The sequence below is a fragment of the Paenibacillus sp. J22FR83 genome (assembly GCF_059691955.1).
This window is the reverse complement of sequence record NZ_JCAUAM010000026.1, coordinates 1-57,671: the sequence shown is the minus strand read 5'-3', so window position 1 is coordinate 57,671 and position 57,671 is coordinate 1. Positions and strand designations below refer to the sequence as shown.

The 57,671-nt window shown below is 45.8% G+C and carries 56 protein-coding genes, 1 riboswitch and 1 other annotated feature (1 of these 58 running past the window's edge); of the genes, 6 read left to right on the top strand and 50 right to left on the bottom strand.

Going from position 1 to position 57,671, the window contains the following annotated elements; all coding sequences use genetic code 11:
• The 32 genes from AC58PV_RS31880 to AC58PV_RS31725 form a co-directional block, all read right to left on the bottom strand.
• On the bottom strand, nt 1-349 hold the beginning of the coding sequence (locus AC58PV_RS31880; protein ID WP_497436985.1) for an ABC transporter substrate-binding protein. Its footprint begins 998 nt before the window's first position; only the first 349 of its 1,347 coding nucleotides appear in the window; the start codon lies at nt 347-349; the stop codon falls past the left edge of the window.
• Between the two features lie 595 nt (nt 350-944).
• Complete coding sequence (locus AC58PV_RS31875; RefSeq protein ID WP_497436983.1) at nt 945-1,820, bottom strand: 5'-3' exonuclease; 876 nt, start codon at nt 1,818-1,820, stop codon at nt 945-947.
• A 242-nt stretch (nt 1,821-2,062) separates the two neighbouring features.
• Nucleotides 2,063-2,605 carry an NADPH-dependent FMN reductase gene (gene ssuE / locus AC58PV_RS31870; RefSeq protein WP_497436981.1) on the bottom strand — a complete coding sequence of 181 codons (543 nt, stop codon included), beginning with the start codon at nt 2,603-2,605 and terminating at the stop codon, nt 2,063-2,065.
• A 166-nt stretch (nt 2,606-2,771) separates the two neighbouring features.
• Nucleotides 2,772-6,011, bottom strand: coding sequence for a glycosyltransferase family 39 protein (locus AC58PV_RS31865; protein WP_497436979.1), 3,240 nt, complete (start codon nt 6,009-6,011; stop codon nt 2,772-2,774).
• 81 nt (nt 6,012-6,092) lie between these two features.
• Nucleotides 6,093-6,323, bottom strand: coding sequence for a DUF7667 family protein (locus AC58PV_RS31860; RefSeq protein WP_497436978.1), 231 nt, complete (start codon nt 6,321-6,323; stop codon nt 6,093-6,095).
• Between the two features lie 173 nt (nt 6,324-6,496).
• Complete coding sequence (locus AC58PV_RS31855; RefSeq protein WP_068666109.1) at nt 6,497-6,688, bottom strand: hypothetical protein; 192 nt, start codon at nt 6,686-6,688, stop codon at nt 6,497-6,499.
• A 174-nt stretch (nt 6,689-6,862) separates the two neighbouring features.
• The gene (locus AC58PV_RS31850) at nt 6,863-8,038 is read right to left on the bottom strand and encodes a DNA sulfur modification protein DndB (protein WP_497436977.1); all 1,176 of its coding nucleotides are present in this window, start codon (nt 8,036-8,038) and stop codon (nt 6,863-6,865) included.
• Nucleotides 8,038-9,204 carry a DNA sulfur modification protein DndB gene (locus AC58PV_RS31845; protein ID WP_497436975.1) on the bottom strand — a complete coding sequence of 389 codons (1,167 nt, stop codon included), beginning with the start codon at nt 9,202-9,204 and terminating at the stop codon, nt 8,038-8,040. The genes AC58PV_RS31850 and AC58PV_RS31845 overlap by 1 nt, the downstream gene beginning before the upstream one ends.
• An 88-nt stretch (nt 9,205-9,292) precedes the next feature.
• On the bottom strand, nt 9,293-10,468 hold the full coding sequence (locus AC58PV_RS31840) for an aminotransferase class I/II-fold pyridoxal phosphate-dependent enzyme (protein WP_497436974.1): 1,176 nt from the start codon (nt 10,466-10,468) through the stop codon (nt 9,293-9,295).
• Nucleotides 10,469-10,499: 31 nt separating this feature from the next.
• On the bottom strand, nt 10,500-11,600 hold the full coding sequence (locus tag AC58PV_RS31835) for a site-2 protease family protein (RefSeq protein WP_497436973.1): 1,101 nt from the start codon (nt 11,598-11,600) through the stop codon (nt 10,500-10,502).
• Nucleotides 11,601-11,607: 7 nt separating this feature from the next.
• Nucleotides 11,608-11,973 carry an arsenate reductase family protein gene (locus tag AC58PV_RS31830; RefSeq protein WP_497436972.1) on the bottom strand — a complete coding sequence of 122 codons (366 nt, stop codon included), beginning with the start codon at nt 11,971-11,973 and terminating at the stop codon, nt 11,608-11,610.
• A 127-nt stretch (nt 11,974-12,100) separates the two neighbouring features.
• Nucleotides 12,101-13,042, bottom strand: coding sequence for an RluA family pseudouridine synthase (locus tag AC58PV_RS31825; RefSeq protein WP_497436970.1), 942 nt, complete (start codon nt 13,040-13,042; stop codon nt 12,101-12,103).
• Nucleotides 13,039-13,608 carry a cob(I)yrinic acid a,c-diamide adenosyltransferase gene (locus AC58PV_RS31820; RefSeq protein ID WP_497436968.1) on the bottom strand — a complete coding sequence of 190 codons (570 nt, stop codon included), beginning with the start codon at nt 13,606-13,608 and terminating at the stop codon, nt 13,039-13,041. Before AC58PV_RS31820 ends, AC58PV_RS31825 begins: the two co-directional genes overlap by 4 nt.
• On the bottom strand, nt 13,605-15,203 hold the full coding sequence (locus AC58PV_RS31815; RefSeq protein ID WP_497436967.1) for a cobyric acid synthase: 1,599 nt from the start codon (nt 15,201-15,203) through the stop codon (nt 13,605-13,607). The genes AC58PV_RS31820 and AC58PV_RS31815 overlap by 4 nt, the downstream gene beginning before the upstream one ends.
• Entirely contained in the window at nt 15,196-16,302 is a 1,107-nt protein-coding gene (gene cobD / locus AC58PV_RS31810; protein ID WP_497436966.1) for a threonine-phosphate decarboxylase CobD, read from the bottom strand. The genes AC58PV_RS31815 and cobD overlap by 8 nt, the downstream gene beginning before the upstream one ends.
• A 38-nt stretch (nt 16,303-16,340) precedes the next feature.
• On the bottom strand, nt 16,341-17,162 hold the full coding sequence (cobS, locus tag AC58PV_RS31805) for an adenosylcobinamide-GDP ribazoletransferase (protein ID WP_497436965.1): 822 nt from the start codon (nt 17,160-17,162) through the stop codon (nt 16,341-16,343).
• Nucleotides 17,138-18,139, bottom strand: a complete 1,002-nt coding sequence (gene cbiB, locus AC58PV_RS31800) for an adenosylcobinamide-phosphate synthase CbiB (RefSeq protein ID WP_497436963.1) — start codon at nt 18,137-18,139, stop codon at nt 17,138-17,140. Before cbiB ends, cobS begins: the two co-directional genes overlap by 25 nt.
• Nucleotides 18,140-18,372: 233 nt before the next feature.
• Nucleotides 18,373-18,927 (bottom strand): bifunctional adenosylcobinamide kinase/adenosylcobinamide-phosphate guanylyltransferase, encoded by a 555-nt coding sequence (gene cobU / locus AC58PV_RS31795; RefSeq protein WP_497436962.1) that lies wholly within the window; start codon nt 18,925-18,927, stop codon nt 18,373-18,375.
• Nucleotides 18,928-18,953: 26 nt separating this feature from the next.
• Nucleotides 18,954-20,060 carry a nicotinate-nucleotide--dimethylbenzimidazole phosphoribosyltransferase gene (gene cobT / locus AC58PV_RS31790; RefSeq protein WP_497436961.1) on the bottom strand — a complete coding sequence of 369 codons (1,107 nt, stop codon included), beginning with the start codon at nt 20,058-20,060 and terminating at the stop codon, nt 18,954-18,956.
• 23 nt (nt 20,061-20,083) lie between these two features.
• Nucleotides 20,084-20,860: an ABC transporter ATP-binding protein gene (locus tag AC58PV_RS31785; protein ID WP_497436960.1), complete on the bottom strand. Its 777-nt coding sequence runs from the start codon at nt 20,858-20,860 to the stop codon at nt 20,084-20,086.
• Nucleotides 20,861-20,865: 5 nt separating this feature from the next.
• Nucleotides 20,866-21,903, bottom strand: a complete 1,038-nt coding sequence (locus AC58PV_RS31780; protein ID WP_497436959.1) for a FecCD family ABC transporter permease — start codon at nt 21,901-21,903, stop codon at nt 20,866-20,868.
• Nucleotides 21,903-22,913: an ABC transporter substrate-binding protein gene (locus AC58PV_RS31775; RefSeq protein WP_497436957.1), complete on the bottom strand. Its 1,011-nt coding sequence runs from the start codon at nt 22,911-22,913 to the stop codon at nt 21,903-21,905. The genes AC58PV_RS31780 and AC58PV_RS31775 overlap by 1 nt, the downstream gene beginning before the upstream one ends.
• 303 nt (nt 22,914-23,216) lie before the next feature.
• Nucleotides 23,217-23,369, bottom strand: a riboswitch (cobalamin riboswitch).
• A gap of 32 nt (nt 23,370-23,401) precedes the next feature.
• Entirely contained in the window at nt 23,402-23,929 is a 528-nt protein-coding gene (locus AC58PV_RS31770; protein WP_497436956.1) for a hypothetical protein, read from the bottom strand.
• A 62-nt stretch (nt 23,930-23,991) separates the two neighbouring features.
• Nucleotides 23,992-24,249 carry an aspartyl-phosphate phosphatase Spo0E family protein gene (locus tag AC58PV_RS31765; protein ID WP_497437030.1) on the bottom strand — a complete coding sequence of 86 codons (258 nt, stop codon included), beginning with the start codon at nt 24,247-24,249 and terminating at the stop codon, nt 23,992-23,994.
• 77 nt (nt 24,250-24,326) lie between these two features.
• On the bottom strand, nt 24,327-25,529 hold the full coding sequence (locus AC58PV_RS31760) for an aminotransferase class I/II-fold pyridoxal phosphate-dependent enzyme (protein ID WP_497436955.1): 1,203 nt from the start codon (nt 25,527-25,529) through the stop codon (nt 24,327-24,329).
• Nucleotides 25,530-25,543: 14 nt separating this feature from the next.
• A complete protein-coding gene (locus AC58PV_RS31755; protein WP_068666149.1) occupies nt 25,544-26,035 on the bottom strand; it encodes an Lrp/AsnC family transcriptional regulator in 492 nt (163 codons plus the stop codon).
• 198 nt (nt 26,036-26,233) lie between these two features.
• Nucleotides 26,234-27,154: a cysteine synthase A gene (gene cysK / locus AC58PV_RS31750; protein ID WP_497436953.1), complete on the bottom strand. Its 921-nt coding sequence runs from the start codon at nt 27,152-27,154 to the stop codon at nt 26,234-26,236.
• Between the two features lie 61 nt (nt 27,155-27,215).
• Nucleotides 27,216-28,460 (bottom strand): MFS transporter, encoded by a 1,245-nt coding sequence (locus tag AC58PV_RS31745; RefSeq protein ID WP_497436952.1) that lies wholly within the window; start codon nt 28,458-28,460, stop codon nt 27,216-27,218.
• A gap of 124 nt (nt 28,461-28,584) precedes the next feature.
• A complete protein-coding gene (locus AC58PV_RS31740; RefSeq protein WP_056609397.1) occupies nt 28,585-29,085 on the bottom strand; it encodes a hypothetical protein in 501 nt (166 codons plus the stop codon).
• Nucleotides 29,086-29,312: 227 nt separating this feature from the next.
• Entirely contained in the window at nt 29,313-29,732 is a 420-nt protein-coding gene (locus AC58PV_RS31735; protein WP_068666158.1) for a DUF350 domain-containing protein, read from the bottom strand.
• Between the two features lie 119 nt (nt 29,733-29,851).
• The gene (locus AC58PV_RS31730) at nt 29,852-30,532 is read right to left on the bottom strand and encodes a PspA/IM30 family protein (RefSeq protein ID WP_068666160.1); all 681 of its coding nucleotides are present in this window, start codon (nt 30,530-30,532) and stop codon (nt 29,852-29,854) included.
• A gap of 92 nt (nt 30,533-30,624) precedes the next feature.
• Nucleotides 30,625-32,985, bottom strand: coding sequence for an endonuclease MutS2 (locus tag AC58PV_RS31725; protein WP_497436949.1), 2,361 nt, complete (start codon nt 32,983-32,985; stop codon nt 30,625-30,627).
• 240 nt (nt 32,986-33,225) lie between these two features.
• Between AC58PV_RS31725 and AC58PV_RS31720 the strand changes: the two genes are divergently transcribed.
• Nucleotides 33,226-33,594 carry a phage holin family protein gene (locus AC58PV_RS31720; RefSeq protein WP_497436948.1) on the top strand — a complete coding sequence of 123 codons (369 nt, stop codon included), beginning with the start codon at nt 33,226-33,228 and terminating at the stop codon, nt 33,592-33,594.
• A gap of 174 nt (nt 33,595-33,768) precedes the next feature.
• Nucleotides 33,769-34,206 (top strand): cupredoxin domain-containing protein, encoded by a 438-nt coding sequence (locus tag AC58PV_RS31715; RefSeq protein WP_497436946.1) that lies wholly within the window; start codon nt 33,769-33,771, stop codon nt 34,204-34,206.
• Nucleotides 34,207-34,278: 72 nt separating this feature from the next.
• Here AC58PV_RS31715 and AC58PV_RS31710 read toward each other — a convergent pair whose 3' ends face one another.
• The 5 genes from AC58PV_RS31710 to pheS form a co-directional block, all read right to left on the bottom strand.
• Nucleotides 34,279-34,896 (bottom strand): transposase family protein, encoded by a 618-nt coding sequence (locus AC58PV_RS31710; protein ID WP_497436945.1) that lies wholly within the window; start codon nt 34,894-34,896, stop codon nt 34,279-34,281.
• Between the two features lie 373 nt (nt 34,897-35,269).
• Nucleotides 35,270-35,824, bottom strand: coding sequence for a CvpA family protein (locus tag AC58PV_RS31705; protein WP_497436944.1), 555 nt, complete (start codon nt 35,822-35,824; stop codon nt 35,270-35,272).
• A gap of 6 nt (nt 35,825-35,830) precedes the next feature.
• Entirely contained in the window at nt 35,831-38,032 is a 2,202-nt protein-coding gene (locus AC58PV_RS31700; protein WP_497436942.1) for a hypothetical protein, read from the bottom strand.
• A 94-nt stretch (nt 38,033-38,126) separates the two neighbouring features.
• A complete protein-coding gene (gene pheT, locus AC58PV_RS31695) occupies nt 38,127-40,619 on the bottom strand; it encodes a phenylalanine--tRNA ligase subunit beta (protein ID WP_497436941.1) in 2,493 nt (830 codons plus the stop codon).
• Nucleotides 40,620-40,645: 26 nt separating this feature from the next.
• A complete protein-coding gene (gene pheS / locus AC58PV_RS31690; protein WP_497436940.1) occupies nt 40,646-41,680 on the bottom strand; it encodes a phenylalanine--tRNA ligase subunit alpha in 1,035 nt (344 codons plus the stop codon).
• Between the two features lie 70 nt (nt 41,681-41,750).
• Nucleotides 41,751-42,006, bottom strand: a binding site (T-box leader).
• Nucleotides 42,007-42,212: 206 nt separating this feature from the next.
• On the opposite strand from pheS, the gene AC58PV_RS31685 reads away from it, so the two are divergent.
• Together AC58PV_RS31685 and AC58PV_RS31680 are read left to right on the top strand one after the other, a co-directional pair.
• Nucleotides 42,213-42,641: a MarR family winged helix-turn-helix transcriptional regulator gene (locus AC58PV_RS31685; protein ID WP_497436938.1), complete on the top strand. Its 429-nt coding sequence runs from the start codon at nt 42,213-42,215 to the stop codon at nt 42,639-42,641.
• 27 nt (nt 42,642-42,668) lie between these two features.
• Nucleotides 42,669-44,327 (top strand): MDR family MFS transporter, encoded by a 1,659-nt coding sequence (locus tag AC58PV_RS31680; protein ID WP_497436936.1) that lies wholly within the window; start codon nt 42,669-42,671, stop codon nt 44,325-44,327.
• A gap of 54 nt (nt 44,328-44,381) precedes the next feature.
• Here the strand turns inward: AC58PV_RS31680 and lepB are convergent, their stop codons facing one another.
• Nucleotides 44,382-44,912, bottom strand: coding sequence for a signal peptidase I (gene lepB, locus AC58PV_RS31675; protein ID WP_497436934.1), 531 nt, complete (start codon nt 44,910-44,912; stop codon nt 44,382-44,384).
• Between the two features lie 204 nt (nt 44,913-45,116).
• Here lepB and AC58PV_RS31670 point away from each other — a divergent pair, with 204 nt between their 5' ends.
• A complete protein-coding gene (locus tag AC58PV_RS31670) occupies nt 45,117-46,037 on the top strand; it encodes an aldo/keto reductase (RefSeq protein ID WP_497436933.1) in 921 nt (306 codons plus the stop codon).
• A gap of 25 nt (nt 46,038-46,062) precedes the next feature.
• Complete coding sequence (gene glsA, locus AC58PV_RS31665) at nt 46,063-47,016, top strand: glutaminase A (protein WP_497437028.1); 954 nt, start codon at nt 46,063-46,065, stop codon at nt 47,014-47,016.
• 86 nt (nt 47,017-47,102) lie between these two features.
• Here glsA and AC58PV_RS31660 read toward each other — a convergent pair whose 3' ends face one another.
• The 12 genes from AC58PV_RS31660 to AC58PV_RS31605 form a co-directional block, all read right to left on the bottom strand.
• The gene (locus tag AC58PV_RS31660; RefSeq protein WP_497436931.1) at nt 47,103-47,288 is read right to left on the bottom strand and encodes a hypothetical protein; all 186 of its coding nucleotides are present in this window, start codon (nt 47,286-47,288) and stop codon (nt 47,103-47,105) included.
• Between the two features lie 45 nt (nt 47,289-47,333).
• Entirely contained in the window at nt 47,334-48,989 is a 1,656-nt protein-coding gene (locus AC58PV_RS31655; RefSeq protein ID WP_497436929.1) for a copper resistance CopC/CopD family protein, read from the bottom strand.
• Nucleotides 48,990-48,999: 10 nt separating this feature from the next.
• Nucleotides 49,000-49,404 carry a DUF2203 domain-containing protein gene (locus tag AC58PV_RS31650; RefSeq protein ID WP_497436927.1) on the bottom strand — a complete coding sequence of 135 codons (405 nt, stop codon included), beginning with the start codon at nt 49,402-49,404 and terminating at the stop codon, nt 49,000-49,002.
• A 55-nt stretch (nt 49,405-49,459) separates the two neighbouring features.
• The gene (nikR, locus tag AC58PV_RS31645) at nt 49,460-49,948 is read right to left on the bottom strand and encodes a nickel-responsive transcriptional regulator NikR (protein WP_497436926.1); all 489 of its coding nucleotides are present in this window, start codon (nt 49,946-49,948) and stop codon (nt 49,460-49,462) included.
• A 193-nt stretch (nt 49,949-50,141) separates the two neighbouring features.
• The gene (locus AC58PV_RS31640) at nt 50,142-51,905 is read right to left on the bottom strand and encodes a GGDEF domain-containing response regulator (RefSeq protein ID WP_497436925.1); all 1,764 of its coding nucleotides are present in this window, start codon (nt 51,903-51,905) and stop codon (nt 50,142-50,144) included.
• A gap of 59 nt (nt 51,906-51,964) precedes the next feature.
• Nucleotides 51,965-52,339: a response regulator gene (locus tag AC58PV_RS31635; RefSeq protein ID WP_310502012.1), complete on the bottom strand. Its 375-nt coding sequence runs from the start codon at nt 52,337-52,339 to the stop codon at nt 51,965-51,967.
• Between the two features lie 90 nt (nt 52,340-52,429).
• Nucleotides 52,430-52,813 (bottom strand): gamma-glutamylcyclotransferase family protein, encoded by a 384-nt coding sequence (locus AC58PV_RS31630; RefSeq protein WP_497436923.1) that lies wholly within the window; start codon nt 52,811-52,813, stop codon nt 52,430-52,432.
• A gap of 103 nt (nt 52,814-52,916) precedes the next feature.
• Nucleotides 52,917-53,204, bottom strand: a complete 288-nt coding sequence (locus AC58PV_RS31625) for a CD3324 family protein (RefSeq protein WP_065858955.1) — start codon at nt 53,202-53,204, stop codon at nt 52,917-52,919.
• 587 nt (nt 53,205-53,791) lie between these two features.
• Nucleotides 53,792-55,687 carry an FAD-dependent oxidoreductase gene (locus AC58PV_RS31620; RefSeq protein WP_497436922.1) on the bottom strand — a complete coding sequence of 632 codons (1,896 nt, stop codon included), beginning with the start codon at nt 55,685-55,687 and terminating at the stop codon, nt 53,792-53,794.
• Nucleotides 55,684-56,514 (bottom strand): FAD-dependent oxidoreductase, encoded by an 831-nt coding sequence (locus tag AC58PV_RS31615; protein ID WP_497436921.1) that lies wholly within the window; start codon nt 56,512-56,514, stop codon nt 55,684-55,686. Before AC58PV_RS31615 ends, AC58PV_RS31620 begins: the two co-directional genes overlap by 4 nt.
• A gap of 23 nt (nt 56,515-56,537) precedes the next feature.
• Complete coding sequence (locus tag AC58PV_RS31610) at nt 56,538-57,365, bottom strand: helix-turn-helix domain-containing protein (protein WP_497436919.1); 828 nt, start codon at nt 57,363-57,365, stop codon at nt 56,538-56,540.
• 72 nt (nt 57,366-57,437) lie between these two features.
• Nucleotides 57,438-57,671 (bottom strand): hypothetical protein (locus tag AC58PV_RS31605; RefSeq protein ID WP_497436918.1); only part of this gene is annotated, 234 nt, incomplete at its 5' end.

Below are 57,671 nucleotides of genomic sequence, written 5' to 3'. Positions count from 1 at the left end.
CCATCTGTATAATATCTGGCAGTTGATTCGCAGCTGCTTGAGGCGCAAGCTTTTTCCAATAATCATCGAAAGCCGCATATTCTGCTTCAATCTTCACATTCGGATGCGCTTTCTCGTACATTTCAATCACTTTCAGCGTATAATCGTGGCGCGCTTGACCGCCCCACCAAGCCATGCGAAGCTTTACAGGTTCCTTACTTGCACTTACTGTTGCACTAGGAGTCGTTGTCGTTGTCGTTGTTGGCGTTGTTGTAGCTCCTCCACTTGAGTTGCTAGAAGTACCCGAAGAACAAGCGGTTGCTGTGAAAATCATGGATAATGACATTAATGTGACTGCTGCCTTTTTCATGGTTTTTCTCCCCTTTGTACGTACTTGTCAGAAACCGTAATCGCTTACATTTCTATTATCTGCTAAAAATTAACATTGCGTAATTGAAAAAACCGTCTTCTTTGTTCAATTTTCCGATTCACCCATACACGTCTACATCTACATCTACAACTACATACACGTACAAATATACATATCTACTCATACGCTACTCCCTGCTCTCACTCACCTCTGCAACTACAACTCAACAACCCAGCTACTCAACTGACCACACTACTCCTACTCCTACTCCCCCCTGTAACTGCAACTAACCAACTCCCCACCGCCACAAACAAATTAAATGGATTTTATGTTGTTATTTGGGCTGATTCTTGCCGTTTGAGAGCAATAGATGGATTTCTTACAGTTAATTTCTGCTCTAATGCACTATTCTACCTATTCGTCTCAAATCAGCTGTACATTTTCCATCTATTTGCAAAATTTGATGATAATTAGCAAAATTAGCTGTACTTTTTACATTTTTTTGTAAATCCAGCTACTCAACTGACCACATTCTCCCCATATGCGGCATAGAAAAAGACAGCCCCCCATCACAGGCACTGTCCCTATTAGATACCTATCCAATCAATCTGATTAATCCTTTGTACGCAATCTCATCGAATTTGCTAATGACCTTCTCCCGATCCATCGCCCACATGCAATCTTCAAGCGCACAAGCTACCGGCGCATCCAAGCGAATCGTCGCCAGATCCAGCGAAAGATGCAGCATATCCAGCTCCGCCTCGATCTTCGCACGCACGCCCTTCGGGAGTGCAGCTAAGTTCTCTAGGATGCCAGCAATGTTCACGTACTCATTGAGTAACTTCGTTGCTGTTTTCTCCCCGATCCCTTTGACTCCTGGATAATTATCTGCCGTATCCCCCGTCAACCCCTTCAAATCAATGATTTGAGCCGGGGTTAGGCTTTTCTCCTCCATGAGCGTTTCTAGCGTGTACACCATGTAGTTGGATTGCCCTTTTTTCATAATAATAACTTCGGTATTCTCATCCACCAGCTGGAGCATATCATGATCCCCGGTTAAGATTTGGACTTTCGTATGGGGGCTGTAGAAACGAGCCAATGTGCCGATACAATCATCTGCTTCATAACCTGGAACACCGACATTTGGAATATTAAAGGAAGCTGTCACTTCTTTAACCAGATCAAATTGTGGTATCAACTCTTCAGGTGCAGGTCCGCGATTCGCTTTGTACGCTTCGAATTTCTCCGTACGGAAGGTCTTGCTTCCCATATCCCAACAACATACGACGTGAGTCGGTTTGAATGTCCCGATCGCATCAAGCAAATATTTCAGAAATCCATATACACCGTTGATCGGCACGCCGTGATCGGTTCTCATGATATAACCACTGGAGGATGTTGCATAATATCCGCGAAATAATAAGGCCATGCCGTCAACAAGCAGCACAGATTCAGATGAATTTTGTGACATAAATAATTGCTCCCATTCCTGTGAAGATATGAATTCATTACAACCAGTATAGCACGGTATATAGATTCCCGACACGCAAAAACCCGCCATCAGCAAAAGTTACCAATGACGGGTAATATCCTGTCTATTCAAATAAGTCCTCTTGCTGCCAATCATCAGCCAAACCACAAAAAATAGGAGTGTCCCCCGGTCAAAATGACCTCTGAGACAACTCCTATTGCATTAAACTTAGCTAATGATGATCAGCGGCTTGTATGCCATTTAATTTCCTGAATGAATTCCGATACGGACTCCTGCAAACGGGCCGTGATCTCATCGTCGAGAATCGCTTGTCCTTGTTCTCCCCAAGTCACTTGTTTATCAAGCACATATACGCCTTGTAAAATATTTTGGGCACCTAGGACAGACAACACAGGTTTAAGTGCATAATCAATCGCGAGCAAGTGTGCGTACGTTCCTCCAACTGCTAATGGGAGGACGATTTTACGCTCGAGTCCTTTTTGCGGGAGAAGATCCAAGAATGCTTTCAACACGCCTGTGTAGGAAGCTTTGTAAACAGGTGTAGCTACAAATACAGCGTCAGCCTCAGCTACGCGCTTACTGGCATCAACAATGGCTTCACTGTCGAACTTCGCATATAACAAATCCTCTGGAGGCAGGTCACGTACCTTGATCCAATCTACTTCTAATCCTGCTTGCAGCAGTTCACTCTTAGCTACTTCAATTACACCATGTAATCGGGACGTTGGAGTTGGACTTCCTGAAATAATTACTACTTTAGCCATCTGATTCACGCTCCATTAGCAATTTGTGGGTAAATAAAGAGACTCCGCCTCCATGTATTCGGGTACATAGTGGGAGTCTCCTGCTGTTCGGTCGACTTCTTTCAATTCATAGTAATTCACTTGGAATTATATTACCATGGCTTCTAAGTGGCGTCAATCCATCCTCTTAAAAGAAATTCCAGCCTGGCAACCATCGTAGGAAGAAGGAATATTTCGCTGGTATGATCATCCCCGATAGAATGGGGTAGAACAGTGCGAATAGCACGAAAACGGCGGCTAAGTAACCGTACACTCGTTTTCTTCGGTGCAGCGGCCCTTGCTCCATATAGTCCTTGATGTAGTAGGTGAGAATCAGCACTAGGAAAGGTACCATAGCAAAATAGTGATAAATAAACGTGAGTCGCGGTACTAACATCCACGGCAGGTATTGTGAACAATAAGCAATCAGCAGCACGCGGAGCAATTTATCTTTGCGTTTGAAAGCGAGATAGAAAGACATCAGCACGGCAATGAAGCCTGGCCACCATACCAATGGGTTGCCGAATGAAACGATGCTCGAAAGCATGCCCTGCGGCATTAACTTCGCTTGATAATACCAGATCGGGCGTATCATCATCGGCCATTCCCACCATGGGGAGGAGAACGGATGCGTAGCGACGAGATCCTTATGGTATTTGTACATATGTACTTGATACGTCACAACATCTTTCAACTGATGCCCAGGACCTGGAACCATCATGAAAGGAATGTAGGATAACGTGTAGATGCCTAACGGCACGATAACAAACATGAGCAGGCACCACAGAATCGTAAAGAGCGTGTTTCGTACGAAAACCTTTTGGACACGCTGGAGCTTCGTAGATTCCTCTACAGTGAGGAGATCATCATAAAGCCCATTGCTCTCTTCCTCTTCATCACGACTGTTCTCTCTCAGTACACGCTTCGCAAATTGGTACTCTCTGTACCGCTCCCATAGCGATATGAATAATAGGACGGCCAAACCAGCACCGCCGTAGATAACGATCCACTTGGATGCAGAACCAATCCCGAAGAATAGACCTGAAAGTCCTAGCGGGATTAACGTCGCCCACAGCTTGTCTCGGAAGAAGCTCAGCGTGGTATACCGATACATGAAATAGAACATAAGCATAATGAAAAACACGCCATACACATCAATTGTAGAGATTCTAGTCTGAGCAAAATGCATGAAATCAAAGCTGAGTAAAAAGGCAGCAATCAGGGCATATTCGGAACGGCCAAACATCCGCTTGGCGAACACATACATAATTGGAATCATGCCTACACCGAAGAGCGTGCCGATAATACGCCAGCCGAATGGATTTAAACCGAACACGTAAATACCGATAGAAATGAATATTTTGCCCAGCGGCGGATGCGTGCTTTCATATGGCTCAATCTTGTGGAGATGCTCATAAGCCGTTCTTGCATGATAAATTTCATCGAAATACGTGCCATTCATATAGGTAGGTGTATAAGGGACAACGCTTGCCTCATCAAATAGATGAGCCGTTTTCCCTTGGTCAGAAGCGTTAACATCGATTTCCTTCACATTAACAATCGGTAGAGGAGTCGTCCCTCCATCTCCGAAAATGCCAATTTCATGAAGATGCAGCTTCGCACTTTCTTGAGTATCCATCACAATCTTCACATATCGTGCCGTTTTATTAGCTTCTACCGTATGCCAGGTGAACACCTTGGTATGATCAGATTTAACTGGCATGGCATCCTGCCACTGTTCGCCATCATTCGAAAACCAATAGGAATACGCACCTTCTCCAACTCCGGCAAAGCTATTAATGCGAGTAATCTGATGCGGGCCACCGAGATCAGCAATAACCGTCTCGCCTGCTTGTGTTGGCTGCCAAAAGGTCGTCGGATCCTTATGTCCCCCCAAATGGAACAGCGCAATGATCGTATAAACGACCACAAGAACGCCAAGATACAGGGCATCTTTACGTGAGAAAAAACGTCCGCGCTTCCCTCTTTCTATATGATCCTCTTCCCTATGGAAAATCGCCTTCCACGGTGAGGTTTCCCTTAGATTCGTTGCTTTCTCTTGCTGGTCATCTTCTTCCGGAGGAAGTTTCTCGACCATATCGTTAACTGGAGGTGTTGCTTCCCTCACAGTTTCATTCCCATCCCATTTCACGAAAAGCCTCCATCCTAATATACAAGCATAGACAAACATCATAACATTGATTGCCGAAACCGTCAGCATCAAAGGATCAAATCGCGGAATGTGATAGTCCTGATGAAAGCTCCGCAGGAGCACATCGCCAATATTGATAAAATGCGTGATACTGAAACCGATAAACAACCATAGGATTCTGCGATCTTTCATGTAAATAAAGCTTGTTAAAGCTAACAATAGGCCATAGTGTAAGTAGCGCTCATGCATTTTGGTCATACACATAAACATAGCCGTGATAAAAAGGAACGATATGTATAAGACGGCACCGCGACGATTCTTTCCGAGCCAGTACAGTAGACCAACATATAGGATCGACAGAACCATGAAGACAAGTCCCATCCATTTATAGGATAAATGCCAGAATCCACTATTGATGTCCACGAAGTTCCCGCCAAGAAGTGCAAACAGATTAAAGGCGTTAAGCGACGCATATGGATAGGAAGCTAGCGTACCCGTATACAATTCGATCATCCAACCATAGCCTCTGCCCATTGCAAAAGGAAGTGCGAGTACGACCATCGTAGCTATGCCTGTCAGTACGCTGAGTAGCCAAACCATCACATTGCGTGCTCGAATTACATCAATTAAGAGGAAGATGCCAAACAGCAGCGCCTGAGGCTTAAGCAAGAGTGCAAGAGCGATAAAGAAAGCGGCTTGAGGCAGTTTACCCTTCATCTGCATTAACAACGTCGCTACAATAAACAACATAAAAAATGAATCGACCTGTCCCCATACCGCGGAATTCGCCCATATGGCTGGGTTGAAGGCGAATAGGGCAGCAATTGAGAGTGCAACCTGCCAGGTACGTGCCCCTTCGGTCTTGCTGAACGCTAGCCGGAATAACAGATAAACCGTCCCAAGATCGGCAAGGATAGCCGGCAGCTTCAGGATGATTAAGGAACTGCCACTTTCCCAAGGAATAGATAGCTTATGATGGACAAAGCCCACAACATACAGGACATACATGTAGCCAGGGGGATAATCTAGAAAATAATCTTTGGCATTCGTATATAAGTCCTTCAATCCTACCGTATAAGCGCGATCTGCCCACGCCATGAATGTTCGCACATCCGTATCATAGCCTACCCAAATGGGGGCCAAAATTAGTCTAAGTATAAAGGCAATCAGAAGCATGGATCCTAGAAGATAAAATGTAGAGGGAGCTACTCCCCGTTGCTTGAACCAGCTGACCATTCGTGCATCTCCTTAGCTTTGAACTATCCTCATTATACCCCTCCACACTCATACAGAAAAGGAAAAAAGCACCGACGATAGTCAGTGCTTTGGTTCAATCTTTTCGATGCGTTCACAAATGTCATGCAACCACTCATAATCCCCTGTCAGAGAGGCACAGAGTGATAAATTTTCTAGTTTTAATCGATTCCATACATAAGTCGCGTTCGCTTCCATGCATAGCATTAATTCTTCTTGTTCGCCTCGAGTTAACTCTCTGGCTCTACGTAGTGTCCATAGTTCCGCCATACGTTGATGAACGGCTAACATCATTCTTAGCCCCCTGCTCGGTGGAGTCGCTTTCATTAGCTAGTATGGACAAAGATAGGAGACTCGAAACAGTATCCTACTCTATTTGTCGTCATGGCTATTGATGTGAAAAGGAAGAAAGCAAGAGAGCTTGTCCGCTCTCTTGCTATTTGAAATCTTTCAGTTGAGTACGATGATTAAGGAATGTGAACGACAGCAATTTTATCAACTGGGAAATAGAAGACAGTACCAGCGTTATTCGCGATAACAACATTACCATTTTGGATACCTAGAAATCTACCTGTATGATTGGGTGTAGTACCTGCATGAATAGTGATAACTGTTCCAAGACCAACATGAGCCAAAGTAGCATATACGGAGCAACTCATTGTGTTTTCCTCCCTTCAATCTTTATATGATATCTTATGCATGCTCCTTATTTTTGGTATAGACAAATGAATACTAGGGTGCGTATTTTTTAAGACTAGTGATCTAGCACACAATGAAAATAACCCCTTCCATCTCAATTCTCATTGAGATAGAAAGGGTTATTGGGCTTACAATTAAGCAGAGGATACTTCTTCAGAGTCGTTTGCAGAATCCGTGCCTTCTAAGAAGAATTGCACGAGTTTTGCATGTTTTTTCAACGATTTCTCGTGGATAAGGTTAATCTTTCCATTATCCAACGAGCCGAATACATAGATTAACTCTTCATTGTCATGGGACCAATCGAAGCCTTCTAGCAATTGTAGGGACTGCGTCCACTCATCGTTATATTCGCCATTAGGGAATAAGAAACGATTTGCATACAGCGCAATACTTTCCTGAATCACACGGTTCGCGGATGTATATTGGGCCAAACCTGGCTGCTCTGGCATCATCGGTAGAATTGTATTAAAGAATTGATGCAGTATTTCCACATACGTTGATGGATCATGTCGAATTTTACGTTGCAGCTCATAAGACGGCTGCATTCTGCCTGAGAAGAGCATCGTCGCCGTTGCATACAACCAGCTGAAACAAGTAAAGTTGCGGTTAAAAGAGGTCAAATTGCTGCGTCTCTCCACACCCGCTGCCTTCAGATACACATTGTGATCCACGACTTGTTGAATAACCAGGTTAAGCGGATCAATGGAATCAAAGGAATGTCCGAGTTCTTTACTAACCAACTGCACTTTGGAGTTGATGTCGCCAAATAACTGCTGCTCTTCTTCCTCCGTTAGGCCAATATAAATTTGCACAGCAAGCTGTGTTTCCATCAGGTCCAAACGTCTACCTTCAAGTTGATTAATCGTACCTTCTGTTTCTTCAACCTCTTGCTTAATCTCCGCATCATCACTAAACTTCCGTTGCTTAATCTTCAGCAGAGCCAGCTTCTTCTCAAAGCGTCGCACTTCTTTCTGCATTTGATCATTCACATAACCAAGTGCTAGAATCCGATGCTGCCCATCTAGAATCGACAGCTTCGAACCGTGACGCAGAAGGAATTCCTTCGCTCCTTTAGAAAGTTGATTCACCTCGCGAAGCGATAAAGTTACTGGTCCGAAGAACACATGGTCTAATTCGCGTTCTTGCAAATAAGTCGAAATCTTCCGGCGCTGCATATTACTCAGCTTCCGTTGAACCATGGGATCGATCATCGTATAGTTCAGCAGATCCTGAACGCGCAAAGCTACAGTCGCGAGACCGAACTTTTCGCAAAAAGGATGGATAGTCATTTTCAGGCGTAATCCTTCCATTAGCTCACGTCCTCCTTATTCGCAAAACTAGCTTTATAGTCTTCTGCATCACTGATTAAGAATGCGTTCTGATCTTGGTAGAAGCTCTTAATGTGATTATAAGCTTTCATGATACGTGTACGTCTTGGCAGACGATCCTTCTCTTCTCCAGCATAAATACTATTCCAGTTGACATGCGGTAATATTTTCAAGGCATGTTCAAGTGCATAACGATTAAAGCTGCCTGTTTTCGTTGCTTCTTCATGCATGAAGAGGGCTAACGCAATTTGGATATTCTCAGACCATACGATTTCACCTTTGGTCGGTGAAGGCAGGTGCGTCAATAATCCATTGAAATAGCCGCCTGCCAGCGAAATAAGCTCCTGTAAATCTTTATCCGCATATTGATAGTTGTTATTACGAGCAGCAGACTTCATGCGCCCTTCAAACAATCCTACTAGGATCTCAATCAATAAGTGGTAGGAGAACAAATACTCCGGCGATTTGCCGCGCTCTGAGAACATATCAACAGTTAGCTTTTGCATAGCAGGTGCTTTCGCTGCTAGTTCTGTAGCTGCCACATGGTAGAAGCGACGTTGATCACGAAGGACAGCCAAGTTGCCGCCAAGCTTACGAGGAAGCTTGTTAATATCAGAGAACAATTGACGTTCCTGGCGTGCGTTAATATCCAAATAGGTCATTGTTGAGATCGGGAAAGCATATAAACGGCGCAGTTTTTCTGTAATCTCATCCATTTTGTCATATTCGCGGCGATCTTTGGCACGTGCCATTTGACTTTGCAGTGTTTCCATAATCCGTTGGAAAGCTGCCAGGCGATGCTGACCATCAACGACATACAACTTCTCAATGGGTTGTAGCCGTAGAGCTTGGTGTTCCTCATCATAATGTCCTGCGCCTCTTGCTGAGAAAATGATGCCTGGGAAATAGATCGGCTGGCGATCTTCTAAATATAAATTCACATAGTCAATTAACTTCGAGAGGTTCCGTGGAATAATCGCACGTTGTACTTCTAAATCCACCTCAAAAATAGAAAATAATTTGCTAATAGGTAATGTAGCAGCGATAGTCGCTTGACCGAACGTCTGTCCTAAAATTCCGGGAATCTCTACGTACGATGACGGCTTCTGCTCAGCTAACAGTTCCGATAGTGAAGAAATGGCATCCATATACTTACCCCTTTCAACGTATAAATTTTCTTAATACTATACCTGAATATGTCTCTCATTCTCCTATTTTTACCAAAATCTCTAACTTTCATTCTAAGGTCCGAAGCCAATCTCCTATTCGCCTTGCTGCCTCAAGTAATCGAGCTTCTTCTTGCACTAAAGCAATACGAACAAATCCTTCACCTTCAGCTCCAAATGCATCGCCGGGAATGACGACAACGCCTGTCTGAAACAACATTTCCCGGGAAATTTGTCGAGATGTCCAGCCTTTCGGTATCTCCGCCCAAATAAACATCGTTGCTTTCGGTGGTGGAATGATCCACCCCGCATCATTTAATGCCGAAATAAATGAATTTCGCCTTTTCTCATACCTACTTGAGACAGAATGATCGCTTTCCATATCTTCTTCTAATGCTGCAATACCTGCTGCTTGTATAGCCCCGAATACACCATAATCAATATTTGATTTCAGTGTCTTAAGCGCCTTAACTGCATCCCCATGACCAGTTAGAAATGCGATACGACAGCCTGCCATATTGAAGCTTTTGGATAAAGAATGGAATTCAATAGCAACCTCCTTAGCACCTTCAATCTCCAAAATACTCATGGGCTTATAACCATCAAAAGCCATTTCGGAATAGGCAAGATCATGTACTACAAGCAAATCATGCTTCTTCGCATACGAGATCAAATACTCAAAGAATGCACGATCTGCAACAGCAGACAACGGATTGCTCGGATAGTTAAGCAAGATGAATTTCGCCTTAGCAGCCACGTCATCTGGAATGTCCTCTAGTTGGGGTAAAAAATGATTTGCTGCACGCAGCGGAAGTAAATAGGGTTCTACACCTGCCAAGACAAGACTTGCCGAATATATAGGATAACCTGGATCAGGGACAATGGCGATATCCCCAGGATCGCAGAGAGAAAGCGCTAAGTGAGCAAGCCCATCTTGTGAGCCCATTAACGTTAAAATTTCTGTTTCAGCGTTGAGCTGGACACCGAATCGATAGTCATACCATTTGGCTACCGCTTCCCGAAAGGCCAAACTTCCTTCCGATGTGGGGTAACCATAATGTGCAGGATTGCGAACCGCCTCCGCCATAGCTTCCAAAATTCGATTAGAGGGGGGCAGATCAGGACTTCCTATACCTAAATCTATGACGTCTACCCCTTGGTTCATAACCTCTCTCTTCCATTCCGCTACTTCCGAAAAAATAGCCGAGCCTAACTGTTGCAGCCGTTTGGATCCTTTAAATGTCATGAATAGCTTCCTCATTGTGTGAAATGTGTTGTTAGGAAATGATACCAACCTGATGAACGAGTCTTATCATATAGAGTAAAAATAAGATTAATACCAAATACGAGATCCCAAACTTCCAGCGGGTCTTAACGGGAACTTCGTAATAGCTTTCTTGCATCCCTAGCGGGGAATATTCGACTTGAACTTGAAGGCCCAGGTGCAAGCCGTCCTCTCTATTCATGCGTTCGGCCCTTACCAATTGCACTCTCTTCACAATCGCTTGAACAGGCAAGTAGGCGTGTCCTTCGAATCCAATTGCTGGCCAAGACATATGAATCGTTTGCCGGCCCGCACCTGGTCCCTGCAGTTCTGAATACGTGATGTAGTCCAAATCACGTGTATGGCTCTCTCCAGGAATCATATACCCTTGTTGCAGCAAATGGTTGGCTGGAAATTCGAATCGTGTAGCGACCGTTACCCGCTCTTCTTTATGACGATATCGTACATATTTCTTGTACAAATCCCATGCAAACATCGCCCAGATGAGTAAGAAAATAATTTTACTTGAGAAATAACTATCGAGATACACGATGAGAATGAGCCCACCAATTAAACCAACTAACCATAACCAGCGTGTTACGGCTGTTGCGATTCGTCCGCCGTCTAGAGGATTGATTGGCAATAAATTAATCAAATTAATAAAGAATGCTGCATAGGCTACGGAAACAATTACAGCAGAATCTAAATACACGCCTAAAATGAATGCGAACACTCCACCAATTGTGCCTATGATTGGCCCGCCGAAAGCAATAAAAGCTGATGTTACCGCATCTGTTGGATTTCTTTTCATCCCTGTCATAGCACCAATAAAGGGAATAAAGAGAATACCAGAAACGGGCAGCCCCTTCATCTTCGCTGCAAGCACATGACCTAACTCATGGATGAGGATCATAAGGACCAGACCAATCGCAAATGGTAATGGCGCCAAGTATGCGTAAGCCCAGATCGTAATGAACATGGAGATGACAGCGCCGCCAACTTTCCCAAACTTCAAAGCGGCAAGCAGCAGCTTGCCTTGTGATAAGAGAACAGCGATGAATCCGCCAATCGCTAGTGGTGACTTCTTGCGTGTTGGTTTCTGATTGTCTGCCACGTCCCTATCACCCTTTCGCCCAGACGTCCCCGAACACATCCTCTTTGAAACCAACAGTCACTTTATGTCCATCCGTAACAATAGGACGTTTAATTAATCGCCCATTCGAGGCAAGTAGATCCAGCATTTGTTCTTGCGACATACTAGGCAGTTTGTCTTTCAAATTCATCTCCTTGTAAACCTCACCAGATGTATTGAAAAACTTCTTAATTTCTAAGCCACTGAGCTGAAGCAAATCCGCTAGTTCCTTCGCTGAAGGCGGCGTTTCAAATAAAGCAATCTGCTCTGTAATATCAATGTTGTGTGCTTTCAACCACTTTACAGTACTCCGACATGTCCCACATTTATCGTAACCATACACTTTAACGCCCACGTTGTAATAACTCCTTTATGCCGTATGATGATCAAATAGAACTACTTAAAATTTTGGGCTAATTGCCAAGGAAAGTCAAGTAATTGCAAAGAAAAACCATCCATAAATTGGATTGGTTTTGGATTTTTTACCTTTTATCAGCTAACCAGTGCTGCAGTTCAGATAAATCAGCAGGTAAGGGTGCGTTAAATTCGGTCCATTCCTTGGTCCCTGGATGCACAAAGGCCAGTTTAAACGCGTGCAATGCTTGACGATGTAACCGACCGCTGGCTTCAAGTTCAGCCGCATGCGACTCGAACTGAGGCAGGGTGTACATCTTATCCCCCAACAGCGGATGGCCCAAATGGCGCATATGCACACGTATTTGATGCGTACGCCCGGTTTCCAGCCATATTCGAACGAGCGCTCCCTGCTCAAATTGCTTTACCACCTCGTAATGCGTCACCGCATGGTATCCATCGCTTCGTACGATACGTACATGAGGCTGCTCAGGGTCACGATCAATAGGCTCATTAATCGTCCCAGATGGCAAGGCTACCGTCCCCCAGACGAATGCGAGGTACTCTTTTTTCACGAGATGCTGAATCATTTGCTCGGAAATTTGCTGATGAACATAGGGGGTTTTGGCAATTGCTAGAACCCCCGAAGTTTCTTGATCCAGTCGATGCACCGGACGGAAGCGGCACGTAATCCCTGCTTGCTGCCAATGGTACACAACACCATTCGCAATGGTATTCATGAAATGACCATGCGTTGGATGGACGATGATCCCTGCATCCTTAGCGAGAATGAGCAAATGTTCATCCTCGTGAAGAATATGCAGTGGAAGATCTTGAGGCAGTATATCCTCTGATTGTTCTTCTTCCATCCGAATTTCGACACGGTCGCCAGCTTTTACTTTGATATTGATGTATTGCCTTTCCCCGTTCACCGTAATCCCACGCTCGGTAAGCTTGATGCGGGATAACAATTTCCGTGAGACCATCAATCTTTTTTGCAGCACCGTCTTGAGAATGAAGCCTTCTTCCTCTGACGGAACAATGTATACTAATGGTTCATAGTAGCTCATGATTTACGTTTAAACACCTCAGCACTGCGTATATATTCTACATCAGCAATTCCCTCACGGAAGTTCGCAGTGCGAGCAATTGTGAAGAAAAGGTCCGACAGCCGGTTCAAATATCGGCGAACTTCGGGATTGATTTCCTGCGTGCGTGCGAGTGTAACGACAAGACGTTCGGCTCTGCGGCACACCGTACGGCAAACATGCAATGTAGAAGATACCGTCCCGCCTCCAGGCAAAATAAAGCGCGTAATATCCGGCGTCTCTGCATCGTATTTATCAATCAAAGCTTCTAGCCCATCCACCATGTCTGCCGTTACTTTGTAGGGGCGCAAATCCTGCTTCAGAAGTGCAAGATCTCCACCGCAGTCAAACAATTCATGCTGAATCTGCAGCAAATCCGGCAATAAATCTGGGTATTTCTGCGGATCCATGAAGCTCATCGCTTGGCCTAGAAAACTATTCAACTCATCTGTCGTGCCATAGGCCTCGACGCGATCGTCATCTTTGTCCACACGACCACCAATCACTCCGGTTTGGCCAGCATCTCCAGTACGCGTATATATTTTCATCTCAGAATCCCTCCCGCCCTCGTAGAATGCTTTACTTCCATCATCTCATAAATTCGCTTCATATCCAAGTGAGCTCGTACATGCTCAGCTAATCGATCAAACGCAGCTTCTCGGCGCTCCTTATAACGAAGTCCTTGTGCAATTGGAGCTAAACCTTTAGCTAATCGAATTTTATTTAACCAAACTCTACGGAAATCATCATTATGCAAAATACCATGAATATACGTTCCCCACACACGCCCGTCTAGCGACGCTGCTCCGTCAGGATGCAGGGAAGTTCCAACAGATTCTCCTAAATCTGTGCTTAATTGAGGAGAGATTTGGAAAGGTGCTACGATTTCATGGATATAGTGCGTCCTGCCCATATGAATTTCATAACCTTCAATAACAGCGTTAGTTTCACCAAGTGTGCTGACACCTTGAACCCTTACTGTTCGTTTATCTGGTGTGAACACTGTTTCTGTCGGAAGCAGCCCTAAGCCTTCTAGCTCAGCATGTGTCGATTCGTACCCACCAGGATCTGAAAGTGTAACGCCAAGCATCTGATAACCCGCACAGATACCAACAATCCAACCTTTTTCCTCTTGAGCAAAAGAAATAAGCCTCTCAGCTAAGCCAGATTCCTTCAGGTAACATAAGTCTTCCATCGTATTCTTGCTCCCTGGAAGCAAAACAACGTCAGGCTTCCCCCAGTCAGATATCGAATCCATGTATCGGAAATGAACATCGTCTTCTTCTTGCAGCGGATCGAAATCCGTGAAGTTCGAAAGACGGGGCAAACGAATGACAGCAACGTCCAATTGATTAGCTTGTTTACCTTGGCTGTTCGGTGACCTTCTAGTTTGGGCACGTTTGGAATCGAGTGATGCCGAGTCTTCGTCCTCAATACCCAACTGCTGCAAGTAGGGAATGACGCCAAGAACAGGCTTCCCTGTCCGCTCTTCCAGCCAATCCAAACCTGGCTTCAAGAGACTGACATCGCCACGGAATTTATTAATAATGAATCCTTTTACGCGATCTCTTTCCTCTGGAGTCAAGATTTCAAGCGTACCTACAATCGAAGCAAAAACACCGCCACGATCAATATCGGCAACGAGCAGCACCGGTGAATCTGCCCAGCCAGCCAGACGCATATTGACGATGTCGCGATCCTTCAGATTGACCTCCGCTGGACTTCCCGCCCCTTCCAGAACGACAATGTCATGCTCGCTGCGCAGACGTTCTAAAGCATCTTTCACAATCGTTTCCGCTTGTGGCAAATAAGATTCCCTATACGTCCTTGCATCCAAATCTGCATACGGTTTACCATGAACAACAACTTGCGCAACCATGTCTTGCTTGGGCTTGAGCAGAATGGGATTCATATCCGTCGTCGCGACGATTCGGCAAGCATCTGCTTGCACGCCCTGTGCTCTGCCTATTTCTTTGCCATCGAAAGTAATGTAAGAATTGAGTGACATATTTTGCGATTTGAAGGGCGCTGTCTGCCAGCCGTCCCCTACGAAAATACGGCATAAAGCTGCCGTAAGAATACTTTTGCCCACATCGGAAGCTGTACCTTGAATCATGAGAACCGCTGACTGGGAATTACGCATGACCTCCACCCCCGCTCTTCCTTAAATCGTTCATCATTTGGCTTAAGGCTTGCACTAAACGCTCGTTGTCCTCGCGAAGCCGAATAGCTATACGACAATATCGTTCGTTCAGTCCTTCAAATAAGGATGCATCCCGAATCAGAATCCCTTGATGACCCATATAGTGTTGCGCCTGTTTAACCGTAATTCCGCTTGCGACGGGGAATAAAAACAGCAGGAAATTCACATCACTCGGAACTACTTCCAAGCCCAAATGTCGCAGCTGTTCCACCAACCAAGGCTTCTCAACACGCAACCATTCTCTCGTAGACTGCTCAAAACCGTGATCATCCAACACCGCAACCCCCATAAGCTGTGCGAGGTAATTCACACTCCACTGAACCTGCTGCTGGCGCAGTTGCTGGATGAGATCAGGATGAGCCACCATAAAGCCTAAACGAATGCCAGGAATGGAATAAAATTTCGTCATCGAACGGATCACGATCAGATTAGCGCTTGTTGATGCCAGCTTCAGAAGTGAATGTTCTGATTCCTGGGGAACAAAATCCATAAAAGCCTCATCCAGCACAAGCTTGCGCTGACTCTGCAGCAGATTGCTTAAGACGTTATGAGGAATTAGCTTGCCTGTCGGATTATTAGGATGCCCGAGGAAAAATAAATCGACATCTGGCAGCGCTGCTTCAACATCCGGCCATTGTAGTTCGAACAGATGCTGAGGGCTTAATGGGATGTTGGTTAGCCTTCCTCCCGTTTTGTGAACCGCTTCCTCGTACTCGCTAAAAGACGGCCTAGCAAGTCCAGTCCTACTTGGTTGTACTACACGGATGATCAAATCGATCAGCTCGGCAGCACCATTTCCTACTAAAATACTCTCAGGATCAATCTCGTATTTCTGAGCTAGCTTTCGGCGAAGCTCACGCACAGCAGGATCTGGATATTTGACGATATCTTGCCAGCTTGCTGCTAGAATTTCCTTTACTACCTCAGGTGGTCCAAGCGGATTCATATTTGAGCTGTAGTCCAGGAAGAGCTCCTTCGGCCGACCCCAAGCTTCCTCCGCTGACCAGAGATCCCCTCCGTGTCCATAACGCTCTAACATCAATCTCATTCCTTTCCTAAAAAGATGACAAACTCTCCCTAACTACCCAGGAAGATGATGACGGCTAGTAACAGCACACTCTCCAGGAGCTCATTTAAAGCACCGTATGTATCTCCTGTAAGTCCACCAAGCTTGGAGGAGATGTAAGCGGCAATTCCGCTTCCAACTAGCGTTGTGATAGTCATAAAGCCTAGAACCATGCTCCAGCTCGGTAGCGGAGTTAGGTTTGCAGTACTAATACAAAGCGTAGTTGTTAATAGGGCTACTACTAGGGATACTGTGACATGCTTGCTGTTAACGCCACGGAACAGACTTCCTAATCCCGAAGTCGGTCTTGCATAAGGCCACATTCGTATAGCTGCAACCATAAACCAACGACTCCAGATCGGCACGATCGCTATTAGAATAAGCAGACTTCCTTGTCCCCCTGCATGATTGGTATCCAGCATGGTATAGAGCAAGGAAAATTTTAACAATAAATGTAGAACACACACGATAACGCCCATCGCACCAACACGGCTATCCTTCATAATCTCAAGCATTTGCTCGCGTGGACGATGACTGAGAATGCCATCTGCGGTATCCATGAGACCATCTAGATGCAGTCCGCCTGTGAGCGTGACCCAGATCGTTAAGAGCAGGATGGCTGCCGGCATGCTTGGCAGCACGTGAGAGAGCCCTTCTCCAGCTAACAGGAGAAGCAGTCCGATCACGGAGCCAACCAATGGGTAAAATATAGAGCTGCGCTGAAACACACGCTCGGTATAATCAATCTGCACAGGAATCGGCAGACGCGTCAGGAATTGAAAGGCTGCCAGACAGGCTCGCAGCCAGTCTAATAAAGTATGAGTGCGACGCACAAGAGTCCTCCCATCACTACATAACTGGCGCCGTAGAGCATACTCACGGCGTTCACAATGTCTCGCTGCGTTCGCGGACGCAGCGGCCATCCCAGGCGGGCGCGCTCACTCGCCGCGCCGCCATAGACGTTCAGCCCGCCAAGCTCGATCCCGAGTGCTCCGGCTACCGCCGACTCCGGGATCCCGCTGTTCGGGCTGGGGTGTAGATGCGCGAAGCGGCGGATCGCCGCCGCCGCGCGCTTCGCTGAGAGGCCCGGCTTCGCCAGGGCCACGAGGATCAGCAGGATCCCGGTGATCCGCGCCGGGATCCAGTTCAGGGCGTCGTCCCAGCGGGCCGACGCGGTGCCGAAATGACGGTATCTGTCATTTCGGTACCCGACCATCGAATCCAGCGTATTCGATGCACGGTAGAGCATCGCCAGCGGCGCACCGCCGATGAGCGCATAGAACAAGGGCGCGATGACCGCGTCCACGATGTTCTCCGCGACCGTCTCCACGACGGCTCGCGTGAGCTCCTCCTCGTGGAGCGCATCCGTATCCCGGCCAACGATGTAGCCGGTATACTTGCGAGCATCCGCGAGATCGCCCTTGCGCAGCGGATTGTAAACCAAATACGCGGCGTCCTTTAGGCCTTTGATCGCAACTGTCGTGGAGATAAGCCAGGTTGAGACTGCATACCCTAGCCAAGGATGAATATCATTGGCGAAGTGTACGAGCACAAGTACCACACTAAAGCTCAGTGTGATTGTGGAAAGCGTAAGTATGACGCCTTTCATGCGCAACCGATTTCGATGCCGATCAACTAGGGCAGCCGTTGTCGCCATTTCCCTAGGATGCAGTCTATCTTCTACCCAACGGATCCAGCGTCCAATAAGTATGACGGGATGCGTGGGCCACTTCGGATCACCAATCAGCCAGTCTAGTGCTATTGCAGCAGCCGTCATCCAGACGATTTCCTGCCATGTATATATCCACATAAGAGCTTCACCATTCCGTACTTACTTGTCTTTGGGAGTAACTTCTCTCGAAGTCCTTCGAGGATGTGCGGCCACGTTTTAGATATCGTTTTTATCGCAACTCTAAAATCGGACTACTCACGCTTTTACGCACGAAATCCCCGATTTAGATCGGAAATATCGTACTACACTCACCACCAGTTTCTTGCACTCCCATCTATACGAAACCCAAACCACGCAAACATATCCATTCCTTACATATAAGCTCTGCTTTTTAATTCGATCGGGATACCGACCGTAACCAGGAAAACCTCCTGACATACTTCAGCGACACGTTGATTCATCCGTCCAGCCAAATCTCTGAATTGACGGCCAAGCGGATATTCCGGCACAATCCCGTCACCAACTTCATTCGTAACGAAGATGAGTTGTCCACAGTAGGAGGACACGACATTCACAAGCTCGTCAATTTGGTTGGATACGAGTTGAGGTGCATCGCTCTCCTGTTCATAGTAGAGCAGCCAGTTCGTCAGCCATAGGGTTAGGCAGTCGACTAACACCACTGCACCCTCGCTGCTTTCTTGAAGCTGCGTGAGACAGTCTTTCAGCGCATACGGCTCCTCTCGGGTTTCCCAAGGGAATCCCGATTGCAGCCTTTGCTGCTGGTGAAGCCCAACCCGCTCCCTCATTTCCTCATCGTAGATGTGGGAGGTCGCGATATAAATCCCCTGCTTGCCGCGATGCATCGCTAGCTTCTCTGCGAAGGAGCTCTTGCCGCTGCGCGCTCCGCCCGTTACCAGAACCGCCATCGCGTTCCCCTCCGTCTCTCTGTCTGTTACTCCCTCGAAACGCCTGCGCTTTCGAAGGTCGCCATTTCTTTCATGATCTTGCCTGCGGCATCGATCAAGTTGAACGCAAGCACAGCGCCTGTGCCTTCGCCAAGTCGCATATCCATTTGCAGCATCGCTGCGAGGCCAACCGACTCGAGCACCTTCTTGTGTCCCTGCTCCTGCGATAAGTGCGAGGCGAGCATGTAGGACGCGCTCAGCGGAGCTAATCGGCTCGCCACGAGCGCTGCGGTCGACGAGATGAAGCCGTCGACAACGACCGGGCAGCGATGCTTCGCTGCCCCCAGGATCACCCCAACAAGTCCGGCGATCTCCAATCCGCCGACCTTACTCAACACTTCAAGCGCATACTCACCGCTTGAGCCTTCTCCCGCACTTGCACTCGCACTCGCCCCCACTTTCACCCCACGCCCGTGCAACCCATTCACTCTTAGCGCTCTATTCACAACCGATTGCTTATGCAGCCAAGTCGCATCATCAATCCCCGTACCACGGCCTACAGCTAGGCCAGTATCTATGCCTGTCAACGCACACACAATCGCTGCGCTCGCCGTCGTATTGCCAATTCCCATTTCGCCCGTAGCGAAAAGCCGGTACCCTTTTGCCACCAAATCATCAACAATTTCACTGCCTGCTAGAATCGCTTGGGTCGTCTCTTCCAAGGTTAGAGCCGCTTCCTTTGCCATGTTGCGCGTGCCTTTTCTAACTTTGCGAGCAACGAGATTGGGATGCTCCAAATCAGCATTGACCCCCATATCCACACAAACCACATCGGCTCCGGCATGTCTAGCAAGGACATTAACTGCAGCACCGCCATACAAGAAATTGAGTACCATTTGCGGTGTCACAGCCGCTGGGAAGGCACTGATGCCTTCCTCACATACACCATGGTCACCAGCCATGACAATAACTGCTCTTTTTTCAAAAGCCGGTATCACTTCACCTGTAATCCCTGCGACTTGGCGAGCAATATCCTCAAGCTTTCCCAAGCTTCCTTGCGGTTTCGTCAATTGGTCCAAATGATCATTAGCTTGACGAGCAGACGCTTGATTAACGGGTTCAATCCTATCTATCAACTGTTGTAGAGTGTTCATTATCTCCATCCTCCGAACCCAATTTATTTCCCAGGTTGTAACAAAATTTGCGGTACTTCACTAACCGGATGCTTCAGCACAATCGGCTCTGTTCCGTATACGTCAGCTATTTGTGTACTCGTAATAATTTCTGCCGGTGTTCCGATTGCGACGACTCGTCCTTCATGAACGATCATCAATCTCGTGCAATACTGCGCTGCCAGATTCAGGTCATGTAAAACCGCAATCACCGTCAATTCCGACTCCTGCTGCCAAGAACGAATGTAATCCATCATCTGTATCTGATATCCAATATCAAGAAAAGTTGTCGGCTCATCGAGCATGAGCAAGCTTGGTTGCTGTGCCATCACTTTGGCTAGTGCAACGCGTTGACGTTCTCCACCACTCAGACGCTCAATCGTTCGATCAACGAGCCCGTCTAACTCAAGCTTTGTAATAATGGCATCAATAAGACCCTCTGATTCCGCCGAATCTTCTCCAAGCCAATTTTGGAACGGATAGCGCCCCATCTCCACGACTTCACGAACCGTGAAGCCAACCGGGGGCAAAGCATCTTGCTGAAGGACCGCGAGCCATTTAGCAAGCTCTTTGCGCGAATACGAAGATATCGGGTTTCCGTTTACACGCACTTTCCCATGCATCACAGGATCCATGCCTGAGAGAAGTCGAAGCAGGGTAGATTTGCCGCTGCCATTTGGACCAATGATCCCAAAAAACTCTCCCTGCCCAACCTCAAAGCTCATATTATTCAGCACTTGTTGCTCTCGAAAGCTCTGATAAAGCCCCTCGACTCCAATCATCGTAATCAACCTCTCAACGTTTTCTTATCTTTATGGAGTAGATAGGCAAAAAATGGCGCACCCAGAAACGCCGTAACCACGCCGAGAGGAATTTCCGTAGGACTCAGGATTGTTCGGGCCAATGTATCTGCCCATAACACATAAATCCCGCCTCCGATCGCCGATAAAGGAATAATTAAGCGATAATCCGGCCCCACCAACAGCCGTACTAAATGCGGCACAATTAATCCTACAAAGCCAATAACCCCCGCCACAGACACAGCCGCCGCCGTGATCAAAGTGGAAGCAATCAATACGATCAGTTTCGTACGCTCGACATGAACTCCGAGATGCGCAGCTTGGCGCTCTCCTAGTACCAGTAGATTCAACGATCTCGCATAGCTTAGCAGAATCACGATCCCTATTACGAGATAGGGTAAAATCATATACGTATATGACCATCCGCGCATCGATAGACTACCCATTAGCCAGAAAAGAATTTCATTAATCGTTTGATTCGATATCGCGACTAGAAACGATACAAACGCACCTAAAAATGCTTGCATGACAACACCGGATAGGATCAACGTTTCCATCTTCAACTTCCCATCAATCATGGCCAGCCTCAAGACTAAGAATAAGGAAATAAGGCCAGTTGCGAAAGCTACAATAGGGATCGACCATTGCCCGAACCAGGCGAATTGCAGCCCGAAATAAATAAGAAATGCTGCACCAACAGATGCTCCTGAAGATACACCGAGAGAGTAGGGGTCGGCTAGCGGATTGCGCAAAACGCCTTGAAATCCAGCGCCAGCTATGGAAAGTACGGCTCCTACAAGTATACCTAATAACAAGCGAGGGATTCTTACTTTATTGATGATCTGTTCCGAAGATTGCGGCCAGTTCACTTCAATGTGACTACCTATCCAAGGAAGATGCTTCGCCAGTATCCCCACAATATGTGTAATAGGGAGTTGAGCCGACCCAATGGATAAACTCACCACAATAGAAAGAAGAAGGAGTATAACTCCCACTCCTCCCCCAAGCATTAATTTTCTTTTCATTATTTCACCAATTCAGGATAGATTCCTTTCGCTATTTCCAGCAGCCCCTCCGTCAATCTAGGACCCGGACGGCTTACGGAATTCTGGTCAAGACCGACCACGCGTTTATTTTTCACCGCATCAATGGCATCCCAGCCTCCGCGTGAACGAATAATTTCCTCTAGCGGCTTTTTACTTTTAAAATCGACAATACCATTGGCGAATAAGATGACATTCGGATTTTGCTGAATGATCTTCTCTTCACTGATCTCATACCAGCCAGCTTTATCCGCAGCCACGTTAATCCCCCCAGATAGGGTAATCAACTCATCCATGAACACGCCGCTTCCCACGGTCCAACCTGGTGCAAACTCGATGTATACTTTTTTCTTGTTCTCCTGCTTCACGTCTTTCACGGCATCAACAACCTTCTGACGATCCGCTTTCATTTTGGCAACGACTTTTTCGGCTTGTTCTTGATGATCCGTAATTTGTCCGAATGTAAGAATATTGTTCATAGCATCATCTAACGTTTTGGGATCAACTTTGAATACGTTAATATTCACCTTACGTAGGTTCTCAACAGTTGTAGCATCCATGGAAACACCCGTGAAGACAACATTCGCATTCGTAGCTATGACAGCCTCCGTGTTTGGCTTCGTAATGCTGCCTAGCTTGGGCTTCGATTTGGCGCTATCTGGATAATCATCAAAATCCGACACTCCGACAATATTTGCTTCGAGTCCAATCGCAAACAGCGTTTCTGTCTCTGATGGTGACACGGAAGCAATTCGCTCTGGCGCTTTGTCGAATGTGAACTCTTTACCTGTCGCATCTTTGACTTTCAACGGATAGGTCGTTTTCTTCGCAGTTACTGGAGCTGCCGATGCTACTGGAGCCTTCGTCCCCGCACCACCTAATTTCGATGGATCTGTAATTTCCGTTTCCTTCTTCGCACATGCAGCTAACGAAATCGCGGTAGCAACCGCTAATGTAAGAATAAGTCCTCTTTTGAAATTGCTCTGTTTCATCACTTAAACCCTCTTTTCATTATTTTGGCTCTATAGCCAAGGGAGAATAACTGGATTTTCTACATCTAATTTTACTCAACATGTACCATTTGACGATTTTCACCTGAAATAACAGGAGATAATCCAGTTAATCATTCCCACTTGGCCAAGAGCCCTGTGGTTGGCGCCGAAGCGTGTGTTCACTTTCCAAATAAAAAATCCCCTTTGTTCACTAGGAACGAAGGAGACGATAAATCGCGGTATTGGGCAGCTCACATTCAATCGCTGCTTCCTGATTTAACGCGATCCTTTTCCTCGAAGGATGTTGTATCGGCACGATAGGCAGGTATCCTGACTCTCCAGACTTTCGCAAGACTGAATTACAGTGGCGGGACCGTGCCGGATTTGAACCGGCTTCCCCTTAACTAGTAAGGTTCCAATTGGAAATCTACTAGTACCTATAGTTGCATATTATACGTTCAAGCTATTTGTCGATTCAAGTTGCGCTCTTATTTCTGTGCAATAATTTGGAGAACTTTCATAGCCTCGTCCATTTTCGGAGCATTCTGAGGAATGAAAGCGAATAATCCTTTACCTTCAAAGCCTTGTTCTTTCATCCATTTATTCCCATTAAGTGGAATGCCATACAAGTGCTTCTCCGCGGCCTTACCTTCTTCTTTGATCTCGATAACCCCATCTGGATAATCCTTAGGATTGATGACGTTATCCAATGAGACAAATCCCGCCTGATTGCTCAAACCTTTGAACTGTTCTTCTCCCAAGATGAAGATGCCATTACCACCAGCAGCAAGCTCAACAATCATTTTTTCCAATGAAAAAATTGGAGATGTATTCAGCTTCACAGTAGGAACTTCGCCTACCTTGGATTTCAAAGATACTTCCAATTTCTCCGCTGCTTCACTCGGAAACCCGTTAGGTCCCATCATAAATACGGATACATCTGCCTTCGGTCCGCCACAAGCTGTAAGCATCAAAATCATTCCCAGCATAACAACGAATAACCATTTTGCTTTCATGTGTATGTAATTCCCTCCGTCAATACTCTCTCTTTGTCGGTAGTCGTCAGAAAAGTCGGTTTTCACCGACTTTTCTTTCCTGCTGTCATATATTCGTTTATTTTGTGGTCCAACATCGTACTTAGTTCAACAACCGCATCAGATGTCATTTCTTGACCTTCCATGACCATCTGTTCCATTTTACGCCTCAACGAATGAATCTCTTCTTCAAGTAGAGCTAGGGAATTTTGCTTCTTGGCATTTCTGGTCAGCCAGCGCTGTCCGAAATCTTGCTCTCGAATTTGAAATTGCTTCTGAAAGTTAGTAAGCTGATATTCCATAAAAGCCACGCTCATCCCTCCTTACTCTTAGAATACCAGTTTTCGTCTCCTATGAACATATGAATTTATAAAGAATATTATAATTTCCTCAAGAAATTACCGATTCTCTCTAAGGCTTCATTCAGTTGGGAAACACTATAAGCGTAAGAGCATCGTAGAAAGCCTTCGCCACCTAATCCAAACACATCGCCCGGCACAGCTGCAACCTTAGATTCGTACAATAAACGTTGCGCGAATTCATCAGATGTTAATCCTGTAGCCACGATACTTGGGAACGCATAGAAAGCACCTTGCGGTTCATGACATTCTAGTCCGACTTCACGGAAGCCTTTGACAATCAATCTTCTCCGTTGATTATAGGACTCAATCATCCGATCTTTCTCTTCCAGTCCATTCGTCAACGCTTCATGTGCAGCGACTTGCCCCATAACTGGTGCGCACATCACCGTGTATTGGTGAATTTTAGTCATAGCGGAAATCAACTCTCTGTGACCACAAGCATACCCCATCCGCCATCCAGTCATTGCGAAAGCTTTAGAGAATCCACTAACAAGGATCGTCCGATCCTGCATCCCAGGCACTGCTGCGAAGCTCACGTGTTTCTGACCGTACGTCAATTCTGCATAAATTTCATCGGAAATAACGATCAGATCATGCTCTTCTACAACTTTAGCAATCGGCAGCCAATCTTCGTAGCTCATGATACCGCCCGTTGGATTGCTTGGGTAGCACAGAATGAGAACTTTGGAACGTGGCGTAATCGCATCGCGAAGTGCCTTTTCAGTCAGCTTGAATTGGTCCTTCGCAAATGTTTCGATCCCCACTGGCACACCACCACTTATAGCCGTGATTGGTGAGTACGAAATATAACAAGGCTCAGGAATTAGAATCTCATCCCCAGGTGTAATCAGGGAACGCAGCGCTAAATCAATAGCTTCACTGCCGCCTACCGTGACGAGCACCTCGTTCGTAGGCTCATATTTCACTTTAAAAGAAGTATACAAATAGTTCGCAATCGCTTCGCGAAGCTCAGGAATACCGGAGTTTGGCGTATATTTCGTTCTGCCCCGCTCCAATGAATGTACAGCAGCTTCACGAACGTGCCATGGTGTCGAAAAGTCAGGTTCACCAACGCCCAAGGAGATAATGTCCTCTTTACTATTGCTTACGAGATCAAAAAACTTCCGAATCCCCGACGGCTTCATTTCACGCACCGCAGGAGCCAGATAGTCTTTCATTGATTTTTTGCTAGATTGCATTGTAGTCTCATCCTTAATCATAGCGCTACCTCTCCTTATGGTGAAACAAGCATACGGTGATCATCTTCCTGATCTTCGAAAATAATGCCGTCTTGTTTATATTTTTTCAAAATAAAATTCGTTTTCGTAGAAAGCACACGGTCGATGGGCGATAACTTGTTGGAAACAAATGAAGCCACCTGTTTAAGTGAGTTCCCTTCAATCTCCACGAGCAAATCATACGCGCCTGACATGAGATAAACCGATTTGACTTCCGGATATAAGTAGATCCGTTCCGCAATCGCATCAAACCCGCGTCCGCGTTCCGGTGTAATTTGAACTTCAATCAGGGCGGTAACCTTTTCGTCAGCTACTTTACTCCAGTTTACGACTGTCGCATATTTGACGATGACCTTATCCGCTTCCATCTCGCTTATCGCTCGCGCAACTTCGGCCTCCGCCGTTCCTAACATGGTGGCGATCAGATCCGCGCTCCTGCGGGCGTCTTCCTTTAGTAAATCGAGAATTTTAAGCTTCAAAGTATCCATGGTTAAACCTACCTTTCTGAGATATGTTTCATTCATCCATTCATCTTACAATGAATTGCTGTCCTAATTCAATTGTTGATCGTGAAAGAATGGCAGAATATTTAACTATATTCGAAAATTCCACTTTGACGGCATAATAAAAAGCCACTGGATAACCATCCAAGCAGCTCATACGTCTAAATTCACCTCATACAAGGTTTAAAACAAATCCATACTTAAATATCGCTCACCTGTATCTGGCGCAATACATAGTACTCGTTTCCCTGCTCCGAGCTTTCTTGCCACCTGCATGCCCGTCCATACGGAGGCCCCAGCCGAAGGACCGACAAGAATACCTTCCTTGCTTGCCAAATCCTTCATCGTTTGGATGGCATCCTCATCCGCCACTTGCACAATCTCATCGTAGACACTTGTGTTCAGAATGGCTGGTACGAAGCCAGGACTTGTCCCTACTAGCTTGTGCGGACCAGGGCTTCCACCAGAGAGGACAGGTGACCCTTTCGGCTCTACCACATAAATTTGGATATTTGGCAAATGTTCACGGAGTACCTCCCCCGTTCCCGTAATCGTACCTCCTGTACCCGAGGTTGCAACGAATGCATCTAACCGCCCCTCCATCTGTTGTAAAATTTCAGGAGCTGTCGTCACTCGGTGAATACTTGGATTCGCCGGGTTCTCAAACTGCTGCGGGATAAAGCTGCCAGGTATTTGATCCCTTAGCTCCACAGCCTTCGCAATGGCACCAGGCATCCGCAGCGCGGCTGGAGTTAGAACGACTTCGGCGCCGTAGGCTTTCAGGATATTAATGCGTTCCTTGCTCATGTTATCTGGCATAATCAAAATGGCCTTATATCCCTTGGCCGCTGCGTTCATCGCAAGTCCTATTCCCGTATTTCCGCTAGTCGGTTCAATAATCGTGGCTCCTGGCTTAAGTTGCCCTGACTTCTCCGCCTGATCGATAAGATTCCAAGCAGCTCGGTCCTTCACGCTTCCGCTCGGATTGAAATACTCCAATTTCACATACAGCTCCGCTGCTTCCGGCTCCAACAAGCGATTTACCCGCACCGCGGGGGTATCTCCAATCAGTTCTGTGATGCTATTCACCATTTTTGGCGGCATTGTGCCCCCTCCTCATCTCATACTCATGTATTCACATTTTCATGCGGAAACCTAACCTTTGTCAAGACTTGGCTGCAGGCAACTGGTTTCTGATGAATACCCATGAGAAGAAAGTTGAGCTTCCGATGACGAGTAATAACACATTGATGACTAACGGCTCTTTACTCCATGAAATGACACATATGAATAGAAGTACGCCGCACACACGCCCTACATTCAACGATAACTCACGCAGAACAATGTACTCTTCCCGTTGTTTGGCACTTTCATCATCGGATCCAATCAAATCAAACACTGCGGACACCATTGGAATCGAGTACATTGGGAAAAAGAGTGCAGAACCAATTCCGAATATCAGCAAGGTGCCGAACGACATTTTCCAGAAAAATGGCAATATCACAAGAACAACCATCACTGATCCAATAAACATACTCCTTTTACGAAAAGAAGGACGAATGAAGCGCCCTGTTGCCCAGAAGCTAACTAACGCTACGGATGAAGTAATTAGAGCGAAATTACCTAAACTTGCTTCACTTGACGTCGATATGTACACAAGCAACCCAATCATGAAGCCAAACACACCCTCACGCACGCCCTGAAAAAGTAAAGCTAGACTCACTCTCTTCCATGGCGTTTGAGGTTGCCTAAGAATTCGTAGAGGCAACAGCCATTCGTAGGTGCCACTCAATTTCCTCTTCTTCAGAAAAAAACTAATAACAACGCCCAATAGAAATATCCCTAGCGAGATGGAGAAAATAAGGCGGTATCCTGCTCCATCCCCCAATGTAACGATGAGCAGACCAGAAATCCAAGGAGCAATGATGCCAGCACCTGCGCCTAATAGGCCAACCCAACCGTTAAAACGATCTCGATTATCCGGATCTGTCACCTCAAAGTAAACGACGTTGAACGCTATCCAGAACAGACCTACAGAAATCCCTTGGACCATACCCAACCAAACAAAATTATGAACGCTGCTTGTTCCCATCCATAGAACCAACATGTAGAAACAGGCAGATATCGATACACCAATACGCAAGCAATTCATCTTATTGTGCTCTTTCACCCACTTGCCAGCCAACCAGAAGGTAATAGCCATTGTCAAATGAGTCGTTAAGGTGAACCAGCCGATTAATGTAAAATCGTTTTTGGCTTTCCACAAGTAAACGCCGACAAACGTACCAGACAGAGCATTCGCCCCGCCGAATAGCGCATGCACCACTAGCAATAGGATGGCTTGGGCATCCAACTTCCCTTTGCTACTCACATTTGTAAGTTTCGTTTGTTTTGTTTGATTCGTTTGCATACTCCTCCTCCTAACTTAAACCGAGTATAGGCTTTTGTTAACCTTCCCCTTTGGAGTGAAAATATGAGGCACATGTACGCAAAAAAACCGAGTCCACGAAGACTCGGTTCTACTTCCAAGGATCTTATTCTGATTTGATTCGTTCAACCATCAGTAAGCGATCTGTATCTGAGAGCACTTTCTCAACGCGGAAACAGGATGGACACACGTAAACATCCGTCGTGAACGGGCCTGTTAAGAACGCGCTCCCCAACGTTTTGGGAATCGTAGGTGTGAAGGAAGCTCCACTTGTCACTTCAGTTCCAGCAAGCAGCAAGAATTCATGACAGCTTGAGCACTCAGGTGCTTCTTCCTGCTCATCTGTTAATTGTTGGACCTTCTCGCCATATTTATCGAGTGGCTCATCAGAATCATCCCAAGCCAATGATAAGTCCTCATCGGATTCCGCATATTCCTGCTCATTGAAACGAAGCTTCTGTCCTGTCTGCTTAACCTTCAGATCAATGCTGCGGTAATCATTCAATTCATTGAAACAATGTGGGCACTCATCCTCAGGCCCAATTTCGGGATCCCAAACAATTTCGGTTTGGCACCACGGACATACGACTTCTTCATTACTGCTCATTGCGAAATCCTCCAGCTAATTGCATCTATGCATATTTCCATACATAATAAACCCCTGCCGCTACAAACACAAGCGCAATAGCAAACAAGGTTCCCCACAGGTATTTCATTGTTCAAGCCTCCAAGATTATGCAAAATAAACGACTAACCGTACTTCAAGGACGGTGCGTTTATCAAGAAATATAGCCGATTTATTATGTAAAACAATAAATACTATATTTTATGATACTAAGTTACACATGCTCCAACCACATAGGATAAGGAGACAGACAACGTTAAGGATAAGAAACCTACTGCACGATTATCATTCTTGATTTCCTCATCAATTTTGAAATAAGGCGTTAGGAACTCAAAAATAAAGTAGGCAACCAATAACAGTACAAAGCCAAAGCCGGCCCAAATAAGTGAATGCATCATGGTGTCATTGTTTAAGATGGCGAAACGGAATAAGTTGCAAATCCCAAAAATTTTCCCACCAGTTGCCATAGCGACCGATAGATTCCCTTTTTTAATTTCAGCCCAATCATCATACTTTGTAACCATTTCGAAGATGGTAAGGAAAACAACAAGCGCGACCACTGCTACAGCAAAAAAAGCAAGCGTTGCTAAATACGGATTACTTAACAAGACATCCACCTCTTCGTTCATATCATCTCCTGCCTTCCTTTACACAAGTAGAGAGACTCTAAACGAAATCCCCTATTCCCTATATATGGTAGTAGAGACTGAGTATGACTCAGTCTCTCGCAGGTACAACTAGTATAACATTAGGATTGTTTTTTTTCAGCAAGCTTTGCTCTCATTGCTGCCAATTCATCATCGATTCCGCTGCTGCTTGCACCTAAACTGTCTAGTTCATCGTCCAAGCTGCGGTTTTTAGCGCGAATTTCTCCACTCGCTTGTGCTTCAGCTTCCATTTGCAGTACTTTTTCACTCATACGATCGAAACCTTTAGCGGCATTATCTGTACCAAACCCAGACATAGCTTGGTTGATTTGTTTTTGTGCTTTTGCTGTTTCAGCGCGAGCAATCAACAAATCCTTTTTGTTTTTCATTTTCGTGAACTCGTCTTTCATCTCAGTCAATTGTGCACGAAGTTGATCTGCATTTGTTTTGGCCAAATCATATTGACGTTTCAGTTCATCATAACGACCTTGATGCTCTTTCTTATCTTCCAAGGCGCGGCGAGCTAAATCTTCATTCCCTGCTTCAAGAGCTTTCATCGCCTGCTCTGTACGTTTTGTTACCATCTCTTCAGACTCTTCAACTTGCAACTTGAACTTCTTCTCGATTGCAATTTGCTTCGCTACTGCGGATTCTGCTTCCAAAATATCTTCTTCCATATCACGTAAAAACTGATTTAACATTTTGACAGGATCTTCTGCCTTATCCAATAAATCATTGATTGAAGCCATAGTCATATCACGAAGTCTTTTGAAAATTCCCATCTAAAATTCCTCCTAAGGTTTCATACTCTTTTATATCTATTTCATACGCATTACGGAAGAATGAGTTTCAAAAAGGATTAAATATTTATCAGTTATTTCAATTCGACAACCGTAACCCCAGCTCCGCCTTCATTGTAATTGCCCATGCGATAACTTTTCACGTGTCTGTGACGACGCAAATATTCTTGCATACCCGTTCTTAGCACACCAGTGCCCTTACCATGAATGAGATACACTTGGCCAAAATTACTCAAGAAGGATTCATCTAAGAACCGATCTGCCTCAATTAAAGCCTCTTCCATATTCATGCCGCGCATATCCAATTCCATTTTGACATTATCATCGCGAGTTCGCTTCAGCGTCGTAGCCACTTTCTGTGGTTGCTTCGACTGTGGCGCATTGCCGGTTTTCTCAAGGTTGGATATCTGAACTTTCATTTTCATAATACCCAATTGAACATTGGCTTCGGTTGTTCCCACGAGCTCAACAACGTGTCCTTTTTGGCCTAATGAGATAACCCGGACTTCATCCCCCGCTTCAATTCGCTCAGGGCGTTTCTTCAAAGCACGTACTTGCTTGTTGCGTAGTTCCGGTGTCGCTTGATCCAGACGTCGCTTCGCCTCAACAAGCTTGTGGTCCTTGACCCCGCCAGCTTCTTCCAAAGCCATGCGGCGTAGATCCGCGATAACTTCATCAGCTTCGCGGCGAGCTTTGACTACAGCTTCACGTGCATCGCGTTCCGCTTTCTCAAGCAGCTTGTCACGTTGCTCGTCAAACTTGAGTTGCTGAGCCTCCAGCGATTTGCGCATGGCCTCAGCTTCTTTCCGCATCTCTTCCGCAGCATAGCGCTCAGATTCTGCGATCAGACGATTCTCCTCGAGGGATGCAATCATCGACTCAACGCGCTGATCTTCCTCTCCGACCTGCGTGCGTGCATGTTCAATAATGCGACGCGATAAACCAAGTCGCTCAGCGATAGCAAATGCATTACTTCGACCAGGGACACCAACTAACAAACGATATGTCGGGCTAAGCGTCTGGATATCAAACTCCATGCTCGCGTTAATCGTACCTTGTTTTTGATAAGCATATGCCTTCAATTCGGAATAATGCGTTGTTGCAATGATGCGGCAGCCAATTTGGTGAATATAATCCAAAATCGAAATCGCCAGTGCAGAACCTTCCGCAGGGTCCGTACCTGCGCCTAGCTCATCCAGCAATACTAAGCTTTTCGGTGTCATATCACGTAAAATGCTAATAATATTCGTCATATGACTGGAGAACGTACTTAAATTCTGCTCAATACTTTGTTCATCGCCGATATCCGCATAGATGGCATCAAATACACAAAGCTGCGTGCCTTCTTCAGCGGGCACAAATAGGCCGGACATCGCCATGAGACTCAGAAGACCTACGGTTTTAAGTGACACCGTCTTACCACCGGTATTCGGGCCTGTGACGATGATTTGTGAGTAGTCATTGCCCAACTCCAGATCAAGCGGCACGACGGCATCCGCCGCGATTAACGGGTGTCTTCCCCTTTTAATCTTGATGAAGCCTCGGTCATTCAACCTTGGCATCGTAGCCTTTAATTCTCTAGCTAAACCAGCTTTGGCAAACGTAAAATCCAATTCTGCCAGGAGATCCACATCCAAAACAAGCACTTCCACTTGTTCAGCAACTAGTTCTGTCAATGCCCGCAAAATTTTCTCGATCTCAGCTTCTTCTTTAAATTTGAGTTCTCGAATTTTATTATTTAATTGCACAATAGCATCAGGTTCGATATATAGCGTTGCACCTGATGCTGACTGGTCATGAATCATACCACCGAAGCTAGAACGATACTCCGATTTCACAGGAATAACGAAACGGTCATTCCGAATCGTAATGAGCACATCCTGCAGCATCTTCTGGACAGAAGAATTACGAATCATTTGTTCCAGTCGTTCGCGCACTCTTCCTTCACCCGTGCGAAGCTCACTTCGAACACGCCCTAATTCAGGGCTTGCTCCATCAACAACCACTGCATTTTCATCGATGCAGCTATTGATTTTATCTTCAAGTTGTTTATTTTCTGTCAACAACTCCACTTGTTCCTTTAACATGGGAATCGCATATTCCTCATGGACCGCAAGAACAAAACGCTTTAATCTGCGCGATCCAAACATCGTAGTTGAAATTTCCAGCAACTCTGTTGGATTCAGCATGCCACCAATTCTAGCTCGATGCAGAGGCGCACGAATATCTCGGATGCCACCGAAAGGTGCATTGCCTTTTAAGCGCTCTACATTAACCGCCTCATCAGTAGCTTGTAAGCGAAGCTTAACAAGTTCGAAATCCCCCTTAGGCTCCAGCTTCTCCGCTGTTTCTTTACCTAATGAAGTCGAAGCATGATGAGCTACTTTATGTAAAATCTTCTGATATTCTAATGTTTTTATTATTTTCGGATTCAATGTTCCAACCTCTTTTCTCTAAGCTATATTATAAACCAAATAGATCCTGATTAGCTACGGAGACAATGATTATATGGAAGATACTGCCCCGCAATATTATTACAAAGTTGGTTACACTAAATTGTGCATCTAATCCTTTGCCAAAAGGTATTGCAAAACATCACAATCAAAGAATTCTGCTCAAAAAATCGCTTCTTGTCAATGGTGACATTCCATGACAGAAAGAAGGAGGTTCACGACATGCATCTTCTTGGACATCTGGTAAGGTTTATTGTTTCAGCTTTGGTTTTAATGTTTGTAAGCTGGTTAGTTCCAGGGTTCTCAGTCGGCGGATTTTGGAGTGCCTTTTTCTTGGCACTCGTCATCGCAATCGCGGCTTGGATCATTGAAGGAGTCTTCGGCAAACAAATCACTCCTTTTGGCAGAGGTATCGTAGGTTTTATAGTGAGCGCGTTAGTCATTTGGGCCGCTCAATTTATTGTGACCAATGTATCTACGAGCATGATAGGTGCCATTTTAGCTGCTTTAGTCATTGGGATCATCGACCTATTCATTCCTGTAAAAACCCCTTTCGAACAAGGGCTAACAGGCAGAGAAGATCGTCGTTAAACTTATCAGTTTCCATAACTGATAGCTAAAGCAAAGCCCAAAAAAAGATCGGCCTGCAGCGTTCTCAATCGCCGGGCCGATCTTTTCTATGTAGTTTCACTAGTTTGTCACTGTAATTTGGTAATAGGTCGTGTACAATAATGAGGATATCATTATGTATACGGAGGGGTACCCATGAAAAAACTTACAATTCTTATGATGGGACTAGCAGTAATTATTGCCATCACAGCATGTGGAAACAAAGACTCCAAAACAACAGCAACGCCAGCAGCAACTACACAAACTACTACAGCGCCAGGCGCAACGTCTGCAGCTTCACCAGCCGCTACTACGAAAGCTGCATCCGGTGGTCAACAAGTTGTATTAAAAGCTACAAATTTTGAGTTTGACAAAACCGAGTACCGCATCAAAAAAGGAGAGTCCGTTACAATTACACTGGACAATTCTCAAGGTATTCACGGAGCATCCATTAAAGAGTTTAACATTAACCTCAACAATGGTAATAAATCCGTTACCTTCACACCAGACAAAGCAGGATCATTCCCGATTACATGTTCCATCATGTGCGGATCTGGTCACGCGAATATGAAAACGACACTTATCGTTGAATAATAAATTTTTAAACAATAAAACCCAAGCAATGAAACCTTTTCACGACTCTGTGTTAAGGTTTTTTCTTTATTGTCAGTTGACTTGAAAATACCTTAAAAAATGCGGATATAAGAACACGGATAAGCACGCATGCATCCATTTTCTAAACATATCTTGTTCTGCGTATTTTACATTTCTAGAATTCTTAAAAAGAAACCTCGCTACAACACTCGTATTCCTCTTAATTCGCACACTTTTCCCTTCGCTCTTTTGTTGCTCCATGCTGCCTGCTTCAGGCTCCTCATTTAGTTTCTCTATCTTATACTTCCCCATACGAGCGTATTGCTTGTGTAAAGCTAATTGAATTTTTTCAAGCATCAACTTAGCAGTCCGATAATTCACACCAAGCAAACTTGCAAACGCTGGAATCGAATAAATCAACTCATCTTGAATCAACAATCGAATGGCTTTGAACCAGAGTAATAAAGGTAACTTCGATTTGTGCATAACCGTACCAGCAGTAATAGATATTTGAGTCCGACACTCCTTACATTCCAGTAAGCTGCGTGTCCTAACTTTATAAAAAGAATGATGATCACATCTTGGACAAGAGAACCCATTTGCCCAGCGACTGGTCATTAAGAACTGCTCACACTCTTCCTCTGATTGAAATGCGTGATCTATTAAATTTATTAGATGCATTTCCATCATCAGATCCACCCCATTAACAGAACTTGTGTTCCTATATCTATATTATATAGAACATTTGTTTCCATGTAAAGAAAAAAATGTTTATTTGGCAAATTACTTTCTGAGTTTTTCCTTTTCTGAGGTAACTACAATTCTTGCAGTCCTCTTAATTGAGATGATAAAGCTGATGTTACATATTGAGAGAAATGAGAGTAACCCTTAACTTGTAGATACCTCAGAAAAAGGTTTTTGCGGCATAGTTGCCCGGCTAATCCCCGTGCTGTCTTACTTCTTCTTCCCTCTTTCCCCCTTTACCCTTCGCACTTTTCTCTTTCTTCTCTTCTCCTGCAAAACAAATAGAAACTACCGCTTTTTTTTCAAAAGGCAGTAGTTTCTATAAGGAGATTCCTTGTTTCCACAGGTCATGAAGTTTTCCGGCAACTTGCGGCAGCTCGTTAATCAAATAAGGAGCGATAGATGAGCTTGCTAGAAGCTTCTGGGGGCCATCTGATGGGATGATAGTCATCACGTTAACAGCAATTACAATGATGAGCAGCCCTTCCGCTAAACCTAGCAACGCGCCGCTCCAACGGTTAATGGTACTTAGTCCTGGGGTTTTGGCAAGGAGGTTCAAAGCTCTGCCTATAATCAATAGTGCAAGTTTCACACCAAAAAACAGGAGAGTAAAGGCAATGGCATTTAGAATATAGGTATCTAAATTGAGTCCTTTTACGATGAATTCGTATTTTTCATAATTTTGATAGGTTGGCAGCGAGATCGCACTTTTGAGGAACGGAGCTAGATCCTTGTAAAAATAAAAGGCAACTAGATAGGCTAGGATCATACCCGAAATAGAAACGATTTGAGAGATAAATCCTCTAAAGTAGCCAATCAACAGTCCTAAAGCAATGACCGACAGTAAGACGTAATCAAGAAGGTTCACTGTCACTTAAGTCTACCCAACTGGACTATCAGCTTCTACAAGCTCAATCCATTCGTTGTATTCGATTTGAAGCTTAGCATATTCTTCACGCAATTTACGATATTCCTCTTTGACCGCATGAAGTTCTTCTTGTTGCGCTTCGTCGTTCATACTTAACTGTAGAAGTTCTTCCTTTTCCTGTTGAGCTTGCATCCAAATAAGTTCTTTTTCTTCTTCAAACTTTTGTGCCCGTGTTTCACGTTCTTCCTGCATTTGTGTAAGTAATTCTTCAATCTGACCTTGGAAATGTTGAATGATCGCAGTCTTCTGCTCCTCAAGCTGCTGTTGGAACAATGCTTGTTGTTTATGATAGCGACCTTGTAGATCACCTTTTGCCTCTTCAAATCGGCGTGCTTTAGCTTCTTCTTCTTCCTGATATAACGATGTGAGTGAGTCGATGTCTTCTTTATGAGCGCTAGCCGCTACTTCCAACTCAGCTTGATGCTTCTGTTTAAGCACATGAATTTCCGCATGGTGACCACGCACGATGGCTGCTATTTCATTATGATTTTTTGTATTGTTCGATGTTAATTCATCCTGATGCTGCCTTGAGAGCAATACCATGTCGTTGTGATGGCTCTCAGTAAGTGCATTCAACTCATTTTGGTGCAGTTCCGAGATGGTTTGCAGCTCATTTTGATGGTTCTCAGAAATTACACTTAGTTCGATATGGTGTTGATTGGTGAGAGCAGCAATCTCATTCTGATGATTTTCTGTCAACGATGCAATTTCGAAATGGTGCTCATCCACTTGGCTTGCTAGTTCACTTTGCAGTTTATCCGTAATTGCAGTTAACTCCGATTGGTATTCTTCTGAAATGGTTTCGATTTCAGTGAGATGACTATCAGAAATAGCTACTAATTCTGCTTGATGATCTTCTGTCATAAGTGCGATTACTTGCTGATGCTCTTCCTTCAAGACTGCAATTGCTGCTCGTTGTTCTTCCTTCAAAGCCGCGATTGCTTCTTGTTTTTCTTCCTGCAAGATCGCGATTGCAAATTGATGTTCCTCTGCCAAAATCGCTATTGCTGCCTCATGACCATCTGTCAGCGTCCCAACTGCTGATTGATGCTCTTGTCTCAAAGACGCAAGTTGAGACTCATGTTCGCGCGTCATGGAAGCTTGTAATTCCTGATGTTGAAGGGTTATGGATTTGATTTGTGCTTGGTACTGCTTATGGATAACGTCGATATCCGATCCACTTTGTTTAGAGAGTAATGCCAATGCTTCTTGGTGCTGAAGTTCTGCGTTTTCTTTATCTTGTTCATGTAGCTGGATAAGTGATTGTTTCTCTTCCTGCAGTTGTTGTTGCAGGGATTCATTTTCTAAGCGATGTGCGTCTGCGATGGCGGCCAACTCAACTTTATGCTCTTCCGCTAATTGCTTAAGTTGTTCCGATTTATTTAGCTGCGCTTGCTCAAGCTGTTGCTTGCTTTGTTGATGGAGCTGCTTTTCTTGCTCAAGTTGTTGTTTAACTTGTAAGCTTTGGCGTTTCTCCTGATCAAGCTGTTGCTTGATTTGCTCTATCTGTTTATGAACTTGCTCTTGTTGTTGTTTCGCTTGATCATTCTGCTGTTTCGTTTGGTCTAGCTGTTGTTTGGCTTGGTCTAACTGTTGTTTCGTTTGATCACTCTGTTGTTTGGCTTGAACCTGCTGTTGCTTCGCTTGTTCGATTTGTTGTCTTGCTTGCTCTAGCTGTTGTTTCCCGAGCTCATACTTTTGTTTCATTTGCAGCATTTGCTGAGTCGATTGTTCTTGTTCTTGTTTTATTTTAAGTATTTCTTGTTTATGTTGTTTTTCAAGTTCTGGTATTTGATCCAGTTTCCCATTAAGCTCGGCAAGCGTGGCTTGGTTCTTGTCATCTTCTTGCTTTAACTCGTGATACCGTGTTGTGAGCTTCTCGTAGGCGATTTTCGTCGCTTCCTGCTCTTTTTGGACTTTGCTAAGCTCTTCCAAGATTTCATTCATTCGGAAGCACTCATCCGCCATGTTTACTGCGGCTAAAACAGCGATTCTTTGTGAATCTAAACGAGGGTACCCTTTGGCAATACGGAACATTTGGTCATTCACATATTCAGCGACCCGCTTCATATGATTCGTGCTTGTATCTGCTTTGAGCTTATATTGGTGTCCATATATATCAACAGTAATTCTTGTTTTATCTTCTATAGTCAATTTGAAATCCTCCCTTAAGATGAAAGGCTGGTCTTATCGAGAATAATTTCGATAAGACCAGCCTATATTCCTGCAACCTATAAGGAAAGTTACACTATTTTCTTAACTCTGCCTCAAATTGTTGTTCGAGTGTTGCCACAACTTTGGCGTGGAGTTCAGTTACTTCTTCATCCAGCAAAGTTCTGTCCCCATGACGGTATACAAGTGCGATTGCTACGCTCTTACGATTAGTGCCAAGACGCTCTCCTGTATAGATGTCAAACACTTGGATTGACTCCAACAATTCCCCTGCAACTTCAGAAATCGCTTGTTCCATAAGTCCAACTGGGACACTTGTATTCACCACAACCGCTATGTCACGTCCGATAGACGGATAACGAGGTAACAGCTTGTAAACAATCTCTTCTCCAGCCGCTTCCAAGATAGGTGCTAGTTCAACTTCAAGCACATAGGTGTCATCCAGATCACGTTGTTGTTGCGCAGTCGGATGTAGTTGACCTACGCGACCAATGGCTTTAGGACCTTCTGCGGAAGGAAGTACGATTTCAGCTGTACGACCTGGGTGGAAACCTTCAGGTGCTACTGATGTATATGTCAGACCTTTAATCCCAAGGTATCCAACTAAACGATCGAAAATCCCTTTGATGTCGTAGAAATCAACTGCCTCTGATTTCTGAGCCCAGTGAGCTTGGCGACGTTTGCCAGTCAGCACGATGGACAGTAACAGCTTTTCTTGCGGCAGAGCCGTAAGTGCTGATTCGTCAGTAATGAAAGCTTTGCCGATTTCAAAAATGGCGACGTCATCCATCGTACGATTGCGATTATAGCTAACAACATCAAGCAAATGCGGCACTAAGCTAGTACGCAGCTGGCTGCGGTCTTCGCTCATTGGCATCGCAAGTGAAATTGGCTTCGCAGTTGGGAACAGACCTGGAATAGCATCTACTTGCACTTGTGCATTCACTTCAGCACCTGTAGCACCGTGTGAACGTGGGTTAGTGAAGGAATACGTAATCACTTCATTCAATCCGCTTTGGGTCAAGATGTTCCGTGTAATCCGTCGAATCGATTGCTCTTTGGAAAGCGACCCTGGCGTAGTCACGCCGGTCATCAAGGTCGTCGGGATGTTATCGTAGCCGAAGAGACGTGCTACTTCTTCGATCAAATCGACATCACGCGTAATGTCTCCGCGGCGGCTCGGCACATGCACGAGCAGCTTGCCTTCGCCAGCTTGCTCGAATGTGAAATGCAAGCGCGAAAGGATTTGCCCCATCTCGGCCAAGGAAAGCGCTGTGCCGAGATAGTTGTTCACGCGGTCAGCGCCAAGCTCAATGCTGACCGACTTGTGCGTTCCGCTAGCGGCTTCTACGATGCCGTCAGCGACTTGCCCGCCTGCGTATTGCGCAATCAGCGCAGCAGCACGGTTCAATGCCGGAATCACCGATTCCGGGTTCACTTCTTTCTCGAAGCGAAGGCTCGCTTCCGAGCGAAGACCTAACTGGCGCGATGTGCGGCGCACAGAACTGCCAGCGAACTTCGCGGATTCAAGCAGGATCCGCGAAGTTCCTTCCGTCACTTCGGAGTTGGCTCCGCCCATAACTCCAGCAATTGCCACAGGCTTCGTGCCGTCCGTCACGAGAAGCATGTGCGGCTCTAGCGTACGTTCCACATCGTCAAGTGTAACGAGCTTCTCGCCAGCTTCAGCGAGCCGTACGTCGATGTGTCCGTTATTCAGCTGCTCCGCGTCGAACGCGTGAAGCGGCTGGCCGTACTCCAACATCACGAAATTCGTGATGTCGACGATATTGTTGATGGGGCGGATGCCCGCAGCCATCAAGCGGTTCTGGATCCACAGCGGGGAAGTGCCCACGCGCACGCCTTCGATCAGGCGAGCGGCATAGTGCGTGCACTGTTCCGTCGCTGTGATCTTCACGCTGATGCGGTCCGCAGCCTTCACGCCGGCAGTGCCTGCCGCTCGAAGTGCCGCTTCCGCATCAGGCAGCTTCACTTCGCGGCCAAGGATCGCCGCGATTTCGTAAGCCGCTCCGAGCATGCTTAAGCAATCGGAACGATTCGGCGTCAAGTCAAGATCCATGACTTTGTCGCTGATCGCCAATACATCAAGAATGGATTGGCCAATTTCCGTATCTTCAGGCAATACCAAAATGCCTTCTTGAATTTCTTTTGGCAGCAATTTGTCGTTAAGCCCTAGCTCTTTCGCGGAACAAATCATGCCTTGTGATTCCACGCCGCGCAGCTTAGCACGTTTGATTTCCAGTCCGCCCGGAAGGACTGCACCGATCATCGCGACAGGAACTTTTTGTCCAGCATCAATATTTTTGGCACCACACACGATTTGCAAGTCTTCCCCTTGCCCTGCATCGATCACGCAAACGCTTAGTTTGTCGGCATCAGGGTGCTTTTCACGTGATTTTACAAACCCAACAACAACGTTAGATACACCTTTATTACGATCCTCCACGATATCCACTTCGATACCGCTGCGGGTTAACTTTTCAGCTAATTCTTCGGCTGTGAAGCCTGTTACGTCAACATATTCCGATAACCATTGATAAGAAACTTTCATGCTTGTTACCCTCCTTTTCCTATTGTTTATACATGTAAAAATTGCTTTAAGAAACGCAAATCATTCGTATAGAAATGGCGAATATCTTCGATGCCGTATTTCAACATAGCGATACGTTCAACGCCCATACCGAAAGCGAATCCCGTATATTCCTTCGGATCATAGCCACCCATTTCAAGAACTCGCGGATGTACCATCCCTGCTCCAAGAATCTCCAACCAGCCTGTTTGCTTACATGTACGGCAACCTTCGCCGCCACACATCGCACAGCTGACATCGACTTCAACACTCGGCTCTGTGAAAGGGAAGAAACTTGGACGCATCCGAATTTTGGTTGCTGGTCCATACATTTCTTGTACGAATTGAAGCAATGTCCCTTTGAGATCACTCATCCGCACGTTGCGGTCAATAACCAATCCTTCAATTTGCTGGAACATATGAGAGTGAGTCGCATCGTCGTCATCGCGGCGGTATACTTTGCCTGGGCAAATGATCTTGATCGGAACTTCACCTTTGCGCTTCTCCATTGTTCTTACTTGAACAGGGGATGTTTGCGTACGCATCAAGATTTCTTCTGTGACGTAGAACGAATCCTGCATATCACGAGCCGGGTGATCCTTGGGCAAATTCAACGCTTCGAAGTTGTAATAATCTTGTTCAACCTCCGGTCCTTCTGCTACGGTGTAGCCCATCCCAATGAAAATGTCTTCAATTTCTTGAATAACTTTGCTCAAAGGATGTACAGCGCCTTGCGTTGAAGGACGCCCTGGCAACGTAACGTCGATCATTTCAGCACGTAGTCTGTTCTCTGTTTCTTGCTTCGTGTACGCTGCTTGTTTCTTTTCAATAACAGCTTCAATCGCTGCACGCACATCATTTGCTACTTGACCAATGACTGGTCTTTCTTCTGCACTAAGTGCGCCCATGCCGCGAAGAACTTCGGTTAAAGGCCCTTTTTTACCCAAATATTTCACTCTTAAATCGTTCAGCTCCTGCTGACTTCCTACACCGCTTAGCTCCAGCAATGCTTCTTGCTTCAAAGCTTCTAACCGCTCTTTCATTGAAATCCCTCCCGAATTAGGCCTCTGAATCGCCATTTATAACAACACAAAAAAGACTTCCCGCTCCCTCGCAAGGGACGAAAAGCCGTGGTACCACCCTAATTAGAATCGTCATAGTCCGGTTGACAAATAAACGAATCTCACTTCATTCCAGATAACGGACGATGTGTCCGGTTCCCTCTACTGAGAAGCTTGGTTAAGCCTTCTGTTCAAAGGACTGCTCGGGAGCGAACTTCCACAGCCTGATTCTCGGGGCCAGCTCTCAATCATCGGCTTTCCCTCCCTGTCAAGAAGCACTGCGTACTCTTCTCCGTCAAAGCATTTCCACGTATATGTACCAGTAATTATATGCAAGATACAAAGGATATGCAAGTATATCACACCTTGGTTTTCTGAAATTTTCAGAAATACCCTATTGACTTCATACCTTAAGGGGTCTATATTTTACTTAAACAGTTTAAATATTATTTAATTTAATTATTATATTGTTTAATTATTAGAGTATTCTAACAATTCGAAGGGAGGTTATGACTTGGAAGATGAATTGACTGATTATACCAATCGCTTCCGCACAGCATTTGAGATGGCGCATCGCAAATTAGCCCATTCTGTCATTTCCGAGATCGATTCCGAGCTAACGCCACGGCATTTATTCATGTTAGCGATGATTTCAAAAGAAAAATCACCGAAACAATCACAACTTGCCGAGAAATTAGGCGTGAAGCCGAGTGCAATAACCGTCATGATTGATCGTCTCGTTCAAAGCGGCCATGTTGTTCGCAAGCACCATGAGACTGATCGACGCATCGTACTCGTTGAGAATACAGCCAAAGGAGATGCCATTCTTGCAGAGGCCACGGAAATTCAAAAGAAAGTGATTTCGCGCGGATTATCACAGCTCCCACCAGATGAGCTTCGCATTTTCGTAAATGCATTCGAAAAATTTACTTCATTTTATTAATTTTATTACATCAAAGGAGTGACACAGATGGAAAATATTCAAAAAGCAGCGCCTAAGGACATCTCCGAAGCCTCTGCACCGGAACTCAAAAATCGCGGCCTCTTGCTCACCGGCTTGATTATCGCCATGCTTTTCGGAGCGTTGGACGGTACGATCGTGGGAACAGCTATGCCGCGTATCGTCGGTGAATTCGGCGGACTCGGACTTATGACATGGTTAACGACAGCTTACATGCTGACATCAACCGTTGTCGTGCCTATCGCGGGTAAATTAGCCGATCTTATCGGCCGCCGTGTCATTTATGTCACAGGACTTATCATCTTTATCGTCGCTTCCGCGCTTTGCGGGATGTCTCAGAACATGACAGAACTTATCCTATTCCGCGGTCTACAAGGTCTCGGCGGTGGTATCATGATGCCAATGGCTATGATCATCATCGGGGATTTATTTACAGGTAAGCAGCGTGCCAAATGGCAAGGCGTTTTCGGGGCAATCTTCGGTTTATCCTCCGTTATCGGACCGCAAGTTGGGGGCTGGATCGTAGATGCTTGGGACTGGCGTTGGGTGTTCTACATTAACTTGCCAGTTGGTATTTTGGCTGTTATTCTAATCGCAATTGCGTTACCCAAACATAAATCAGTTGGCAAAGTTAAATTCGATATTCCAGGTATTATTACAATGATCGTCGGTGTTGTGAGCTTGCTTCTTGCCCTTACGTTTGGCGGTAGTGAATACGCTTGGGGCTCTTGGCAAATTATTGGGCTATTCGTCCTTGCGGTAGCCTCCTTAACTGCTTTCATATTTATTGAAAGTAGAGCTGAAGAACCAATTCTTCCCGTTCGTTTATTCAAAAATAGAACCTTCTCCACCATTAATGGAGTAGGCTTCTTGATGGCTGTGGGTATGTTCGGCGCCATTATGTTCGTGCCTTTATTCATGCAAGGCATCGTAGGGATTAGCGCATCTGCATCCGGAACCGTCATGACACCGCTGATGATTACGATGATTATTGCCAGTGTCGTTTCAGGTCAGTTCATTGCTAAAGTCGGCGTTCGCAAGCAAATGCTGATCGGGATGATCGTCATGGCTGTTGGCTTCTTGTTCCTCGGTACAATGGGCATTTCAACAACGAAATTGATTGCTTCCAGCTATATGATTCTGCTCGGCTTAGGCATGGGTCTTGTTATGCCCATTCTGACACTAGCCTTGCAAGAAAGCTTCCCGAAATCGGAACTCGGCGTTGTTACTTCTTCAAGCCAATTCTTCCGTCAAATCGGCGGTACATTCGGGATGACTATTCTCGGAGCGATTATGAACCATAAATCAACGGTTTTGCTAGAGAGAGACTTAGAGCCTGTTATTAAACAGTTGCCCGCGGAAGCGAGTGAACTGGCGAATTCGATGACAGATATGATTCATTCGAACCCGCAAGCTCTGTATTCATCCCTGCTCGTGCCAGAATCCTTAGCTAAAATGCCGAAAGAATTCGTAGAGCATATGGTTCCTTTGCTTAAAAATGCGCTGGTTTCGTCTTTGCATCAAGTATTTACGTACGGCTTAGTCTTTGTACTACTAGGTGCAGTGCTTTCGCTATTCGTCGGGAACATCAAGCTCTCCGAGCGTAAGAAGAAAAACGAAGGCGACGGCGAAGACGAGAACCAAGTTTCCCCTAACCTTGCTCATTAAAGAAAAAGCTCCCTTCCTCAAATGAGGTTGGGAGCTTTTCACCTTTTTAACTTATTAATCCACGGTACCTATCTGACTAAAAGGAAAAATGCGAAACACAACTTTGCCGATAATATCCTTCTCTGCTACAAAAGGGGTCGCTGGCCACAAGTGAGAATCGTAGCTGTCATTGCGATTATCGCCAAGGAAGAAATACTTCCCTTCCGGCACGGTGACCTGATGAAAGATATAGGTCATTGGTGCTTGAAGATAAGGCTCGTCTACCTTCGCTCCGTTCCTGTACAAGGCACCCTCTTTGACCTCAATCGTATCGCCAGGCAGGCCAATCAGGCGCTTCACATAGCGATCTTCATTTCCCTCAATTGGCGGCCAAAACACCACGATATCCCCGAACTCGAAGTCGGTTAATGGTTTCATTTTTTCAACAATCAGCTCGTCTTGTAATTGAATCGTAGGCAGCATGGATCCCGTTGGAACAGTCATCGCTTGGGCAACATACGTATTAACAACAAGCGCAATGATAATAGCAAACGCTATAGTAGGCACCCATTCTTTCAATAGGCTTAGCACATATTTCTTAATCACAAGAACCAACATCCTCTCCGCTTAAATTATTCCTCTTTACACCGTAACCCATTTATGAAATTCTTACATTAAGTTGAGATAAACTTTTATCAAAGTCATTTAATCGAGGATGTTTACGAAAATAAAACTAATGCGATCGCGTATGGTAAAATAAAATGTTGGTGTATAATCAATTTGGATACCCTAAAAAGGAGAGTGCACAAGATGAAATATCGTAGACTTGGCAAAACAGACCTGAAAGTTTCCATCGTTGGTGTAGGCACTTGGCAATTTGGCGGGGAGTGGGGATTAACCTACACGCAAGCAGAAGCGGATGCGATTCTCGATCAAGCTGCTGAGCTTGGTATCAACTTAATCGATACGGCAGAATGCTATGGCGATCACCTTTCCGAATCCTTTATCGGTAACTATTTATCCCGCCGCGATCGCGATAAATGGGTTGTTGCAACGAAGTTCGGCCATCATTTCCATGACTTATTCACACGAACCGATGAGTTTAGCGCCGAAGCCGTCATTAAGCAGTTGGACACATCTCTACAAGCTTTACATACGGACTATATCGACTTATATCAATTCCATTCCGGTCCTGATGCTCTATTCGATAACGATGACCTATGGACAACCCTTGACAAACAAGTGCAAGCTGGCAAAATCCGTCACCTTGGCACGTCGATCGGCAGCAATGCCAATATCCATCAAACTGCCGTTTCCACAAAAGTGAATTCCAAAGCGATTCAGGTTGTCTATAATCGACTGGAACGCGCCCCAGAAGAACAAGTGTTCCAGTCCTGTATCGAGCAGGATCTTGGTGTTCTTGCACGTGTACCGCTAGCTAGTGGTTATTTGAGCGGTAAATATAAGCCAGGCGCTGTATTCAGTAACACAGACGTCCGCCATCGTCACGATGCGGAAAGTGTCAAACAGAAGCTGGAAGAAGTTGAGCGCATTCGTCAAAATGAAGTGCCAGAAGGCATGGACATGGCGAAATGGGCATTAGCTTGGTGCTTGAAGCATGATGCGGTTACTTCCGTTATTCCAGGTTGCAAAAACCCAGAGCAAGTGATTGCGAATGCAGCGGCAACTGAGCTGATCAGCGACAATCATCCGCAAGCTTGGAAAGCTTAGAGAACTAGGAAGGACTGACTTGGCCATGCCTCACCAACCCCACGATGAAACTTGGAAGACACTACACACGCACATCGACGAATGGGTTGCTGTCAGTAAAACACATACGTTAGAAGGTCATGTCGCTTCCTATATCCCAGAGCTAGCTAACGCTTCAGAGGATATTCTCGGTATATGCCTAATGGATAGCAAAGGGCAAACCATCCTATCCGGCGATTCTAATTTTCGCTTTACTTTGCAAAGTATTTCGAAAGTTTTTTCACTCATTCTTGCTCTTATGGATAATGGTGAAGACGTTGTCTTCTCCAAAGTTGGCATGGAGCCGACGGGGGATGACTTTAACTCGATGCTGAAGCTCGAGCTGATCGAGCCAGGCATTCCTTTCAATCCACTAATCAATGCTGGAGCGATTGCGATTTCTTCTCTAATCGCTGGTCAAAGTCCAGATGAACAGGTTGACCGGATCCTGCTTTTCTTCAGGGATATTACCAATAATCCTTCGCTTTCCGTGAATCAGAATGTATTCAAATCCGAATCCGATACCGCTCATCGCAATCGTTCTTTAGCCTATTTCCTCAAGGATAACGGTGTCTTGGACAAGGAAGTTGAAGATGTCCTTCGTGTCTACTTCAGCCACTGCTCCATCGAGGTGAATTGCACGGATCTAGCCAGAATGGCTCTTGTACTCGCTCATAATGGCGTAGATCCGATCCGCAAGCAACGTCTTATTCCGCGGCGCTTCGTACAAATTGCCAAGACCTTCATGTTTACCTGCGGGATGTACAACGCCTCTGGCGAATTTGCCATGAATGTCGGGTTACCAGCGAAGAGCGGCGTGTCCGGCGGCATCCTGACGATGGTGCCGGGACAGTACGGCATCGGCATCGTTGGCCCCGCGTTGAACCGTAAAGGCAACAGCACGGCTGGTGTACATCTTCTCGGCATTCTGTCACAGGAATTCGACTGGAGCATGTTCTAGCACAACTCCTGCGCGCAAACAAAAAGAACCTTCCCCTCTGACTTTTCGTTAAGTCTCGGGGAAGGTTCTTTCTCATGCGTATACGTTTATTGCATCGATTGTTTGATGCGTTGGAGGGCTTCGATCAATTCATCCACTTCTTGCTCATTCAATCGAACCGTCACATAGTTCGGTGAAATCCCGCCGTCATTGACTTCAAGGAGAGCGGAATCATCTTTGTTATCGAATTTAACCGAAAGATGGTCTTTGTCTAGAATTTGAACCCAAGCCATGTTTATCCTCCTCACAGTTAACCATGCAATCTTCCCTTGTCAGGATCAATACACAATGAAGTCTTTGGTATACACGGTTTCATTGTCTTCCGTATCCATGACGCGCATTTCTAGCTCCCAATTGCCTCTAAACGGCAGGTATGGCCCTTCCGATTTGTAACTATATTTAGCAAAACCGAAGGACTCTTCTTCCTTATTATCTGTATAGATTGTTAAAGGGATCGAAATCGGTGCAATCTGTTCATCATCTTTATTATGCAATATCAAGAGAACCTGCTTAGGTTGGCCTGACTTTTCAGGCAGCCATACTTTGGCGACGAAGCTGTTATTGCCTGGAATTTTGGGCGCAATATCGACGGAAACATGGACTTTCTCTCCCATCTGATGCCACTGAAGCGGCGCATTAGAAGGAATAGGTGCCATATACGTAAGCAATCCGACAAGCACCACAATGATCACCATCAGCGATAGGTCTAGCTTGACCCAAACGATCGATTGATTGACTTGTTTTTTGCGAAGGAAGATTCGAATCACGAACCCCAGCACGGAGACAAGCACCACCACGCCTACTTTGACTAGCAAGAGTATGCCCCAAGTTGTGTACGTTAAATACCGCAAATTCGGTAAGAAAAGCAGAACAGAGAGGATCCCTGAAACGGTTAAAACAAGGATCGAAATCAGTGCAAATTTGGAAAACTTCTGCATATAACTGCCAAGCCCCGTCTTGTTATGGCGCCATTTCACATACAGCAGAATTAATCCACCAACCCAACAAGCTGCGGCAACTAGGTGAATGAAATCGAGGCCGATTGTCGCCCACAGTGGCGAGAAGGACGCTGCGTGGCCACTGAAGCTTTTGACTGCCAGAAGAGCCAAAGCCCAACATACATCCAACCATGCCAGCCTACCTAGCAGGACAAAACCTAAGAAGGATAATACAAGAAGCAATACCCAAGAGATTCCGATATTGGTCGCGCTTAGCAGTTGCCAAATTTCATCCACACCACCGCCGCCCAACAGATCCTCAATATGTGTAAAAATGAGCAGCAATAGGGCAACAATATGCCCACGTTGTAGATTGAGCGTCCATCCAGCGAGCGATTTCTGCGCTTCTTCACCTTGGGTTTTGACCAAGCGTAGCCAGAATGCCCACCCCGTCAAAGCCAACAGCATTAGAAACCATAAGCCCCGAGAGGCGTATTGCAGCAACCCCTTCGTCGTTAGCGGCCCAGCGCTGTGGTCGTGTCCTGTATGAGCAGACGGTACGTCGAGCAGGTCCTCCTGAGGCGGATTCCCGACCGTAATCGGATAGCTTCCACCCACAGGATGACCATCCGCTGAGATAACGTGATAACTAATCAAATACACGCCCTCTTCAAGCTTCGGTACATCCAGCTTAATACCCATCTGATCCTTATTCATTATCGCTTTGCGTTTCGTTATTTCAGCTCCGCTGTGATCATAAACCTTAATATAGAAGAGTCCGCTGTCTAATTGTTCATTGAACGTAACGGACACAGCAATAGGTGAGGTTTCAAGCTTTGCTCCCGCTTCTGGAGTCGCTTCAACTAATGAAGCATGTGCAGAGGCAGATTGTGGTGCAAGGACAGCACTCATCAGCATAATCGCTAACAAGGCAACCAGGCCTATCGGCAGTCGCAGAAACCACATGTTCCTTCGTTTTTGTAATAATCCCGTCATGAGTATCCCTCTAATCCGTTATCGGTCTACGGCCAGCAAATCCATCTTGCTCTCCGTGATAATAACGAATCCCATCCTCTCCTTGCTTCCAACACAGCAACACTTCTTCTCCATTCATGACTGCAGGGAAATCAACAAGTCCCATATCGATATCCTTCAGTTCAATGCCCGTCTTTTGAAAGCTTTGAAGGAGTCCACGCGCTTCAATTTGAAGAAATTCTAGCCCTGCTTCCAAGACGAAAAAGGGATCCTTTTCCGCGCTAGGCATCGAAGCATATTCATTCTTCTTATGTCGTAACTCCATATATTTTTCCTCAAATTCACGTTTCAAGGCTTGCATCTTCTTCAATTCCTCATCCACAAATGGCAATAACTGATTAGCCTCTTCCAAAGAAAACCATTTTTTCTCTGACATAACGCACCTCCATACCCTTTATTTTAGCAAAAAAAACAGCGCACTACGAATTCCTCTACTCCGTCTCCGTCTTATCGTGAACGTGATGATGCCCATGATGATGGCTGTGTCCATGACTTTGACTATGCTCGTCCACATGTGTAACAGACAGTTCTGCGTAGGCAACCCCTTTTAACACTTGTATACGCTGCTGCAGCTCTCGGAGCTTCTGCACTTCGCCGCGAACGACGAGTATTTCCAAGCATTGCTGATGGTTTAAATGGATATGCATCGTTGAAATGATCGCATGATGGAAGTCATGCTGAAGATCCATAAGCGTGATCGGTAAATCGCGGCTATCGTGGTCGTATACCATGACAATTGTGCCCGCGACCATTTCTGTTGGCTGCATGGAGCTTGAGGTCAAAAGCGCTTTGCGCGCCAGATCACGAATCGCCTCCGAGCGATTATCATACCCTTGTAAAGCAATCAACCGGTCGAATTGCTCGATTAGCGATTGCGGCATCGAAATTCCAAAACGTACCAGATTGTCTTTCTCCGACATTCCTTTTGCTCCTTTATCTGTAACTTCCTCTATGATTCTACTGTATCAGAAAGTGCAGGAGTCGCAAACCTCCTTCAAGGTAAATTGACCCATCGACAACCATCATATGGCGAAATTGCAAAGTTCTAAGGGTGTGTGACCAGAAAGACCACATTCATAATGCAAAAAAAGGAGAGGACATAGCCCCTCCTTCCTAGATAAGATTCATCAGTTGTTTGACGCGATTCTCTAGCTCTACGAGCGAGAATGGTTTCGTCATATAGTCATCGGCCCCCATTTGGAGACCCCTCGCCACATCCGCTTCCTTCTTCTTGCCCGACAGCATCAGTACCTTGAGATCCTTGAAGCGTGCCTGCGTATCCGTCTTGATCCTCCCTAAGATCGTAAAACCATCAAGTCCAGGCAGGATGCCATCCAAAATACAAGCATCATAAGCTTGATCACACAATAGCTGCCATGCGGCATCCCCGTCAGAGACCTGTGTAATCACTATCGGCAAGTGTTCCAGTTGCGAAATCAGGATCGCTCTAAGAATCGGATCATCGTCAACGATCAAGAGCTTTTTCTTCTGCAATTGAGCATTCGCATGAGCAACCAATTTCGTAAATTGTGCACCCTCATCTTCTAAATCGGCCAGAACAACGCGATTCTTGCCTTGCTGTTTGGCTTGATACATCGCATCGTCCGCTTTCGCTACCCACTCCGCAACCGTCATCCCTACCTGCCATTCGGCTACGCCTGCTGAGAACGTAATGGAGAACGTTTGGCCCTCATTCTGTGCTACGGGTTTCACACGAACTTTGTCCAAAATATCTTGCATAATCGCCTTAGCTTGATCCACCGTTGTATTGGGGAGTGCAATAACGAACTCTTCGCCGCCAAAGCGAGCCAATAAATCGGTCGAACGCAGATTGACCTGCATCAGATGAGCTAAGCCTTGTAGCACCAAATCCCCTACGTGATGCCCGTACGTGTCATTGACGCTCTTGAAACTGTCAATATCGATAAACACGAGTGAAATTGGCGCTGGATAACGCTCAATTCGCTGTAACTCTAACCCGATTTGCAGATCAAAATAACGGCGATTAAACACACCTGTCAGCGGGTCGCGAAATGCCAGTTGTTCAAAATTCCGGGTCCGCTTCAGCAAACCATAAATACGGGCCGCTAATTCCTCATATTGAAACGGCTTCGTTACATAATCATCCGCCCCTAAATGAAAACAACGGACTTTATCGCTAATATCATCGCGGCCAGATAACACGATCAGCGGCAGCCATTTCAACGTAGGATCGTCTTTGAGAAAGTCAAACAGCTCGTAGCCTGACTGCGGATGCATCATCAGATCTAGCGTAACAAGATCATACGTATGCTCACGCAGTAATTTCTGGGCTGTCTCCACATCAGCAGCTTCATCAACGATACAATCATCGAGTTGCAGGCGTCTAGTCAAATAAGAACGAAGTGCATCGTCATCATCAACGAGTAAAATACGACTTTTGAGCGTTCGAAGCAGAGAACCAGAGGCAGGATCCTTCTCCTCATCCATCTGAATTTCCGTTAAGCCGATATCTAATTCCATTTGTAATTCAAACAATAATTCAACTGTTCGTTCCACGCTCTCAGATACAGGGCTTGTCGTAAGCAGCAACTCAGGATCCTGATTCTCCATGGCTAAGGTCCATTCCCATTTGCGCACCATATCTTCTGCTAGTTTACCAATTCTCGTATAACCAAAGACTGGCGCACTTCCTTTGAGTGTGTGTGCAATCCGATAACATTGTTGCAAATCCTCAAGAATTGGCTTCTCCTGAATCGCTGTCAATAAGGACTGCAGCTGTTGCAATTGCTTGTCATACTCACGAATAAACAGCTTTCTTCCTTGTTTGAGAATTCGTATATCACGCTCAGATTCAGAAGCTGAATCCTTGGTTCTCTCTATATTTCTATGGCTCATAGATGACCATCACCCTTTATAAACTTAATCAAACTAATCCTAACCCATCCCGATCCAAACTATCGCTGTAAAAGCTGCCCGATGGTATCTAATAATTGAAGTGGACTGAAAGGCTTAACAATGTACGTAGTGACTCCCGCTGCCTTCGCTTTCTCTTTATCTTTCTCCAGCGCTTTGGCTGTCAGTAGAATCACTGGCAAGTCCTTATTCACATTATCGCTTTGTCTCAACCAGGAGCACACCTCTACACCCGTGCGTTCCGGCATCATGTAATCCAGAATGATTAAATCGTAGGCTTCTTTGCCCAGCTGTTCGATCGCTTGTTGACCGTCCTCAACCTCCGTGATGACGTACCCCTCATCCGATAACGTCTCCGTTAGCAGAAATCGAAGTGCCAATTCATCATCGGCTAGCAAAATTCTGTAAGATGACATGTTCTCTCTCCTCGAGTCCATTAATTAGAACTAATTATAGCACCATATCTGAGGCCACGATAGGAAAATGTCGGAAATAATCGAATAAAGTCACATCCGTTTATTACTCAGATGAGATTTCCAAGAGGAGCCTTCAATAGCCGGAAGTCCACGTGGATGCGGGTAACAATATACCCAGCCTTCCCTCTCCAAAGTGGCATCCTTGACCCAGATTCGCTCGTACTCATTGTCTGCATGGAGTGGACCGTAATACGTTTCCAAAATGTCCATAGCAGCCAGTCCCTCTTCAGTAACTTCAATCCACTCCCCCTCGACCTCATGTTCATCGTCTGATCGCACTAACGCAGGGTAAGGTCCTACATCATATAGACGTCCATGGATCCCACCAGGTTGCACTTTCCGTAAATACGGCGAGACAACATGATGATTGCTTTCCCCCACCAGTAACGTGCCATACACAAATACAGATATCATCTCTCTACTCCTCCCAAACATTTACATCGGCTATAAAGATGATTTCGGTGTGGTAACTAGCATTTCCTACAAAAAAGAAGCAGCATCACAATGGATGCTGCTTCTATGCCTGACTGGCTGTTAATTCACGTGTTTTGACGATAATTTTGCGGATACTGTCTTCGGACAAGTGAAACACTTTGATCAGTTCCAACACTGTCGAGCCCGTTTGATACAAACGGAAAATCTCACGATTTCTCCGCTCAATAATTATGCGAGTGCCGTTATTTTCTCCCCAGCCAGCACGTTTCTGCTCTTTCTTGGGGATATACACGATCTCACCTTGGATATATTCTTGTAATTGTTTTAATAGGTTAGGGGGAAGAACATCTTTCCCGTTCTTATAACTCATGGATGAAAACCTCCTCAAATTGTCGCAAAGCTTAACTTTGACTGATTTGCAGAGAGTATCTTCATCGCCCCTTAACCTCCTACCATTCTCAAAAATGGAATAAAAAAAACACGATCATAATCGTGCCTGTCGGTTGTATATGCAATTATACAATTCAGGTGAACGGTTATTCCACGAATGATATTCAGTTAGGAGACGAGTACCTCTGCGGCGGCCGCAACATTCATCGCTACTGTCATTGTCATTGTGTTCATTAAAAAGCACTCCCTTCACCGTAGTTTATTGTTGTGTTCACTTCGTGTTCACATTTATCATTATATGTAAAAAACTTCTCGATGTCTACTCGTATGTTAAAGTTATGCGAGGGCCTAGGGCCCCCGCTTTGGAACGTGATCTCTGCTTACGCAGAGATCACCTCTGTTTGCGTTGTAATCACCTTGATCACTCCTTTCCATAGGAATTAGCTGGCCGGCTACATACCTATTAACTCATATTTCGGATGGGGTCTCAAGTGAAAGAATGGTTATAGAGATTCTTTCCTTATGAACGGATGTGAACGGTTCTATCCTATAAAGAGAATACAGGCGTTAATTAGGACTTGTACTGTAAGCTATCCCTGCTTGCCAAGCGGCCTTCTGCTTCTCTGTCAGCTCGTGAAGCCTCGGAATCATTGAGTATTTGATCATCCCCGAACCCTTGAATGTCACTTTCAGCTCCAGATCAGGGTCTTCGAGTCGCTGCAAAACCTCCGAGATGATAGTGTCGCGCAATTCGGTGTGCCTCTCGGCAATACGGAAAAGAGCCATCACCGAGTAGGAGAAATATTGGAAGTATAATTCCTGCGGATTGGATATAAATTCCCAATTCCGCTCCTCCGTCTCAAGCTCCGGCAAGGAGCTGGGGTCTTTCATAATGTCGAGCAGTTCTTGCATGATACCTTGATCCTGAAGCTTACCCAGTACATAAATGGCAGCATACCCGCGAACTTGGTTGTATTTACGACTAGTGAAAGGAACGAACATATCCCGCTCTTGCACCATATTCCGAAGCACGGGGATGCAAGTCTCATCACCGATTAACCCAAGCGTTAATGCGCTATTCTTCCGAAGATGTTCATCGTCGACACTCCCCAACCATTCACATAATTGCGGCACAATGGCAGTGCCTAAGCGTTTAGCTGACCACATAGCAATGCCTGCCTTCGTACTGGATAAGCCGACGCGTATCTCATCTACGTTAGTCAGCCACTTACGTGAAAACAGCGCATCTGTTGCGGGAAGCGAGCTATCCTTGAACTCTACCTCCGCCCCTCGTTCTAGGCAGCCCGTCTCCTCTAGCAACGGACGCAGCTCCGAGTATGGAATATCTTTCATAGCATGGCCTTGCGAGATGCTGAGATACGCCATGACCGCGGCTGCTTCCCCAGTCTTCTGCATATCCCGTTTCATGCGAATGCAGCTCGCCAAATCATGATCAAGCGACATGCTTCGTCCCGCTACAAGGAGTCCTTCCATGCCTAGCGGAATAAGCGCCCCTTTCGGTATCGGGATTGTGAAGTTCAAGCCCCAGAGACTCGCTGCTACCGACCAATCCTGCTGCGCTTCGCTCTCAAAGGCAACATCCTTGCTGTGATTGTCCATGTTGGAATAGGCATAGAACAAAGGCTCGCTCGTATATCGGTCTTCACAAAAATCTCCGAAGGTTACTGTATCCTCCCCGACGATCAGACGCCCCTCCCGAATTCCTAGCTGAGGAACAACCTTCAGCATCCGCTTCTCATCCCGATAGTCTTTCTTCAGATGCGTCTCAAGAAGCCCAGAATTCACAATTGCCTTTGACAGTGCCTCAGGATCTCCTGTATTCACATATCCCGAATCCGTATAATGATGTACGACACGATTGTTATGAAGCCACTGCACCACATTAGAAAAAGGTTGAACCTGACCATCTGTCCCCCTGCCCTGACGAACCGTGCAGCCTGCCATAACACATACTTCCGCTTCACCAGAAGCATCAATAATCACGCGGCAGGATGTTCGCTTAATGCCATTCGGCCCGCTCCAGCGAAGCCCATGCACCCGATTGTCCTCTACATACACACCGATCACAACCGAATCATACTGGAAATCAACGCCAGCTGCAGCGAGCGCACGTTCTAAGACGATACTTTTCGCATTTGCGTTTATCCCGCTTGCTTTTACGAATAATTCCTGTTCCAACTCCAACGTTGCCTTGTCAATCTCCTCGTAGATGCCTCCTCTGCTCCCGAAGTAATATCCCGTAACACCACCGAGAGTCCCTGTCCCTCCCATTCCATGCATACGCTCAATGCCGAGTACTTTCAGTCCCAGTTGACCTGCTCGAAGTGCTGCAAGAGCCCCCGACGTTCCCAAGCCAACAACAATCACATCATAATCCTCATCAGCCAACAATTCGCAGCTCACCTGTACGACTTCACCGTTCCATCTTTCCGACAGTATCATACGACTTTCACCTCCGCTACGCTCTGTACACCGGCTTCAAAAGCCCCAATCGGATTACGGTATCCAGCCGAAGGCCACCACGTCCAATGGTTATCAAGTTTGTACTCCGTCCCTGCTTCCATCTCCACATCGAAACTATCAGCGATCGTGGCCAGTTGCCATGGCAGCAGAACTTCGGGACGACGGCTCCAATGCTCGAGCAATCGATTGCGAGCTGATGACCAATCATCCTCTGCCGTCAACTGGACGCTTGTAACCCACTCCGATGCGAAATGACCGCCGTAGACTAGATATCCCTCGCACTGAGGAGGTTGCTGTTCCACCTCATCCGAACGATGAATCACGGCATTCAATCGCCGCTTCCCTTGGAACGCAGCTGCCACCTCAGGGGCAGTATCACAGAAGCTTGTTGTGTCGACGATTCGGCCAGCCTTGACTGTAGATAGCCCAGAAGCATCCACCAACGTCACAAGGTAATCCCCCGAGGGATCTACAGCTACTTCCAGGATTCGCGTCAGAAAGCGAACCTCAAGCTGATTTTTCTGTATGACTTGGTGCAGAATCGGCACGAGCGCAGGCCAGTGAAAGCCTCCTCCCTCCAGCGAAGTTATGTTCCGCTCTGTTGCTTCTTTTCGAAGAGCCGCAGCTTGTGTGGACAGAGTCACCGAACCCTCAACCGTCCCCTGCCGGTAAGAAGCGGCAAATTCCCCACCTACACCACTCGTACGCTCTATTACAACTGTGCGCCCCTCTGTCACGCTCGCCAGCCCCAGACCTGATAACGTCGCCCCAGCAATCAGGACATCATATCGTTGTACTTCGCTCATCACGCATCTTCCTTTCATTATCATCAGCTGCCCCTGTACTCTCTTGGTGCCATCCCCGTTACCTTCGTGAACACTCTAGTGAAATAGAGCGGATCGCTGTAACCAACTGCCTTCGCCACTTCACTTATCGGTTTGGAGGTGCTCGTCAGCATCGATTTCGCCTGATCAATCCTTACTTTTTCGACGAACTGCAGTGGGCTGATGCCAACCGCATTTTTGAAAAGCAACGAATAATGACTGACCGACATAGACGTCTGTTTGGCCAGGATCGTCCGATTCAAATCCTCCGAATAATGCTGACGGATAAAACGAACGCTGTCTTCCATCTGCCTGTAGGAAATTTCCTGCTCCGTTTGTTCGGCAATAACGACATTGCACAGCGCGTCCAATAGCTGGAATAACTTCAACTTCGCTTGCCACTCGTAGCCAGCGGATTTCGAATGCCAGCACTCATAGAGTTGAACGGCTTGATTGAGAAACTCCAGCGTTGGCAAAGTGAGCACGCGCTTAAATGGCAGCGGGGTATTCGTTATCGAACTCTCGCACTCACTCCCCTCCCACTGGATGTGAAGTTGATGAAATTGAACACCATAATATTGCAGCGTATAGTTAGCAGTAGTGCTGATGTCCATCGACATCTGCGGGTTAACATGGAAAACACAGCCAGGCCTCAGCTCAAACCGCTCCCCGTTCAAGATCAGGATACCTTCGCCTTTGTAAATAAAAACAAGATTGAAGACGTTCGTCACTGGTCGTTCAATACGGTAGTGATATTGCTCCCAATAAGCTTCATTCCGATGGGTCACATCCAAGATTCTTGGATAAAAATGATGCAAGAACTCCTTCTCCATAACTCCCTCCAATTGGCGGTTCATCGAAGCCTTCAACGACATTTGCATTAAAATCGTATGTTTGTAATTACACTATACTCCCTCGTCATTTCTGCGTGAATTCATAATAATCTGATAAATATGGATAATCGTCTTACGATTTAATCTTAAACCTAAACCATGTAAATAAAAAAGTAGGGGAACCACTCTCATGGTTCCCCCCTTATCGAACCGCACGTGCCCTACTAAGGCATACGGCTCACCAACGTGATTCAACTTGAACTTCAGTTTGTGGCTAACCTTTGGGCACATTGTATTTTCCGAGCG

What these genes read in the sequence shown, in the direction of transcription:
- AC58PV_RS31875 (WP_497436983.1), bottom strand. Translation starts at nt 1,820, where the DNA reads ATGTCACAAAATTCATCTGAATCTGTGCTGCTTGTTGACGGCATGGCC.
- ssuE (WP_497436981.1), bottom strand. Translation starts at nt 2,605, where the DNA reads ATGGCTAAAGTAGTAATTATTTCAGGAAGTCCAACTCCAACGTCCCGA.
- AC58PV_RS31865 (WP_497436979.1), bottom strand. Translation starts at nt 6,011, where the DNA reads ATGGTCAGCTGGTTCAAGCAACGGGGAGTAGCTCCCTCTACATTTTAT.
- AC58PV_RS31860 (WP_497436978.1), bottom strand. Translation starts at nt 6,323, where the DNA reads ATGATGTTAGCCGTTCATCAACGTATGGCGGAACTATGGACACTACGT.
- AC58PV_RS31855 (WP_068666109.1), bottom strand. Translation starts at nt 6,688, where the DNA reads ATGAGTTGCTCCGTATATGCTACTTTGGCTCATGTTGGTCTTGGAACA.
- AC58PV_RS31850 (WP_497436977.1), bottom strand. Translation starts at nt 8,038, where the DNA reads ATGGAAGGATTACGCCTGAAAATGACTATCCATCCTTTTTGCGAAAAG.
- AC58PV_RS31845 (WP_497436975.1), bottom strand. Translation starts at nt 9,204, where the DNA reads ATGGATGCCATTTCTTCACTATCGGAACTGTTAGCTGAGCAGAAGCCG.
- AC58PV_RS31840 (WP_497436974.1), bottom strand. Translation starts at nt 10,468, where the DNA reads ATGACATTTAAAGGATCCAAACGGCTGCAACAGTTAGGCTCGGCTATT.
- AC58PV_RS31825 (WP_497436970.1), bottom strand. Translation starts at nt 13,042, where the DNA reads ATGAGCTACTATGAACCATTAGTATACATTGTTCCGTCAGAGGAAGAA.
- AC58PV_RS31820 (WP_497436968.1), bottom strand. Translation starts at nt 13,608, where the DNA reads ATGAAAATATATACGCGTACTGGAGATGCTGGCCAAACCGGAGTGATT.
- AC58PV_RS31815 (WP_497436967.1), bottom strand. Translation starts at nt 15,203, where the DNA reads ATGCGTAATTCCCAGTCAGCGGTTCTCATGATTCAAGGTACAGCTTCC.
- cobD (WP_497436966.1), bottom strand. Translation starts at nt 16,302, where the DNA reads ATGTTAGAGCGTTATGGACACGGAGGGGATCTCTGGTCAGCGGAGGAA.
- cbiB (WP_497436963.1), bottom strand. Translation starts at nt 18,139, where the DNA reads ATGTGGATATATACATGGCAGGAAATCGTCTGGATGACGGCTGCTGCA.
- cobU (WP_497436962.1), bottom strand. Translation starts at nt 18,927, where the DNA reads ATGGCGGTTCTGGTAACGGGCGGAGCGCGCAGCGGCAAGAGCTCCTTC.
- cobT (WP_497436961.1), bottom strand. Translation starts at nt 20,060, where the DNA reads ATGAACACTCTACAACAGTTGATAGATAGGATTGAACCCGTTAATCAA.
- AC58PV_RS31785 (WP_497436960.1), bottom strand. Translation starts at nt 20,860, where the DNA reads ATGATTGGAGTCGAGGGGCTTTATCAGAGCTTTCGAGAGCAACAAGTG.
- AC58PV_RS31780 (WP_497436959.1), bottom strand. Translation starts at nt 21,903, where the DNA reads ATGAAAAGAAAATTAATGCTTGGGGGAGGAGTGGGAGTTATACTCCTT.
- AC58PV_RS31775 (WP_497436957.1), bottom strand. Translation starts at nt 22,913, where the DNA reads ATGAAACAGAGCAATTTCAAAAGAGGACTTATTCTTACATTAGCGGTT.
- AC58PV_RS31770 (WP_497436956.1), bottom strand. Translation starts at nt 23,929, where the DNA reads ATGAAAGCAAAATGGTTATTCGTTGTTATGCTGGGAATGATTTTGATG.
- AC58PV_RS31765 (WP_497437030.1), bottom strand. Translation starts at nt 24,249, where the DNA reads ATGGAATATCAGCTTACTAACTTTCAGAAGCAATTTCAAATTCGAGAG.
- AC58PV_RS31760 (WP_497436955.1), bottom strand. Translation starts at nt 25,529, where the DNA reads ATGATTAAGGATGAGACTACAATGCAATCTAGCAAAAAATCAATGAAA.
- AC58PV_RS31755 (WP_068666149.1), bottom strand. Translation starts at nt 26,035, where the DNA reads ATGGATACTTTGAAGCTTAAAATTCTCGATTTACTAAAGGAAGACGCC.
- cysK (WP_497436953.1), bottom strand. Translation starts at nt 27,154, where the DNA reads ATGCCGCCAAAAATGGTGAATAGCATCACAGAACTGATTGGAGATACC.
- AC58PV_RS31745 (WP_497436952.1), bottom strand. Translation starts at nt 28,460, where the DNA reads ATGCAAACGAATCAAACAAAACAAACGAAACTTACAAATGTGAGTAGC.
- AC58PV_RS31740 (WP_056609397.1), bottom strand. Translation starts at nt 29,085, where the DNA reads ATGAGCAGTAATGAAGAAGTCGTATGTCCGTGGTGCCAAACCGAAATT.
- AC58PV_RS31735 (WP_068666158.1), bottom strand. Translation starts at nt 29,732, where the DNA reads ATGAACGAAGAGGTGGATGTCTTGTTAAGTAATCCGTATTTAGCAACG.
- AC58PV_RS31730 (WP_068666160.1), bottom strand. Translation starts at nt 30,532, where the DNA reads ATGGGAATTTTCAAAAGACTTCGTGATATGACTATGGCTTCAATCAAT.
- AC58PV_RS31720 (WP_497436948.1), top strand. Translation starts at nt 33,226, where the DNA reads ATGCATCTTCTTGGACATCTGGTAAGGTTTATTGTTTCAGCTTTGGTT.
- AC58PV_RS31715 (WP_497436946.1), top strand. Translation starts at nt 33,769, where the DNA reads ATGAAAAAACTTACAATTCTTATGATGGGACTAGCAGTAATTATTGCC.
- AC58PV_RS31710 (WP_497436945.1), bottom strand. Translation starts at nt 34,896, where the DNA reads ATGATGGAAATGCATCTAATAAATTTAATAGATCACGCATTTCAATCA.
- pheT (WP_497436941.1), bottom strand. Translation starts at nt 40,619, where the DNA reads ATGAAAGTTTCTTATCAATGGTTATCGGAATATGTTGACGTAACAGGC.
- pheS (WP_497436940.1), bottom strand. Translation starts at nt 41,680, where the DNA reads ATGAAAGAGCGGTTAGAAGCTTTGAAGCAAGAAGCATTGCTGGAGCTA.
- AC58PV_RS31680 (WP_497436936.1), top strand. Translation starts at nt 42,669, where the DNA reads ATGGAAAATATTCAAAAAGCAGCGCCTAAGGACATCTCCGAAGCCTCT.
- AC58PV_RS31670 (WP_497436933.1), top strand. Translation starts at nt 45,117, where the DNA reads ATGAAATATCGTAGACTTGGCAAAACAGACCTGAAAGTTTCCATCGTT.
- glsA (WP_497437028.1), top strand. Translation starts at nt 46,063, where the DNA reads ATGCCTCACCAACCCCACGATGAAACTTGGAAGACACTACACACGCAC.
- AC58PV_RS31660 (WP_497436931.1), bottom strand. Translation starts at nt 47,288, where the DNA reads ATGGCTTGGGTTCAAATTCTAGACAAAGACCATCTTTCGGTTAAATTC.
- AC58PV_RS31655 (WP_497436929.1), bottom strand. Translation starts at nt 48,989, where the DNA reads ATGACGGGATTATTACAAAAACGAAGGAACATGTGGTTTCTGCGACTG.
- AC58PV_RS31650 (WP_497436927.1), bottom strand. Translation starts at nt 49,404, where the DNA reads ATGTCAGAGAAAAAATGGTTTTCTTTGGAAGAGGCTAATCAGTTATTG.
- nikR (WP_497436926.1), bottom strand. Translation starts at nt 49,948, where the DNA reads ATGTCGGAGAAAGACAATCTGGTACGTTTTGGAATTTCGATGCCGCAA.
- AC58PV_RS31640 (WP_497436925.1), bottom strand. Translation starts at nt 51,905, where the DNA reads ATGAGCCATAGAAATATAGAGAGAACCAAGGATTCAGCTTCTGAATCT.
- AC58PV_RS31635 (WP_310502012.1), bottom strand. Translation starts at nt 52,339, where the DNA reads ATGTCATCTTACAGAATTTTGCTAGCCGATGATGAATTGGCACTTCGA.
- AC58PV_RS31630 (WP_497436923.1), bottom strand. Translation starts at nt 52,813, where the DNA reads ATGATATCTGTATTTGTGTATGGCACGTTACTGGTGGGGGAAAGCAAT.
- AC58PV_RS31625 (WP_065858955.1), bottom strand. Translation starts at nt 53,204, where the DNA reads ATGAGTTATAAGAACGGGAAAGATGTTCTTCCCCCTAACCTATTAAAA.
- AC58PV_RS31620 (WP_497436922.1), bottom strand. Translation starts at nt 55,687, where the DNA reads ATGATACTGTCGGAAAGATGGAACGGTGAAGTCGTACAGGTGAGCTGC.
- AC58PV_RS31615 (WP_497436921.1), bottom strand. Translation starts at nt 56,514, where the DNA reads ATGAGCGAAGTACAACGATATGATGTCCTGATTGCTGGGGCGACGTTA.
- AC58PV_RS31610 (WP_497436919.1), bottom strand. Translation starts at nt 57,365, where the DNA reads ATGGAGAAGGAGTTCTTGCATCATTTTTATCCAAGAATCTTGGATGTG.